This window comes from Clostridium sp. MT-14, assembly GCF_042436595.1.
GTDB lineage: Bacteria > Bacillota > Clostridia > Clostridiales > Clostridiaceae > Clostridium_B > Clostridium_B aromativorans.
Genome location: NZ_JBHMIY010000016.1, coordinates 1 through 57,671, shown reverse-complemented (window position 1 = coordinate 57,671; position 57,671 = coordinate 1). Strand labels below are relative to the sequence as shown.

At 33.1% G+C, this 57,671-nt stretch carries 58 protein-coding genes, 1 tRNA gene, 1 other RNA gene, 1 pseudogene and 1 riboswitch (1 of these 62 running past the window's edge); of the genes and pseudogenes, 47 read left to right on the top strand and 14 right to left on the bottom strand.

The window, feature by feature from the left end:
• A protein-coding gene (locus ACFHWD_RS12195) for a YebC/PmpR family DNA-binding transcriptional regulator (protein ID WP_150357299.1) crosses the window boundary here: on the top strand, positions 1 to 498 show its 3' portion. Its footprint begins 243 nt before the window's first position; only the last 498 of its 741 coding nucleotides appear in the window; its start codon lies beyond the left edge, outside the window; it ends in the stop codon at positions 496 to 498.
• Between the two features lie 203 nt (positions 499 to 701).
• Here ACFHWD_RS12195 and ACFHWD_RS12190 read toward each other — a convergent pair whose 3' ends face one another.
• Positions 702 to 1,874: a PLP-dependent aspartate aminotransferase family protein gene (locus ACFHWD_RS12190; RefSeq protein WP_150357300.1), complete on the bottom strand. Its 1,173-nt coding sequence runs from the start codon at positions 1,872 to 1,874 to the stop codon at positions 702 to 704.
• 91 nt (positions 1,875 to 1,965) lie between these two features.
• Positions 1,966 to 2,070, bottom strand: a riboswitch (SAM riboswitch).
• Between the two features lie 237 nt (positions 2,071 to 2,307).
• Here ACFHWD_RS12190 and ACFHWD_RS12185 point away from each other — a divergent pair.
• The 21 genes from ACFHWD_RS12185 (at position 2,308) to ssrS (ending at position 22,663) form a co-directional block, all read left to right on the top strand.
• Entirely contained in the window at positions 2,308 to 3,087 is a 780-nt protein-coding gene (locus ACFHWD_RS12185) for a ComEC/Rec2 family competence protein (RefSeq protein WP_378062079.1), read from the top strand.
• Positions 3,088 to 3,139: 52 nt separating this feature from the next.
• Positions 3,140 to 3,736, top strand: a complete 597-nt coding sequence (locus tag ACFHWD_RS12180) for a hypothetical protein (protein ID WP_150357304.1) — start codon at positions 3,140 to 3,142, stop codon at positions 3,734 to 3,736.
• 136 nt (positions 3,737 to 3,872) lie between these two features.
• A complete protein-coding gene (ruvA, locus tag ACFHWD_RS12175; protein ID WP_150357306.1) occupies positions 3,873 to 4,463 on the top strand; it encodes a Holliday junction branch migration protein RuvA in 591 nt (196 codons plus the stop codon).
• Between the two features lie 14 nt (positions 4,464 to 4,477).
• Complete coding sequence (gene ruvB / locus ACFHWD_RS12170; RefSeq protein WP_150357308.1) at positions 4,478 to 5,527, top strand: Holliday junction branch migration DNA helicase RuvB; 1,050 nt, start codon at positions 4,478 to 4,480, stop codon at positions 5,525 to 5,527.
• Between the two features lie 6 nt (positions 5,528 to 5,533).
• Entirely contained in the window at positions 5,534 to 6,559 is a 1,026-nt protein-coding gene (queA, locus tag ACFHWD_RS12165; protein WP_150357310.1) for a tRNA preQ1(34) S-adenosylmethionine ribosyltransferase-isomerase QueA, read from the top strand.
• 65 nt (positions 6,560 to 6,624) lie between these two features.
• Positions 6,625 to 7,755 carry a tRNA guanosine(34) transglycosylase Tgt gene (gene tgt / locus ACFHWD_RS12160; protein WP_378062075.1) on the top strand — a complete coding sequence of 377 codons (1,131 nt, stop codon included), beginning with the start codon at positions 6,625 to 6,627 and terminating at the stop codon, positions 7,753 to 7,755.
• Between the two features lie 31 nt (positions 7,756 to 7,786).
• Entirely contained in the window at positions 7,787 to 8,089 is a 303-nt protein-coding gene (gene yajC, locus ACFHWD_RS12155; protein ID WP_150357314.1) for a preprotein translocase subunit YajC, read from the top strand.
• 87 nt (positions 8,090 to 8,176) lie between these two features.
• Positions 8,177 to 8,548, top strand: a complete 372-nt coding sequence (locus tag ACFHWD_RS12150) for a TIGR04086 family membrane protein (RefSeq protein WP_150357316.1) — start codon at positions 8,177 to 8,179, stop codon at positions 8,546 to 8,548.
• Between the two features lie 79 nt (positions 8,549 to 8,627).
• A complete protein-coding gene (gene scfA, locus ACFHWD_RS12145) occupies positions 8,628 to 8,765 on the top strand; it encodes a six-cysteine ranthipeptide SCIFF (protein ID WP_150357318.1) in 138 nt (45 codons plus the stop codon).
• Between the two features lie 86 nt (positions 8,766 to 8,851).
• Positions 8,852 to 10,210: a thioether cross-link-forming SCIFF peptide maturase gene (gene scfB, locus ACFHWD_RS12140; protein WP_179977868.1), complete on the top strand. Its 1,359-nt coding sequence runs from the start codon at positions 8,852 to 8,854 to the stop codon at positions 10,208 to 10,210.
• Between the two features lie 142 nt (positions 10,211 to 10,352).
• Positions 10,353 to 11,630: a protein translocase subunit SecD gene (gene secD, locus ACFHWD_RS12135; RefSeq protein WP_150357322.1), complete on the top strand. Its 1,278-nt coding sequence runs from the start codon at positions 10,353 to 10,355 to the stop codon at positions 11,628 to 11,630.
• A 10-nt stretch (positions 11,631 to 11,640) separates the two neighbouring features.
• Positions 11,641 to 12,513, top strand: a complete 873-nt coding sequence (gene secF / locus ACFHWD_RS12130; RefSeq protein WP_179978320.1) for a protein translocase subunit SecF — start codon at positions 11,641 to 11,643, stop codon at positions 12,511 to 12,513.
• 162 nt (positions 12,514 to 12,675) lie between these two features.
• Positions 12,676 to 13,524, top strand: coding sequence for a DHH family phosphoesterase (locus ACFHWD_RS12125; protein WP_150357326.1), 849 nt, complete (start codon positions 12,676 to 12,678; stop codon positions 13,522 to 13,524).
• 127 nt (positions 13,525 to 13,651) lie between these two features.
• The gene (locus ACFHWD_RS12120) at positions 13,652 to 14,170 is read left to right on the top strand and encodes an adenine phosphoribosyltransferase (RefSeq protein ID WP_150357328.1); all 519 of its coding nucleotides are present in this window, start codon (positions 13,652 to 13,654) and stop codon (positions 14,168 to 14,170) included.
• 105 nt (positions 14,171 to 14,275) lie between these two features.
• The gene (locus ACFHWD_RS12115; protein ID WP_150357330.1) at positions 14,276 to 16,450 is read left to right on the top strand and encodes a bifunctional (p)ppGpp synthetase/guanosine-3',5'-bis(diphosphate) 3'-pyrophosphohydrolase; all 2,175 of its coding nucleotides are present in this window, start codon (positions 14,276 to 14,278) and stop codon (positions 16,448 to 16,450) included.
• A 23-nt stretch (positions 16,451 to 16,473) separates the two neighbouring features.
• Positions 16,474 to 16,923 carry a D-aminoacyl-tRNA deacylase gene (gene dtd, locus ACFHWD_RS12110; RefSeq protein WP_179977867.1) on the top strand — a complete coding sequence of 150 codons (450 nt, stop codon included), beginning with the start codon at positions 16,474 to 16,476 and terminating at the stop codon, positions 16,921 to 16,923.
• 31 nt (positions 16,924 to 16,954) lie between these two features.
• Positions 16,955 to 17,569 (top strand): MBL fold metallo-hydrolase, encoded by a 615-nt coding sequence (locus tag ACFHWD_RS12105; RefSeq protein ID WP_150357334.1) that lies wholly within the window; start codon positions 16,955 to 16,957, stop codon positions 17,567 to 17,569.
• Positions 17,570 to 17,641: 72 nt separating this feature from the next.
• Positions 17,642 to 19,072 carry a coproporphyrinogen III oxidase gene (locus ACFHWD_RS12100; protein ID WP_150357336.1) on the top strand — a complete coding sequence of 477 codons (1,431 nt, stop codon included), beginning with the start codon at positions 17,642 to 17,644 and terminating at the stop codon, positions 19,070 to 19,072.
• An 81-nt stretch (positions 19,073 to 19,153) separates the two neighbouring features.
• The gene (gene hisS / locus ACFHWD_RS12095) at positions 19,154 to 20,404 is read left to right on the top strand and encodes a histidine--tRNA ligase (RefSeq protein WP_150357338.1); all 1,251 of its coding nucleotides are present in this window, start codon (positions 19,154 to 19,156) and stop codon (positions 20,402 to 20,404) included.
• A gap of 198 nt (positions 20,405 to 20,602) precedes the next feature.
• A complete protein-coding gene (aspS, locus tag ACFHWD_RS12090; RefSeq protein ID WP_150357340.1) occupies positions 20,603 to 22,393 on the top strand; it encodes an aspartate--tRNA ligase in 1,791 nt (596 codons plus the stop codon).
• Between the two features lie 93 nt (positions 22,394 to 22,486).
• A non-coding RNA gene (gene ssrS, locus ACFHWD_RS12085) (6S RNA) lies at positions 22,487 to 22,663 on the top strand.
• A 24-nt stretch (positions 22,664 to 22,687) separates the two neighbouring features.
• Here ssrS and ACFHWD_RS12080 read toward each other — a convergent pair.
• Complete coding sequence (locus ACFHWD_RS12080; RefSeq protein WP_150357342.1) at positions 22,688 to 23,365, bottom strand: DUF6483 family protein; 678 nt, start codon at positions 23,363 to 23,365, stop codon at positions 22,688 to 22,690.
• A gap of 200 nt (positions 23,366 to 23,565) precedes the next feature.
• Between ACFHWD_RS12080 and ACFHWD_RS12075 the strand changes: the two genes are divergently transcribed.
• Positions 23,566 to 24,216: a hemolysin III family protein gene (locus ACFHWD_RS12075; protein WP_150358175.1), complete on the top strand. Its 651-nt coding sequence runs from the start codon at positions 23,566 to 23,568 to the stop codon at positions 24,214 to 24,216.
• A 68-nt stretch (positions 24,217 to 24,284) separates the two neighbouring features.
• On the opposite strand, the gene ACFHWD_RS12070 is transcribed toward ACFHWD_RS12075, so the two are convergent.
• Complete coding sequence (locus ACFHWD_RS12070) at positions 24,285 to 25,382, bottom strand: hypothetical protein (RefSeq protein ID WP_150358176.1); 1,098 nt, start codon at positions 25,380 to 25,382, stop codon at positions 24,285 to 24,287.
• Between the two features lie 331 nt (positions 25,383 to 25,713).
• On the opposite strand from ACFHWD_RS12070, the gene ACFHWD_RS12065 reads away from it, so the two are divergent.
• The 9 genes from ACFHWD_RS12065 (at position 25,714) to ACFHWD_RS12025 (ending at position 36,286) form a co-directional block, all read left to right on the top strand.
• Entirely contained in the window at positions 25,714 to 26,268 is a 555-nt protein-coding gene (locus tag ACFHWD_RS12065; protein ID WP_378062067.1) for an MEDS domain-containing protein, read from the top strand.
• Between the two features lie 136 nt (positions 26,269 to 26,404).
• The gene (polA, locus tag ACFHWD_RS12060) at positions 26,405 to 29,056 is read left to right on the top strand and encodes a DNA polymerase I (RefSeq protein WP_150358178.1); all 2,652 of its coding nucleotides are present in this window, start codon (positions 26,405 to 26,407) and stop codon (positions 29,054 to 29,056) included.
• A 23-nt stretch (positions 29,057 to 29,079) separates the two neighbouring features.
• Entirely contained in the window at positions 29,080 to 29,679 is a 600-nt protein-coding gene (coaE, locus tag ACFHWD_RS12055; RefSeq protein WP_150358179.1) for a dephospho-CoA kinase, read from the top strand.
• 42 nt (positions 29,680 to 29,721) lie between these two features.
• Complete coding sequence (locus tag ACFHWD_RS12050) at positions 29,722 to 30,321, top strand: lytic transglycosylase domain-containing protein (protein WP_150358180.1); 600 nt, start codon at positions 29,722 to 29,724, stop codon at positions 30,319 to 30,321.
• Positions 30,322 to 30,346: 25 nt separating this feature from the next.
• A tRNA-Leu gene (locus ACFHWD_RS12045) sits at positions 30,347 to 30,431 on the top strand.
• A gap of 255 nt (positions 30,432 to 30,686) precedes the next feature.
• Positions 30,687 to 32,480 carry a cell wall-binding repeat-containing protein gene (locus tag ACFHWD_RS12040; protein WP_378062064.1) on the top strand — a complete coding sequence of 598 codons (1,794 nt, stop codon included), beginning with the start codon at positions 30,687 to 30,689 and terminating at the stop codon, positions 32,478 to 32,480.
• Positions 32,481 to 32,567: 87 nt separating this feature from the next.
• Complete coding sequence (locus ACFHWD_RS12035) at positions 32,568 to 34,400, top strand: cell wall-binding repeat-containing protein (RefSeq protein WP_179977864.1); 1,833 nt, start codon at positions 32,568 to 32,570, stop codon at positions 34,398 to 34,400.
• 270 nt (positions 34,401 to 34,670) lie between these two features.
• The gene (locus tag ACFHWD_RS12030; RefSeq protein WP_150358183.1) at positions 34,671 to 35,543 is read left to right on the top strand and encodes a SatD family protein; all 873 of its coding nucleotides are present in this window, start codon (positions 34,671 to 34,673) and stop codon (positions 35,541 to 35,543) included.
• Positions 35,537 to 36,286 carry a DUF3307 domain-containing protein gene (locus tag ACFHWD_RS12025; protein ID WP_150358184.1) on the top strand — a complete coding sequence of 250 codons (750 nt, stop codon included), beginning with the start codon at positions 35,537 to 35,539 and terminating at the stop codon, positions 36,284 to 36,286. Before ACFHWD_RS12030 ends, ACFHWD_RS12025 begins: the two co-directional genes overlap by 7 nt.
• A gap of 56 nt (positions 36,287 to 36,342) precedes the next feature.
• On the opposite strand, the gene ACFHWD_RS12020 is transcribed toward ACFHWD_RS12025, so the two are convergent.
• From ACFHWD_RS12020 to ACFHWD_RS12010, 3 genes are read right to left on the bottom strand one after another with little or no spacing between them, the layout of a single operon-like run.
• Entirely contained in the window at positions 36,343 to 36,915 is a 573-nt protein-coding gene (locus tag ACFHWD_RS12020; protein WP_150358185.1) for a manganese catalase family protein, read from the bottom strand.
• Between the two features lie 12 nt (positions 36,916 to 36,927).
• Positions 36,928 to 37,182 carry a spore coat protein CotJB gene (locus ACFHWD_RS12015; RefSeq protein WP_150358186.1) on the bottom strand — a complete coding sequence of 85 codons (255 nt, stop codon included), beginning with the start codon at positions 37,180 to 37,182 and terminating at the stop codon, positions 36,928 to 36,930.
• A gap of 22 nt (positions 37,183 to 37,204) precedes the next feature.
• Positions 37,205 to 37,399, bottom strand: a complete 195-nt coding sequence (locus tag ACFHWD_RS12010; RefSeq protein ID WP_229981753.1) for a spore coat associated protein CotJA — start codon at positions 37,397 to 37,399, stop codon at positions 37,205 to 37,207.
• Between the two features lie 445 nt (positions 37,400 to 37,844).
• Between ACFHWD_RS12010 and ACFHWD_RS12005 the strand changes: the two genes are divergently transcribed.
• Complete coding sequence (locus tag ACFHWD_RS12005; protein ID WP_150358187.1) at positions 37,845 to 38,318, top strand: spore coat protein; 474 nt, start codon at positions 37,845 to 37,847, stop codon at positions 38,316 to 38,318.
• 152 nt (positions 38,319 to 38,470) lie between these two features.
• Here ACFHWD_RS12005 and ACFHWD_RS12000 read toward each other — a convergent pair whose 3' ends face one another.
• From ACFHWD_RS12000 to ACFHWD_RS11990, 3 genes are all read right to left on the bottom strand, one after another.
• Positions 38,471 to 39,283: a lecithin retinol acyltransferase family protein gene (locus ACFHWD_RS12000; RefSeq protein WP_150358188.1), complete on the bottom strand. Its 813-nt coding sequence runs from the start codon at positions 39,281 to 39,283 to the stop codon at positions 38,471 to 38,473.
• Positions 39,284 to 39,305: 22 nt separating this feature from the next.
• Complete coding sequence (locus ACFHWD_RS11995; RefSeq protein WP_150358189.1) at positions 39,306 to 39,587, bottom strand: DUF4491 family protein; 282 nt, start codon at positions 39,585 to 39,587, stop codon at positions 39,306 to 39,308.
• Between the two features lie 171 nt (positions 39,588 to 39,758).
• The gene (locus ACFHWD_RS11990) at positions 39,759 to 40,340 is read right to left on the bottom strand and encodes a hypothetical protein (RefSeq protein WP_150358190.1); all 582 of its coding nucleotides are present in this window, start codon (positions 40,338 to 40,340) and stop codon (positions 39,759 to 39,761) included.
• A gap of 163 nt (positions 40,341 to 40,503) precedes the next feature.
• Here ACFHWD_RS11990 and ACFHWD_RS11985 point away from each other — a divergent pair, with 163 nt between their 5' ends.
• Both ACFHWD_RS11985 and ACFHWD_RS11980 read left to right on the top strand, forming a co-directional pair.
• Positions 40,504 to 41,163, top strand: coding sequence for a DUF2953 domain-containing protein (locus ACFHWD_RS11985; protein WP_179977862.1), 660 nt, complete (start codon positions 40,504 to 40,506; stop codon positions 41,161 to 41,163).
• Between the two features lie 18 nt (positions 41,164 to 41,181).
• The gene (locus ACFHWD_RS11980) at positions 41,182 to 41,553 is read left to right on the top strand and encodes a GerW family sporulation protein (RefSeq protein ID WP_150359009.1); all 372 of its coding nucleotides are present in this window, start codon (positions 41,182 to 41,184) and stop codon (positions 41,551 to 41,553) included.
• 24 nt (positions 41,554 to 41,577) lie between these two features.
• Here ACFHWD_RS11980 and ACFHWD_RS11975 read toward each other — a convergent pair whose 3' ends face one another.
• Positions 41,578 to 42,483, bottom strand: coding sequence for a DMT family transporter (locus ACFHWD_RS11975; RefSeq protein ID WP_179977861.1), 906 nt, complete (start codon positions 42,481 to 42,483; stop codon positions 41,578 to 41,580).
• A 171-nt stretch (positions 42,484 to 42,654) separates the two neighbouring features.
• Between ACFHWD_RS11975 and ACFHWD_RS11970 the strand changes: the two genes are divergently transcribed.
• Complete coding sequence (locus ACFHWD_RS11970; RefSeq protein ID WP_150359007.1) at positions 42,655 to 43,446, top strand: Cof-type HAD-IIB family hydrolase; 792 nt, start codon at positions 42,655 to 42,657, stop codon at positions 43,444 to 43,446.
• A 48-nt stretch (positions 43,447 to 43,494) separates the two neighbouring features.
• A complete protein-coding gene (locus tag ACFHWD_RS11965; protein ID WP_150359006.1) occupies positions 43,495 to 43,923 on the top strand; it encodes a hypothetical protein in 429 nt (142 codons plus the stop codon).
• A gap of 182 nt (positions 43,924 to 44,105) precedes the next feature.
• Here the strand turns inward: ACFHWD_RS11965 and ACFHWD_RS11960 are convergent, their stop codons facing one another.
• Positions 44,106 to 45,410, bottom strand: coding sequence for an aminotransferase class V-fold PLP-dependent enzyme (locus ACFHWD_RS11960; RefSeq protein WP_229982097.1), 1,305 nt, complete (start codon positions 45,408 to 45,410; stop codon positions 44,106 to 44,108).
• 167 nt (positions 45,411 to 45,577) lie between these two features.
• Here ACFHWD_RS11960 and ACFHWD_RS11955 point away from each other — a divergent pair, with 167 nt between their 5' ends.
• The 6 genes from ACFHWD_RS11955 (at position 45,578) to sdaAA (ending at position 50,383) form a co-directional block, all read left to right on the top strand.
• Positions 45,578 to 45,682 (top strand): dihydroxyacetone kinase subunit DhaK, encoded by a 105-nt coding sequence (locus tag ACFHWD_RS11955; RefSeq protein ID WP_207708009.1) that lies wholly within the window; start codon positions 45,578 to 45,580, stop codon positions 45,680 to 45,682.
• A gap of 33 nt (positions 45,683 to 45,715) precedes the next feature.
• A complete protein-coding gene (gene dhaL / locus ACFHWD_RS11950; RefSeq protein ID WP_150357916.1) occupies positions 45,716 to 46,366 on the top strand; it encodes a dihydroxyacetone kinase subunit DhaL in 651 nt (216 codons plus the stop codon).
• Positions 46,367 to 46,382: 16 nt separating this feature from the next.
• Positions 46,383 to 46,778: a dihydroxyacetone kinase phosphoryl donor subunit DhaM gene (gene dhaM / locus ACFHWD_RS11945; protein ID WP_150357917.1), complete on the top strand. Its 396-nt coding sequence runs from the start codon at positions 46,383 to 46,385 to the stop codon at positions 46,776 to 46,778.
• A gap of 623 nt (positions 46,779 to 47,401) precedes the next feature.
• The gene (locus tag ACFHWD_RS11940) at positions 47,402 to 48,733 is read left to right on the top strand and encodes an APC family permease (protein WP_150357918.1); all 1,332 of its coding nucleotides are present in this window, start codon (positions 47,402 to 47,404) and stop codon (positions 48,731 to 48,733) included.
• Between the two features lie 90 nt (positions 48,734 to 48,823).
• Positions 48,824 to 49,507 (top strand): L-serine ammonia-lyase, iron-sulfur-dependent subunit beta, encoded by a 684-nt coding sequence (gene sdaAB / locus ACFHWD_RS11935; RefSeq protein ID WP_378062055.1) that lies wholly within the window; start codon positions 48,824 to 48,826, stop codon positions 49,505 to 49,507.
• A gap of 3 nt (positions 49,508 to 49,510) precedes the next feature.
• Positions 49,511 to 50,383 (top strand): L-serine ammonia-lyase, iron-sulfur-dependent, subunit alpha, encoded by an 873-nt coding sequence (gene sdaAA, locus ACFHWD_RS11930; protein WP_378062053.1) that lies wholly within the window; start codon positions 49,511 to 49,513, stop codon positions 50,381 to 50,383.
• 145 nt (positions 50,384 to 50,528) lie between these two features.
• Here the strand turns inward: sdaAA and ACFHWD_RS11925 are convergent, their stop codons facing one another.
• Positions 50,529 to 50,732, bottom strand: a complete 204-nt coding sequence (locus ACFHWD_RS11925; RefSeq protein ID WP_106011167.1) for a cold-shock protein — start codon at positions 50,730 to 50,732, stop codon at positions 50,529 to 50,531.
• A gap of 283 nt (positions 50,733 to 51,015) precedes the next feature.
• Between ACFHWD_RS11925 and ACFHWD_RS11920 the strand changes: the two genes are divergently transcribed.
• From ACFHWD_RS11920 to cbiM, 4 genes are all read left to right on the top strand, one after another.
• Positions 51,016 to 52,203, top strand: coding sequence for an MFS transporter (locus tag ACFHWD_RS11920; protein WP_179977859.1), 1,188 nt, complete (start codon positions 51,016 to 51,018; stop codon positions 52,201 to 52,203).
• Between the two features lie 371 nt (positions 52,204 to 52,574).
• Positions 52,575 to 53,555: a lipoate--protein ligase gene (locus ACFHWD_RS11915; protein WP_378062051.1), complete on the top strand. Its 981-nt coding sequence runs from the start codon at positions 52,575 to 52,577 to the stop codon at positions 53,553 to 53,555.
• A 60-nt stretch (positions 53,556 to 53,615) separates the two neighbouring features.
• Complete coding sequence (gene lipA / locus ACFHWD_RS11910; protein ID WP_378062049.1) at positions 53,616 to 54,467, top strand: lipoyl synthase; 852 nt, start codon at positions 53,616 to 53,618, stop codon at positions 54,465 to 54,467.
• 333 nt (positions 54,468 to 54,800) lie between these two features.
• Positions 54,801 to 55,787, top strand: a complete 987-nt coding sequence (cbiM, locus tag ACFHWD_RS11905) for a cobalt transporter CbiM (RefSeq protein WP_150357924.1) — start codon at positions 54,801 to 54,803, stop codon at positions 55,785 to 55,787.
• Between the two features lie 81 nt (positions 55,788 to 55,868).
• Here the strand turns inward: cbiM and ACFHWD_RS11900 are convergent, their stop codons facing one another.
• Complete coding sequence (locus tag ACFHWD_RS11900; protein WP_150357925.1) at positions 55,869 to 57,023, bottom strand: aminotransferase class V-fold PLP-dependent enzyme; 1,155 nt, start codon at positions 57,021 to 57,023, stop codon at positions 55,869 to 55,871.
• Positions 57,024 to 57,354: 331 nt separating this feature from the next.
• Positions 57,355 to 57,671: pseudogene (locus ACFHWD_RS11895) on the bottom strand (hypothetical protein); the annotation flags it as partial.

The window sequence follows — 57,671 nt, the reverse complement described above, 5'->3', positions numbered from 1 at the left end:
TATGAGGAAATAGTTTATGAAGGATATGGACCTGGAGGGGTTGCTGTGATAGTAAAAGCATTAACTGACAATAAAAATAGAACGGCAAGCAGTGTAAGGGCTGCATTTTCAAGACACGGTGGAAATCTAGGAGCTAATGGATGTGTGTCCTGGATGTTTCAAACTAAAGGTCAGATTATTATAGAGAAAAAAGATGACATTGATGAAGATGATGTCATGATGAAAGCCCTGGATGCCGGTGCAGAGGATTTTGATGCCCAGGAGGAAGTTTTTGAAATAATTACTTCTGTAGAGGAGTTTGGGAAAGTCAGAGAAAATCTTGAGGGAAATGGACTTGATTTTTTGTCAGCAGAAATTACTATGATACCGGATAATACTATCTCTGTTGATATGGAAACTGCTGAAAAAGTTCAGAGATTAATAGATAAACTTGAAGACGATGATGATGTTCAGGATGTTTATCACAATGCTGATTTTCCTGAAGAATTTGAAGGGTAAAGGACCATATGAACCATCTTTGATATGGATATATATATAATATTCATATCAAAAGTGGTTTTTATTGTTAAATAATACGTTTTGCCTTATTCAGGCGCACAGCAGTGCTTATGTCCCATTTTGAGAAGTTGGGAGTAGCCAGCAATGGTAGCGTTCGGATAAAAACTAGGGGGATTATCCCCCAGTTTGAAAGCATTGTATTATTATAATCCGCATTTTTGCAATGCTTGTTTTAAGTCTTCAATGATGTCTTCCGCACTTTCAAGTCCTACACTGAATCTTATGTATCCATCTCTGAAATTTTCTGGATAGAAATTGATCCTTTCATCACTTGCTCCAGTGTATACAATCAGGCTCTCGTCATGTCCCAGGGAAACTGCCGGAACGATGAGCTCAAGTGAATTTATAAATTTATTATGGGTTTCCGCATCTGCTTTAAGTGCAAAAGCTATAATTCCTGAGTAGAGCTTCATCTGTTTTTTGGCAATTTCATGCTGCGGATGGCTTTCAAGACCCGGATATGCCACGAACTTCACTGAAGGATTTGATTCCAGATATTGGGCGACTTTGAGAGCGGTATGGCTGTGTTGCTCCATACGCAGGGGAAGTGTCACAACACCTCTCATTATAAGCCATGCATTAAAAGGACTTATAGTTCCCCCCAGATTCACCATAGCCTGGGCTTTAATTTTGTCTGTGAGATCTTTTTTGCCCAGCACTGCTCCACCCATGGCATCACCATGTCCATTTATATATTTGGTCAAGCTGTGTATAACAAGATCTGCTCCCAGTTCAAGAGGGCGCTGCAGGTATGGAGAGGCAAATGTACTGTCAACACTAAGTAGAGCTCCTGCGGATTTCGCAATTTTTGCAATTTCTTCAATGTCGCTTATTCTCGTGGTGGGGTTTCCTGGAGTTTCAACATGAATGAGCCTGGTATTGGGGTGTATGGCCTTTTTTATTTCTTCTAGGTTGGAGGTATCTACAAGGGATGTCTCTATATTGTATTTTTCAGGGAGATATTCGTTTAACAGTCTGTAAACTGCTATGTATGATACATTTGAACAGATCACATGTGAATTTTTGTCAAGAAAAGTAAAAAACACACCTGCCAGTGCAGCGACACCACTTGCAAGGACCACGCAGTCTTCTGCACCTTCCAGTGCGGCAAGTCTTTGCTGAAGATAAAGTTGATTTGCAGAGGTGTTTCTGGTATATAATATCTGATTTGGATCACTCCAGTTGATTGAAGATGCATCTTCGGGAAGCCTGTAACAGTTTGCCATGGTTATTGGGCGCCTTATGGCCCTGGTTTCTTTATCAATACCATTTCCCACGTGAATGCATTTTGTTATAAAGCTGGTTTCTTTGCTCATAAATTTTCCTCCTTATTAATTGTGTATAGTATAAAATAAAAAAGCTGTTTTTCATAAGAAAAACAGCTTTAAAGTTACAACTTGAAAATTTTTCTTATCTTTCAGAATAATCTGTTGGAATTAACACCATACATTAAATAGAATGTTGGTTGTCGGGCATCATAGGGCCAAGTCCCTCCACCGCTCTTGATAAGATTTATTTATTAATTTTTTTAATAGTATACCTAAATAGGAATTTTGTCAAATATTTTTGTTGATGGAGTTAGGAACTTTTACTTTTCTATTTTAAATATGTACTATGTGTCATGAGATTTTCTCACCTATAATTTAGAATATAACAATTTTAATTGTAAAAAATAATAATAGCGACGATTTATGAGGAGTAATTTGTATAAAACGAATATTAGCTATTATTTTTGTAATTATAATGTATATGGATAATGTTGCTCTGGCTAAATTTGGAAATTATGAGGTTCATTTTTTAGGAGTTGGTCAGAGTGACTGTATTTTAATAAAAACTGATGATAAAAATTATCTTATAGATACAGGAGCTGCTTATTATACCAAGAGAATTATAAGATATTTGGATTTAAATCAGGTAAAAAGCATAGATGGTATAATACTCACTCATTATCACGATGATCACTATGAAGGCATAATTAAAATAGCTCAGTCCAGAAAAGTTTGTAAGGTGTATCTTCCAGATCATAGAAACTATATCCAGAATATTATGAGTGATAAGCTGAATAAAATGGGGGTGGATGTTGAATATATAAAAAGAGGTTGGGAAATTAAAAATTATGGATGCGTTCTTAAGGCAATCGGGCCGGTTCGTGAAAGTAAAACTGTAGAAAATAATAATTCTATAGTCCTGCAGGGAAAAGTAAATGGATTACAATATGTATTTGCAGGAGACTGTGAGAGATCAGAAGAAGAAGATATTTTAAAAACAGGCGAACTTAAAAAATGTGATGTGCTTAAAGTTCCCCATCATGGATTAAATACAAGTACTACGAATAGGTTTTTGGATAGGGTAGAACCTAGAGTGGCGATTATAACGAGTGATGGAGTGGGAACTCCGGATAAAAGAGTTGAAAACAGACTTATAAACAAGGGGGCAATAGTTTGGAGAATAGATAATCAAGGCAATATAGTCATTAAAAATGACATATTGTATTGCAGTAAAAATTATACCAGCATAAGATTGAAATAACATGTATAATTTTTATAAAAGTGTCTATAATATCCAGAAAAGGAGGGATATTGTGGATAGAAGAAAAATTCGCACGGCAATTTTAGTTGTTTTTACTATTTTAATTTTTGGATTGAGTTGTTATATATGTATAGTGGGATTTCAAAATATAAATATGGAAAAGAAATTAAGTCAAGCTAATAAGAATTCCTATGATACTGTAAAAGTGAATTCTTCCATAAACGGTGTTGTTGATAATGATGCCAGAGTAATATTCAAGATAAAATATGATAAAAGCGGAGAAGTTCAGATAGAAAAACAGGAATTGGCAGGAAAGTTAGCTGGCAAGAAGAAAAGTGAAGTTGAAAAAGCTTATAAGGATGTAGGATATAAGGTAGAAAAATTCAGTGCAGGAGAAATAGTGTTAATAAAAAATGTAGACAAATATGCTCCTAATAAATATGTATTGGGAATAAAAAATGGATTTATAGCTATATATAAAACAGATAAACAGGGAAATATGCTTATAGAAAATGAAAAAAGAGATATTACAAGTATAAGTACGAATAGGTTGAAAGAAGAAGATATTAAACTTTTGACTAAGGGAGACAAATATTTTCAGTGTAATACCAGAGAAGAAGCAGAAGCACGCCTTGAAGACTATGAATAGTAGCCTTTAAGGCTTTTTTAGGTAAAGGAGCCTGGTTCTATATAATTATCACTTGAACTGAGGTATTCAAAATGATAAAGTATAATATGTGCTATAATATTTATATGATTTTCAATATTTTACGGGGGAATTTTAGATGTATGAGTATATAAAGGGGATATATAGAGGCGTGAGTAGAGATTATATTATAGTTGAAAACAATGGCATAGGCTATAAAATAAATACGTCAGGTAGTACTATTGCTAACACCCCTAAAATAGGTGAAAACATATTGTTGTATCTGCAGCAAATAGTAAGGGAAGATTTTATAGGATTGTATGGCTTTCTGACGAAAGAGGAGATAAACATGTTCAATCTTCTTTTGACTATAAATGGAATAGGTGCTAAAGCAGCACTTTCGCTCCTATCCATAAGTAATGTTGCTAATTTAAAGTATGCTATAATATCTGGAGATGAAAAGAATTTAGTGAGGGCTCCCGGAGTAGGAAAGAAAACTGCGCAGAGAATTATCTTGGAATTAAAAGATAAAGTATCCCCAGAGGAAATCGGGGATCATGAGAATAATTGTCAAGAGCTTGGTGAAGGCAAAACCACTTCTGAAGTTGTAGAAGCTCTCAAGGCCCTTGGATACTCTGAAAAGGAGGCAAACAGTGCATTGAAAGCCATAAATAATAATAGTTCTATTGAAGTTATGATAAAAGAAGCTTTGAAATTTTTAATGGATTAGGCTAGGTGATGGGTGTGGAAAATAGAATAGTCACTCCATTTAATATGGAGGGTGATGCTGAAAACGAGCATAGTTTAAGACCTAAAAGACTTAGTGAATATATAGGACAAAACAAGGTGAAAAATAAGCTTAATATATTTATAGAAGCTGCGAAAAACAGAAAAGAAGCACTAGATCATGTGCTTCTCTATGGACCGCCGGGACTTGGGAAAACCACTCTTGCAAATATAATTGCCATGGAAATGGGAGGGAATTTGAAAGTTACTTCTGGTCCGGCTATAGAGAGAGCGGGGGATTTAGCTGCAATACTTACCAGTTTAAATGATATGGATGTGCTTTTCATAGATGAAATACACAGATTAAATAGAAGCGTAGAGGAAATATTGTATCCTGCTATGGAAGACTATGCACTTGATATAGTTATAGGAAAAGGTGCGGCTGCAAAATCCATAAGACTGGATCTTCCTAAATTCACATTAATAGGAGCTACTACTAGGATAGGACTTTTGACATCTCCACTGAGGGATAGATTTGGAATGTTATGTCCCATGGAGTTTTATGGAGAAAAGGAGCTCAGTGAAATTATAATTAGATCTGCAGAGATACTCGATATAAATATAGAATATGAAGCTGCCCTGGAAATAGGAAAAAGGTCCAGGGGAACACCGAGAATTGCAAATAGACTTTTGAAAAGGGTTAGAGATTATTCAGAGGTAAAAGGTAATGGAACAATAGATGTTGAGACCAGCAAGCTTGCTTTAAAATTATTGGAAGTGGATGAAGAGGGATTTGACAGTATAGACAATAAAATATTAAAGGCTATAATTGACAATTTCAATGGAGGACCTGTGGGAATAGAGACACTGGCTTATTTTATAGGAGAAGAATTGGATACTATAGAAGATGTGTATGAACCCTATCTGCTTCAGAAGGGTTTTATAATAAGAACACCTAGGGGGAGAATGGCATCTGATAGTGCCTACAGACATTTTAATAAAACTAGAAAAGGTGGCACATTGAAGAGAAAACAATACAGTCATCGTGGACAAAACGAAACGGAGTGAAATTTATTGAAAGTTACGGATTTTGATTTTTACTTACCTAAGGAACTGATTGCACAACATCCATTAAAACAGAGAGATGAAGCAAGGCTTATGGTATTGGACAAGAAGACAGGAAAAGTAGAACATAAGGTGTTTAGGGATATAATAGGCTATTTAAATCCGGGAGATTGTCTTGTTTTAAATGATACCAGGGTTTTACCTGCAAGGCTTATAGGGAAAAAAGAGGGCAGCGGCGGAAAAATGGAAATTTTGCTGTTAAAGAGAAATGAGGATGGCAGCTGGGAAACACTGGTTAAGCCGGGAAGAAGAGCTAGGATTGGAGACAGGTTTGATTTTGGAGATGGAGAGTTGAAAGCTGAAATATCTCAGATAAAGAAAGACGGAAATAGGATAGTTAAATTTGAATATAGGGGAATATTTGAAGAAGTACTGGATAAACTTGGGCAAATGCCTTTGCCGCCTTATATAAAGGAAAAGTTGGAAGACAAGGAAATGTATCAGACGGTTTATTCTAAAGAAGAAGGTTCAGCGGCAGCCCCTACGGCTGGACTTCATTTTACAGAGGATTTACTCCAAAAAATAGAAGATAAGGGAGTTAAACTTGCTTTTTTGACTTTACATGTGGGTATTGGAACTTTTAGACCGGTTAAGGTTGAAAATGTTGAAGACCATGATATGCATTCTGAATACTACCGTATGTCGAGGGAAACTGCAGATGTAATTAACGGAGCAAGGGAAAGCGGGCACAGTGTAATTCCTGTGGGAACCACATCCTGCAGAACTCTTGAAACCATAGCGGATGAAGATGGAAGAGTCAGAGAACAGTCAGGATGGACAGATATATTTATATATCCGGGCTATAAGTATAAGATAGTAGATAAGCTTATAACAAATTTTCATTTACCCCAATCTACCCTCATAATGCTGGTAAGTGCACTATGTGGGAGAGAAAATATATTAAATGCATACCGGGAAGCGGTAAAAAACAGATACAGGTTTTTCAGTTTTGGAGATGCCATGTTTATCAAGTGATTTTAAGAGTCAGGTATAAAAATTTAGGCTGTGCATTGTGAATTGTATAAATATGAGGTGTTTCGATGTATAAATTACTGAAAAAATGTGGAAGAATAAGGAGAGGTGAGTTTGTTACTACCCATGGCGTGGTTCAAACTCCGGTATTTATGAATGTAGGTACTTTAGCGGCTATAAAGGGTGCGGTTTCAACTATGGATTTAAAAAAAATTGGCTGTCAAATAGAGTTGTCCAATACATATCATCTGAGTTTAAGACCGGGAGATGAAATCATTAGGCAGCTGGGCGGATTACATAAATTTATGAATTGGGATAGACCCATTTTAACTGACTCAGGCGGCTTTCAAGTATTTTCACTGTCTGATATAAGAAAAATAAAAGAAGAAGGGGTATATTTTAATTCCCATATAGACGGCAGAAAGATATTCATGGGACCTGAAGAAAGTATGAGAATTCAGAGCAACTTGGCGTCTACTGTAGCCATGGCTTTTGATGAATGTGTGAAAAATCCTTCCCCGAGAGATTATGTTGAAGATTCAGTGAAGAGGACTACTAGATGGCTTAAAAGGTGCAAGATAGAACTTGACAGATTAAATTCTCTATCTGATACTATAAATAAAAAGCAGATGCTCTTTGGAATAAATCAGGGTGGAGTATATGATGACATAAGAATAGAACATGCTAAAACAATAAGCGAAATGGATCTGGAAGGGTATGCCATTGGAGGATTGGCAGTAGGGGAAACTCATGAGGAAATGTACAGGATTTTAGAAAGTGTCATACCATATCTTCCGCAGAATAAACCCATATATTTGATGGGGGTGGGCACACCGGAAAATATACTTGAATCAGTGGAAAGAGGGGTGGATTTTTTTGACTGTGTCCTCCCTGCAAGAAATGGAAGGCATTCCCATGTATTTACATCGGAAGGTGAATTAAATCTTTTAAACGCAAAGTATAAATTAGATGATAATCCCATTGATCAAGGATGCAGCTGTCCCACTTGTAAAAATTACAGCAGAGCTTATATAAGACATCTGTTTAAGGCAAAGGAAATGCTGGCTATGAGACTTTGTGTGATCCACAACCTATATTTTTATAATAATATGATGAAGGAAATAAGAGATGCTATTGATGGAGATTATTTTCATTCATATAAAAGAGAAAAGCTTAATCAATGGGAAGACAAAAGTTAAATAAGAACTATTTTATAAGGAGGTGAAAGCGTTGGATTTATTAGTTAGGATATCACCATTTATATTTGTAGTGGTAATTTTTTACTTGCTTATATTTTTACCAGAGAGCAGGAGAAGAAAAAAATACAATGCTATGTTGAGTAATCTTAAAGTCAATGATGAGGTTATGACTAAAGGTGGTATAGTAGGTAAAATTATAAATATCAGAGAAAATGAAAGTTTTATAACACTTCAGACAGGACCTGACAGAATAAAGATAAAACTTGACAAGACAGGGGTGTTAAATGTCCTTTCAGATGATAAAAGCTCAGAAAATTCTAATAAGGGTAAATAGAAATAAATTCAAAGAAAAGAAGTTTAAAATTTAGGTATAAAGCGCCTTTTGTCTACATAGATACTATTAGATAGGAGGTGTTTTAATTTGGAAAAAAGTAATAATTATCTTTCTGCTATAGAAGGAGTTATTAGAGGATTTATAATTACTGTGATTTTGCTTTTGATCTTTGCCGTTGTAATGACTTTTATAGAAGTCAGCAGTCAGGTAAGTTATATAGTTTATCTTATTACGACAATACTCAGTATAATGTACGCTTCCATTTATGCAGTGAGGAAAATAGGGGAAAAGGGATGGCTTATAGGTATTATAGTTACTCTTTTATATCTATTTATACTATATGTAGTTTCTGTTATTTCGGGAAATTCTGCTGTGATAGGTGTAGATGGAATTAAGAGGTTAGTACTTGCACTAATAGTGGGGGCCTTATCTGGAATGATTGGAATTAACTTGCAATAGGTACTTATAGTCCGGCTTTATTTTGAAATTGATTTATGTTATAATCTAAACGATATATTATTAATTGGAGGAGTTTAATATGAAGCATATAAAAACTATAAGTAATTCTAATATAAGAGATAGCCTAAAAAAGCCAGGTTGCAGAGAATGTGCTAATTCCTGCCAGTCGGCGTGCAAAACTTCCTGTACCGTTGCCAATTTGGCCTGTGAAAATTAATATAAATTTTAGGCAGTAACAGATAAAAAGTTACTGCCTAAAATTTATGTCATCGTAAAGATAAGTGTATTATAGGAGGGAATAATTTGGCTAATATTCATAAATTTGTACAGGGTGGATATCGATATGTATTGGATGTAAACTCCGGGGCACTTCATGAAGTTGACCAGCTGGTGTATGATATCCTGGATGATGAAAAACCGCCTGGTCTTGAAGAGACGCTGGAAATGCTCAAAGATAAATATGAAAAAGAGGATATTGTGGAGGCATATGGAGAGATAGAGGAATTAATTAAAGGGGATATACTGTATTCTAAAGATCTCTATGAAAATATTGCGTTGCAAAATGACAATTCGGTATCATTTATAAAGGCATTGTGCTTAAACATTGCGCATGATTGCAATTTAAGGTGTAAGTATTGTTTTGCAGATGAAGGCGAATATAAGGGAAGCAGAAAGCTTATGTCTGCTGATATTGGAAAAAAAGCAATTGATTTTGTCATAGAAAAATCAGGACCTAGGAAAAATATAGAAGTGGATTTATTTGGTGGAGAGCCCCTCATGGCTTTTGATACTGTAAGGCAGATTGTGGATTATGCAAGATCTCAAGAAAAGATACACAATAAGAGTATAAGGTTTACCATGACTACTAATGCGACACTTTTAAATGATGAAATAATAGATTATCTGGACAAAAATATGGGGAATATAGTGTTGAGTATTGACGGAAGAAAAGAAGTAAATGACAGAGTGAGAGTGAGGATAGATGGAAGTGGAACCTTTGACTCCATATTGCCCAAAATCAAAAAGATGGTAAAAATAAGGGATAAATCTAAACAATACTATGTCAGGGGAACTTTTACCAGAAAAAATACGGATTTTTTCAAAGACATAAAATATCTTGCAGATGAAGGATTTGATGAAATATCCATAGAACCTGTAGTGCTTCCTAAGGACAACCCACTCTCAATAAGGGAGGAGGATCTGCCAACTATCTATGAGCAGTATGACAAGCTGTATGAAGAAATGCTTCGAAATGGTGGAAAGTTTAAATTCTATCATTTTAATATAGATATTACAGGGGGACCCTGCGTATATAAAAGAATATCGGGCTGTGGAGCAGGACATGAGTATGTGGCTATAACTCCCGATGGAGACATATACCCCTGTCATCAATTTGTGGGTAATGAAGATTTTAAAATGGGAAATTTAAATGATTGGAATAATTTAAGGGAGGATATTGTTCAAAAGTTCAAGACGGCCCATATATATAATAAACCCAAATGCAAACAGTGTTGGGCAAGGTTTTACTGCAGCGGCGGATGTCAGGCTAATAATTACAATTTCAATGGAGATATGAGAGAACCCTATTCACTGGGATGTAAAATGCAGAAAAAGAGAATTGAGTGTGCTATTGCACTTAAGGTCAGAACCATGAAAAAATAGGAATATATTTTACATAAAGTTAATACTTAAAGTCATTATATTTGGGCTCATAGTATTGACGCTGTTTTTCTTAAGTAATATAATTTCTAATGTGGATTGTTGTAAAAAAATAGTATTTATTTACAGGTTGAGGAGGATAAAGATGAAATCTAAGGGGAAAAGTACCATAGTTTTCTTCCTATGTATAATTCTGATAGGTTTTTTAGCTTATTCGGGAGCATATGGAGTGACTTTAGGAGGATATAAACTTAAACCTTTTGGTGAAGTTATAAATAGGGGACTTGATCTTCAAGGTGGAGTTTCTGTACTTGAAGAAGTTCAGGGAAATAATGTGGATCAAAAGACCATGGACAGAACTGTGGAACTTTTGTCTATGAGAGTTAATAAATTAGGAGTAAGTGAAACAGTGGTGGCCAGGGAAGGACAGAAGAGAATAAGAATTGACATACCGGGAAAATTTGATGCCAAAGAGGTAATAGATGGTGTGGCAAAAACCGGTGAACTTAAATTTGTAGGCCCTGACAATAAAACCATACTTACCGGTAAAGATGTGAAAGATGCTACTGCTTCCATTGATTCTACAAATGGAAATCAAGCTGTGATAAATCTGGAATTAAACCAGCAGGGAGCCAAAAAGTTTTCAGATGCCACTCAAAAATTTATGGGACAAAAAATAGCAATTTACTTGGATAATGACATGCTTACCAATCCACAGGTGGATGCACATATAACCGATGGAAGAGCCGTCATAAGCGGTAAAAACCAGACTCTTCAGGAGGCACAAAGGCAGGCTGATCTTATAAAATCAGGAGCACTTCCAGTTACGGTAAAACCGGTTCAGGTTAAAACTATAGGTGCATCTCTAGGAGCCAATGCCCTCCCACTTAGTTTATTGGCGGGTAAAATTGGAATAGGACTTGTAATGCTGTTCATGCTTTTATATTATAGACTTCCGGGACTTATTGCAGATATAGCACTTACACTGTATGTATACATAGTTTTGGCGGCTTTTGCTGGCGTAAATGTGACCCTTACATTGGCTGGTATTGCGGCGTTTCTTTTGACGGTAGGAATGGCAGTAGATGCCAATATACTTATCTTTGAGAGAACTAAAGAAGAACTTAAAAGTGGAAGGTCAGTTAAGGCATCTATAGATGCCGGTTTTAGGAGGGCCATGAGCTCGATTCTGGATTCAAACATTACGTCTATTATATGCGGTTTTGTGCTGTATAATGTGGGAACGGGTTCCGTAAAGGGATTTGCCCTTACCCTGATCATAGGTGTAGCTTTAAGTATGTTTACCGCAGTAACTGTAACCAGAACCCTTATGAAATTGGTAGCCAATATGGGATGGTTTAACCACAAACAAACTATTGGGACTTTTGGTGTACATGATTTTAGAAAGGGGTTAGTAAAATAACATGAGTGGTATATATAAAATTGTTGAAAAAAGAAAGATATGGTTTACTATTTCCCTTATAATAATTATTATTGGAATATTTACCATGGCTACAAAAGGACTGGAATATGGACTGGATTTTAAAGGCGGTACTATAGTGGAGATAAATTTAGGCACAGATTTTGACAAAGCAGATGTGGACAGCATAGTAAAGAAATACTCTGTTGATTTTCAATCCAATAAATCCGACAATAAATCCATAACCATAAAAGCTACTTCTCTTACTAATGATGAGATAAGCAAAATTGTGAAAGATGTTAAAGCCAAGTATAAAAAAAGCAGCTTGACAAATCAGGAAAATATAGGAGCTGTTATAGGAAAGGAAACTAGAGTAAAAGCTATAGAAGCTGTCGTGATAGCAATAGTGGCCATGTTTATATATATAGGCATAAGATTTGAACTCAGCTTTGGTATGGCGGCTATTATATCTCTTGTTCACAATGTACTTGTAATGCTGTCTGTTTATGCAGTACTTAGGGTTTCTATAGATTCCAATTTTATAGCAGCAGCACTTACAGTTATAGGATATTCCATTCATGATACTATAGTTGTTTTTGATAGAATAAGAGAAAATCAAAGATACATGAGAAGAGTGGATCCTATGATCGTTGCAGATGCAAGTGTCACACAGACACTTGCCAGATCTATAAATACTGTACTCACCGTTGTAATAACTCTAACTTCTGTGTATATTTTGGTCCCTTCCGTAAGGGTATTTTCAGAGCCTATTCTCATAGGTGTAATTACAGGATGTTATTCTTCCATATGCATTGCCAGTCCGTGTTGGGTTATGATAAAAAAACATATGTTGGCCAATAGGAGAAAACTTAATAAAACGACTTAGTTAATTATTTAAAATGTACATTCAATATGATAAAATAAAAAATCCAGAGTATATTGAAACTTTGGATTTTTTTATTGTGGAAAATCTAGTCATACTGTGTTTGTAATAGAAGACAATATCATTTATAATAGAAGTGCTTTCGATAAATTTGGAGGTTTTATTATGGAGATGCAAAAGGAAAACATACAGCATTTTAATTTTATAGGAATGAAAAATCCCTTCCTTTTAAAAAATATGGGAGAGGCTTTAAAAAGAATAATAAAAGCTGTAAATGAAAGGGAAAAAATAGTGATCTATGGTACTTGCGATTTAGATGGTATAACTTCAGTGTCTCTGTTGTTACTTGTACTCAAATATCTAAATGCGGATGTGGAATATTTTATATCTGATGAAGTTGATGATTCTAGTATAAAATCAGATATAATAGAAAACCATATAAAATTTTTAGGTACCAAGCTTATGATAACTGCAGGATGTGGGATCAGCTCTGTTCCTCAGGTAAAACTATGTAAAAATTTAGGAATTGATGTTATAATAACAGATTATCATAGTAGTGAAGAAATCTTACCGGAAACAATTATTATAGATCCAAACCAAAAGCAGTGTACATATCCTTATAAGAATTTAACTGCAGTGGGAGTGACCTTTAAATTATGTCAGGCCATATCAATGTATTATGAAATGAAATGCGTAGGGAAATATCTGGATCTTGTGGCGCTGGGGATTCTTTCAAAACAGGCCGATGTAAGCGGTGAAAATGAAATTATGGTGAATCAGGGCATATATTGTATAAATTACACAAATAATTATGGAGTAAAAGCCCTGCTTAAAATAAATAATATTTCCAGTGTAAATTGGAAAAGTATATGTGAACTTTCAAATAAAATGATGCGTTCAATTAAAAATAAGAGATATATAGATAATGCCAGAATTACAGTGGAACTTTTTATAACGGAAAATATGGATAGAGCAGAACAGATAGCGAAATATTTAAAAAATGAAATTGTATAAGGATATAAATGCTGTGACTTGAATATTTGTCAATATTTAATATATAATTATAAGGTAGAAGATTATATTTCATTGGGGTTAAAAATCAATTGTAAAACAATAAAGCTATTTTTGAGGGGGAGTACAAGTGGATCTAAAGAACAGTATAAGGGTAATAGAAGGATTTCCAAAGAAGGGGATAAGTTTTAAAGATGTAACTACTTTGCTTAAAGATAAAGAGGCTTTTAAATATACCGTAGATAGAATATCATCCTATTTAAAAAATAAAAATATAGATATAGTAGTTGGACCTGAAGCAAGAGGCTTTTTATTTGGAGCACCTGTAGCCTATGCTATAGATGCTGGTTTTGTGCCTGTGAGAAAAAAGGGAAAGCTGCCCTGTGACACTTTAAAAGTCACCTATTCTCTGGAATACGGCAATGATGAATTGGAAATGCACAAGGATGCAATAAAACCAGGACAGAGGGTTGCGATAATTGATGATTTACTTGCAACTGGAGGTACCACCAATTCTGTTGCTAAATTAGTGGAAGAAGCGGGCGGAGTAATTGTAACTATAGGATTTGTAATAGAGTTGACTGATCTTAAGGGAAGAGAAAAATTGAAAAATTATGATGTTAATTCTTTAATTCAGTATAATATTTAAAGTTTGTTAATTTTAAATTGCAAGTTTTAAAAGTATATAATATAATGTTAATAAAAAATAATGGCTGGTTTAATAGACCAGCCATTGATTTTAGGGAGTATCGGTATGTTAGAACGATTGATGGAATTAATAGATAAAAATTGTAATAATATAGATAAAGATATGGTTAAAAAAGCGTATTATTTTGCCGATGAAGCCCATAAAAGACAAAAAAGGGAATCTGGCGAGCCTTATATAATGCACCCTGTAGAAGTAGCTTGTATATTGGCGGAAATGGGATTAGATACTGGCACAATAGTGGCAGGGCTTTTACATGATGTTATAGAAGATACTGATTTTAGTCATGAGGATGTGAGCAGGGAGTTTAGTCCTGAAGTAGCAAATTTAGTCGAGGGTGTTACTAAGCTGGGAAAAATAGAATATAAGACCAAAGAGGAACAGCAGGCTGACAACGTGAGAAAAATGCTGCTTGCCATGGCAAATGACATTAGGGTTATACTGATAAAGTTGGCTGATAGACTTCATAATATGAGAACATTGAAGTACTTGCCCGTAGAAAAGCAAAAGGAAAAGGCAAAGGAAACTTTTGATATATATGCACCATTGGCACATAGACTGGGAATGTCTAAAATTAAATGGGAATTGGAAGATCTAGCCTTTAGATATATAAACCAAAATGAATACTACTTTATAGTGAGAAAAATTGCGGAAAAAAGGGTAGAGAGAGAAAAACATATAGAGCAGATAATAAATCAATTAAAAGAAAATTTAAAAAAAGCGGGTATAGATGCGGATATTGAAGGCAGGCCGAAACATTTTTACAGTATCTATAGAAAAATGGTAAAGAAAAATAAAACTATAGATCAAATTTTCGATTTGACTGCTGTGAGAGTTATAGTGGATACGGTAAAAGATTGTTATGCTTCTCTTGGAATAGTTCATACTATATATAAACCTATACCGGGAAGATTTAAAGATTATATTGCTATGCCAAAGCCCAACATGTATCAATCACTGCATTCTACTGTTATAGGACCCCAGGGGAAGCCCTTTGAAATACAAATAAGAACTTTTGAAATGCATAAAACTGCAGAATATGGTATAGCAGCTCACTGGAAGTACAAAGAGGGAATTGAAACCGCAGAGGATATTGATAAAAAGCTTACCTGGCTCAGAGAAATGTTGGAATGGCAAAGAGAAACTTCGGATGCAGAAGAATTTATGGAAAGATTTAAAATAGACCTGTTTTCAGATGAAGTTTTTGTGTTTACACCTAAAGGTACTGTTATAAATCTGCCCTATGAGGCAACCCCTATAGACTTTGCCTATAAGATACATACGGATATAGGAAATAGCTGTATTGGGGCAAAAGTAAGTGGAAAAATGGTACCCCTGGATTATCACTTGAAAACGGGAGAAATTGTAGAAATACTTGTATCAAGTACCCCCAAGGGTCCCAGTATTGATTGGTTAAATGTAGTTAAAAGTAATCAAGCTAAAAGCAAAATAAGATCCTGGTTTAAAAAAGCCAAGAGAGAAGAAAATATATTGAAAGGTAAAGAGCTTCTTGAAAAAGAGGCAAAGAAACAAGGATATAATTTTGGAGAAATTGCGAAAGGTGAAATCATAAATTCTGTACTAAAAAAATACAATATGAATTCTATGGATGATCTCTATGCTTCAGTGGGAGTTGGCGGTTTGAATTCTTCTGTTATAGTTTTAAAGATGAAGGATATGTATATTCAGACTTCCAGAATGGATATTGATGATTGGAAAAAATTAAGAGATAAACTGGATAAAGTTACATCTAAACCACATAAAAGGCGTAAAGAATCTCCAGGAGTGATTGTAAAAGGTGAAACCAATGTACTTGTTAGATTTGCAAAATGCTGTAATCCAGTACCGGGCGATTTTATAATAGGCTATATAACCAAGGGTAGAGGAGTTTCTATTCATAGAAAAGATTGTAAAAATATAGACTTTTTGATGAAAAACAAAGATAATAAGGTAGTGGAGGTGAGTTGGGGGAAACCTAAAGGCGAGTATATTACCGAAATTAAAATAGAAGCCGAAGACAGGCAAAAGCTTTTATCTGAATTGATGAATATAATAAATGACAGTAAGATTGATCTCTATGCTGTAAATGCTAAACCGATTAAAAACGGAATAGCTGTTGTAAAAATGAAATTGAAGATATCCAGTATTGATGAACTCAAAGATGTAATGAGAAAATTGAGAAAGGTAAAGGGTGTTACTGAAGTTTATAGAACAGAAAATTAACTGTTAAATTAAGGGGTGTGATTATGCGAGCTGTAGTTCAGAGAGTGAAAAGTTCCAAGGTGGAAGTGAATGGAAAAACTATAGGGGAAATAGGAAATGGTCTAAATGTGCTCCTGGGGATATCTGTGGAAGATAAGGATGAAGATATTACCTATATGAAGGATAAAATATTGAATTTGAGGATATTTGAAGATGAAAATGGAAAATTAAATAAATCTCTTCTGGATGTAAAGGGGGAACTGATTATAATTTCACAGTTTACCCTGTACGGCGACTGCAGAAAAGGAAGAAGACCGAGTTTTATAAGAGCTTTGCCAGGTGATAAAGCTAACCTTATATATGAGAAGTTTATAGGAGAATGTAAAAATTCAGTAGACAGAGTAGAAAGTGGTAAATTCGGTGCAGACATGCTGGTCACTATAGAAAATGACGGACCTGTGACTATTTTAGTGGATAGTGAGAAAAAATTTTGAACATAATTTATCAAGGTAGGAGGTGTTTTTTGTGAAATTGAGAAAATTAATTGTAGGGGTGTATGCGGCTAATTGCTATATACTATCAGATGAAAATGCTGCGGAATGTGCGGTAATTGATCCTGGTGGAGATTTAAATGATATAGTAAACGCAATAGATGCTTCTAGGTGCAAAGTTAAATATATATTACTTACCCATGGCCATGCAGATCATACGGGAGCAGCAGATCAGATAAAGAGTGAATATAAAGCTCTCATAGGAATAAATAAGTTGGATTATGAAATGATGCAGAGAAAAGATCTTATGTATGGTACTATTGCAGGAGAACCTGATATTTATTTTAAAGATAATCAGATATTTAAAGTTGGAGATATTAGATTGAAAGTGATATTTACACCTGGACATACACCTGGAGGGGTGAGTTTCTTAGCAGAAAATTTAGTTTTTACTGGAGACACGCTTTTTCAGGGTTCTGTAGGCAGAACTGATTTTCCAGGAGGAAATTTTGATGCAATTATAGATAGTATAAAAAGTAAACTCATGATTCTCCCAGACGATACAAAGGTGCTTCCAGGACACGGTCTCAAAAGCTCTATTGGTAAGGAAAAAATTTACAATCCATTTATATCTGGTAGGAAGTCTTAATATTTATTTTTTATGAGAAAGGGGTTTTATTTAGCATTTTATGGATACAGTCAATGCTTTTTTAAGTGAATTATGGAAATAAGAATAAAATTAAATTCTAATAGGTATAGATATGTAATATTTGAAATAGTAAATTTATTTTATGATTTCAAACGTATAATTTTTGTAAAAGACGAAAACTGGGATTTTAACATTGTAATACTTGAGAATATTGTTGCAATAAAAGATAGAGAAAGCAGTTATAGGGTAGAATTCCAGAATGGTTTGACAGAAAATGAAAATATAAAAAAAATAGTATTTTTATATTTTAATGAGAGGATACAAAAAAACTTACCCTGGGGAACATTGGTTGGAATAAGACCCAGCAAAATAGCGCTAAAGTTGGTAGAAGAGGGTAGGAGCAGAGAATATATAGTAGAATATTTTTATAGGCACTTTTGCTGTAAAAAGGATAAATCGGAACTTTGTGTCGATATAGCAAATTCTGAGAAAGATGTAGTAAATGCCGATAGTAGGAATGTAAGTGTGTATATAGGAATGCCCTTTTGTCCTACTAGGTGTATTTACTGTTCTTTTGCCTCTAATCCAATTGAAAAATGTAGAAATATTGTAGATGATTACCTCTGCAGCTTGACTTGTGAATTGAGAAAGATTTCAAATTATATAATAGAACATGGCCTAAATGTAGAATGTGTGTATTTTGGAGGAGGGACTCCTACAGCCGTAAGTGATGAAAAATTTGAAAAAATAATGAATGAAATATATAATGGTTTTGTATGTAATCATAAAATAAGTGAATTTGATGTAGAATGCGGCAGACCTGACAGTATAACTTTGAATAAATTGGAAACCATGAAAAAATATAAGGTAAATAGAATAAGTATAAATCCACAGACAATGAATGACAGTACATTAAAATTTATTGGAAGAGGGCACTCCGTAGAAGATATAAAAGAAAAATTTTATATGGCAAGGCAATGTGGATTTGACAATATAAACATGGATATAATTGTAGGCCTTCCTGGTGAGAGAATAGACCATATAAATAGGACTTGTGAGGAAATAGAAAGACTTTCTCCGGACAATCTGACAGTGCATGGGTTGTCTGTAAAGAGGGCATCCAGACTCTATGAAAATATAATAAATAATATAAAGTATTCCATTGCTGGTAATAGAGAGTTAAATTCAATGTATAATAGGACCGCTTTATTGGCTGAAACGTTGGGAATGAAGCCATATTATATGTACAGGCAAAAAAATATGGTAGGCAATATGGAAAATATAGGATATACAAGAGCTCGTAATTCAGGAATTTATAATGTGGAGATGATTGAGGAACGTCAGACCATAATAGCCTGTGGAGCTGATGCTGTTACTAAAGTTATATTTTTAGATGAGAATAGGTTGGAAAGGCAGGCAAATGTGAAGGATGTGAGAGAGTATATAAACAGGGTGGACGAAATGGTTCAAAAGAAAATAAAACTTTTAGATACATTGTATTGAATATGTTTGTAAGTAAATTGATGATAAAATTCGTATAATTATAATTTTGTCATCAGATAATCGGGGAGGAAATAGAATATTATGATTATACAAGCACCAAGAGGTACTAAAGATATATTGCCTGCGGAGTCTTACAAATGGCATTATCTAGAAAATATATTTAAAAATATAGCTGCTTCTTATGGATACAGGGAAATAAGGACACCTGTTTTTGAATACACAGAACTTTTTGAAAGAGGAGTAGGTGAGACTACGGATGTTGTTCAAAAAGAGATGTATACATTTCAAGACAAATCAGGAAGAAGCCTTACTCTTAAAGCTGAGGGGACATCACCAGCGGTAAGAGCTTTTGTGGAAAGCAGTTTGTATAATGAAGCTCAGCCAACTAAATTGTTTTATTTTACACCGGTTTTAAGGTATGAAAGTGTTCAGAAGGGAAGACTTAGAGAGCACCATCAATTTGGTATAGAGGCTTTTGGTGCTGGGGAAGCTTCACTGGATGCAGAAGTCATAAGTCTGGCTATGAGAGTGTATAAGGAACTTGGTATAAGGGGGCTGGAATTGAACATAAACAGTATAGGATGCCCTAAATGCAGGAAAAAATATAATGAGATCTTAAAAAATTTTCTATCTGAAAAATACGATGAGCTGTGTGATACCTGTAAAAGCAGATTTTATAAGAATCCCATGCGAATACTGGATTGCAAAGTGGAGAGCTGCAAGAAAATAGTAAAGGAAGCTCCATTGATACTGGATTACCTATGTGATGAGTGCAGGGATCATTTTGAGAAATTGAAGAAATATTTAACTGCTTTGGGCATAGAGTACAAGATAAATCCGTTGATAGTGAGGGGACTTGATTATTACAGCAAGACTGTATTTGAAATAATCGATAATGATATAACCGTATGCGGCGGTGGAAGATATGATTATCTAATAGAAGAGGTTGGAGGACCACAGATGCCTGCCGTAGGATTTGGGATGGGCATAGAGAGGACACTTCTAACATTGGAAGAAAATGGGATAGAAATACCAAAGCTTCCCTATATAGATTTATATATAGGTGCTATGGGAGATAACGCAAGGATAAGGGCTCTTGAACTGGTTAATAAATTAAGAGAGAAAAATTTAAGATGTGAATGTGATCATATGAATAGAAGTGTAAAGGCCGAAATGAAATATGCAAATAAAATAGATGCTAGATTTACAGTTATAATAGGTGAGGATGAATTACAGTCAAATGTTGCTAAATTTAAGAGAATGTTTGATGGAAAACAATTTTCAATTAATTTAGAAAATATGGATGAAATCCTAAACTTAGTTAAATTATAAAATCTTATAAAAAATTTAAATGGTCAAATAATGAGAAGAATAGGAGTTGAAAAACCGTTAAAGTAACATTATTGAGAGATTTATAATGTGAGAACATACCTTGGAGTGCGGGACCAGAGAAGTTTAACTTCATGCACAATGAAACGGGTAAATGCACTTATTTAATGTGATGATAAGGAGCATTATACGGCGAATGTAATGGGAGAATCATTGAATGGGCTTAAAAGAACTCATATGTGTGGTGAACTTAGAGAAAATAATATAGGTGAAAAAGTTACAGTAATGGGCTGGGTTCAAAGGAAAAGAAATTTAGGCAGCCTGATATTTGTGGATCTCAGAGATAGAACTGGAATACTCCAGATTGTATTTGGAGAAGGGATAAATGAAGAAGCATTTCAGAAATCAGATAATGTAAAATCCGAATACTGCATAGCTGCTACTGGAGTTATTGTAAAAAGGGAAGCGCCCAATAGGGGAATTCCCACTGGTATGGTGGAATTAAAAGGAGAATGTATAAAAATATTTTCAGAATCTAAGACACCTCCTATATATATAAAGGAAAATTTGGATACAGATGAAAATATAAGGCTTAAATACAGATATCTTGACTTAAGAAGGCCTGATATGCAGAGAATACTCAGATTGAGACACAGAATAGCTAAAGTTATAAGGGATTTTCTGGATGAAGAGGGATTTGTTGAAATAGAGACTCCAATGCTTGGAAAAAGTACACCAGAAGGGGCCAGAGACTACCTTGTGCCCAGCAGAAATTATAAGGGCAAATTCTATGCTCTTCCCCAGTCACCACAACTTTATAAACAGCTTTTAATGGTTTCGGGGTTTGACAAATACTTTCAGATAGTTAAATGCTTTAGAGATGAAGATTTAAGGGCAAATAGACAGCCTGAATTTACCCAGGTTGATATGGAACTTTCCTTTGTAGAGCAGAAAGATGTGATGGACGTAAATGAAAGATTGCTTCAGAGAGTGTTTAAAGAGATTCTAAATCTGGATATAAAGCTTCCTATAGAGAGAATGCCATATAAGGTTGCTATGGAAAAATACGGAACCGATAAACCGGATTTGAGGTTCGGTATGGAGATAAATGACATAACTGATGTGGTGAAAAATACTGACTTTAAGGTATTTCAAAATGCCATTGAAAATGGCGGCTCGGTGAGAGCCATAAGAGTCCAGAACTCCTCCTCTATGAGTAGAAAGCAGATTGATAAGCTGGTGGAGTTTGTAAAGGATTATGGGGCTAAGGGACTTGTTTGGATAGAGTACAGAGAAGATGAAGTTAAGTCATCTGCATCAAAATTTTTAACAGAAACAGACACGAAAAAAATATTAAATAGGATGGAGGCAGTGCCGGGGGATCTTATACTCATAGCTGCTGACAAAAATAAAGTTGTACTTGAAAGTTTAGGTGCGCTTAGAGTTCATATGGCAAAGGAAACTGGCATTTTAAAAAATAACGATGAATTTAGGTTTGTCTGGATAACGGAATTTCCTCTTTTGTCCTATAATGAGGAGGAAAAGAGATATCAGGCAGAACACCATCCATTCACTATGCCTATGGATGAGGATATACAATATCTGGAAAGTGATCCAGGCAGAGTAAGGGCCAAGGCCTACGATATAGTATTGAATGGAGAGGAATTGGGCGGAGGAAGTATAAGAATACATGACACCAAGCTGCAGGAAAAGATGTTTCAGGTAATTGGAATTACACAAAAAAGTGCCTGGGAAAAGTTTGGATATCTTCTGGAGGCCTTTAAATTTGGGCCACCACCCCATGGTGGCCTGGCCTATGGATTTGACAGGATGGTGATGTTTTTGGCAAATACTGACAATATAAAAGATGTCATAGCATTTCCTAAGAATCAAAATGCATTTTGTCCACTGACAGAGGCTCCTAACGTAGTAGATGAAGTCCAACTGGAGGAGCTTGGAATTGGCATAAAAGATTTAAATAGGGACAATTAAATATATATTTGATAAAGATAAAATTTGAAAAATGTAGTATAATAATGTTGAGAGTTTAAAGAAAATAAATTTTTATTTACACTTAAAATTGAAGAATTCCTGCTGTGTACGTAGAATGAGTTGATGTTGACCGAACATTTTATAGAAGGGAATTTAACTCTTCTTGTGGAATGAAACCTGATTTATTTCGGGCACAAGAAGCAAGAAGGAGATGCCCACCTGCTGGGAGCGGGTTCAAAGTAACTCACGATACGGCATGGTGGGATTTTATTATTTAGACTATTTTTCATGTTACTATATATTGCCTGAGCTTTGTAAACGGGATGTTAGAGAAGATAGAGAATCTAATATTTCCTGGCGAGGAAGGTTGCCAGCAGATAATTCACTGTCATCTTTTAATAATAGATTTTTGTAAAATTCTATGGAGTATTTTAAGAATTCAGTGCTATAATTATTTTCTTGTAAAATCTCATATACCATATCTTCAGCTTTATCATATTTGTGGCAGCTTGTATAGTAGTTTATAATTTGATTTTGGAGTTCGTGGGTTAATTTGTACTGAGATATTTTATTTATAATGGAATCTATGTCTGAAAAATAAATTTCTAATTTGCAGTCATCTGTTTTGCCTAAATAGGCATTTAAAAATAAATGCAGGGATTTTTGATGTATGTAAAATGAATAATCCAGTTTATTTTGAGTTTCTAAAATATTACCCTCTTCTTCTAACAGTTTAGCTACTATTATGCATTTATCTGTGTTTACAGTTCCATTAATTTTTACTATTTCCATTAAATTTTCTACAGAAAAAGAGTTAAAAAATTTTAAACTCAGCCTAAACATGTCTTTAAAAGCGGTATCGATTGAATCTAAAGCTTCATCATAATTTTTATTTTTTTTATACTCCAATATTTTAATCAATAGTTCATTGAATTTTTTAATTAATTCTGCAGTTATAGTTCTTTTTAGCATTATACATACCTCCAGGGCTTTATAAAAAGCACTAATAATATCATATATTATTATACTAAAAAATTATTTTATTTACTATAAAAAGCCATAATAAATATTGAACATCAATATTTATTATGTTAATATAATATTTGTAATATATAGTTTTTAAAACTATGTATTACAATACTGATATTTAATTTATAAAGGAGTAGTGCCTTATGGATGATCAATTGAAATTTTACAGCAAGGGAGAGGAAATAGCCAATGCGGTGACACATGGAATAGGTACCCTACTTTCAATAGCAGCTCTTGTTCTTTTAATTGTTTTTTCTGTGGAAAAAGGTGATAAATGGTATGTAATAAGTTATACTATATATGGAATTTCTATGTTTATTTTATATTTGGGCTCTACTCTATATCATAGTATAACCAATGTTAGAGCTAAGAGAGTTCTTAGAATATTTGATCATGCATCTATTTATTTGCTCATTGCAGGAACTTATACACCATTTACTTTGACTATTTTGAGAAGTTCTGTAGGGTGGGTAATTTTTGGCATAATATGGGCACTGGCAATTTTGGGAATAATAATGAAGATATTCTGGGTGGGAAAATATGAGATTGCCTCTACCTTATTGTATATCTTTATGGGATGGATAATAATTTTTGCAATGAAGAAACTTCTGATACTGCTATCTCCTATGGGAATAGCACTTTTGGTTGCAGGAGGAATCATATATACTGCGGGAGCCTTTCTCTATATGATGAATAAAGTACCTTATAATCATGCAATATGGCATATTTTTGTTATTGGAGGAAGTGCGTGCCACTTTTTCTGTATACTTTTATATTTATTTCCCAATTCATAATTATAGCTAAAATCACTGTTGAAATATAATATTTCAGCAGTGATTTAATATTTGTTTCAAAAGTAATTTTATTTTTTATTGGTCAGATTATTGGCCACATTTACTATAAAATCCTGAACATTTGTTACTATAGAAGTCACTTCTAAACTTCCCCTGTCTCTTAATTTATTTACTACAAATTCTGATATATCCACGGTGTATATATAAACTGGTCTTATCTTTCCATCTTGTATTTTGTATACTGGGGTCATATTTCCAGTTGCTATAGTATGAAGTTGAGTTGCCAGGCATATGACTGTAGTAGCTTTTTTGCAATAATGCCTCATGGTGTTCTGGGATTCATATACATTTGGAATTACAGAAGGCAGAGGACCATCATCCCTTATAGAACCTGCAAGTATTAGAGGAATTTTATTTTTGACACAGGAGTAAATGACTCCATTTTCTATATGTTCCTCTTTAATAAAATTGTTAAAAGATCCGCACTTTCGTACTTTATTTATTACATCTATATGGTTGTAGTGACCATTTATTACAGAACGTTGAGTATATATGTTCTGGCCTAGAGCTGTTTTTAAAAGGGATCCTTCAAGATCATGGGTAGCAAGCGCATTTCCGGCAAAAATACAATTTGCATACCCATAATCTATAAGAGATGACATTGCCTTTTTAGAATCAGCATCAAATACTACAGCAGGACCCAACACCCATAGTATATATCCATGTTCTTTTTCATATCTCAACAGTTCATATAAATTATCATAATCTTTGGAGCAGGAGCTTTCTCTGCTTCTTCCAGATCTAAATAAAAATGTTTGATTTTCTGATTTGAAATTATTTTCAAATCCATTTATATGAATAAAAATTCCCTCGCTGGTATTTTCACTTCTTCCAAGTATTACTTCTTCTCCTACTTCTAAATTCCGGAATTCTTTTACTTTCAGTTTGTCATGCTTATCTACAACTACTACGCAGTCCATTCGACTTTCGGGTGCCAATATCCATTTACCATTTATTTTAAAATATTCAGGATAGATAGAAGTTGCATGATAGTTGTCAGGAGCTATCCCTTTTATTTTAACTTTTTCTGTGACTGCGTTAGGGGCGGAAAGAAATATTTCGTCTGTAAAATTAGGTGAATGGTACTCGGGTAATTCAAAATTCATTGTGAAGACCTCCCTTATAGATTTAACTAAATACAATTATATCAAAAAATACTGACTTAAGGCTAGTGATGAAATTTGATTTTTACATTGAATGATAAACAGAAATTTGTATTATATAAGACAAAAATACGACTTAATTAGATGATTTATGATATAATAAACAAAAATTAATTATATTGGAACAAAAATATATCATTTTATGAAATATTACAGAATAAAATGTAGATAAATAGTGAAATGTTTTGGCAAAATTTCAGTAAATATTAAAAGGAGTATTTACATATTATGTAGAATATATAAATAATAAATCTATTTGAAGAGGATAATAATTATGGTTAACAGTAATATTTTTGGATATCATTCTTCATTTTACTATTGTGGATTAGGACATTTGATCGTAAATATGCATCGATATATTAAAGATGGCGCTGACAAAGGGGAAAAAATCTATATTTGTACCGAAGATAGAATATATTTTAAATTATTAGAGTACCTAGGTGAATACAATAAATATATAGAATATTTTGATGTAATTAATATGATGGACTACTATAAGAAAATGGGATTGAGAAAAGTAAAAGTAAAGCTTTCAAAATGTATAGGGCAAAATATTGAGAAAGGTTATACAGGGGCAAGGTTCATTATGCAAATTGACTATGTGATTTCAAGAACCTCTGCTGAAGATTTCTTATATTTTGATAAAAATATATCAAATATAATTTTAGGTACTAGGGCATCTTTTATGTGTGTTTATGATTTTGAAGATTATTTAAATAATAAAAACTTTATAAATGATAATATCATAAGGGAATCCTATAAAAATCATTTTTTTAGACTATATGGTGGTAAACTAAAAAAATGGGATGAACTGTTAAATTTAAAATAATCCTAGCTTTTAAGTTAGGATTATTTTAAATTTACATTATCTTGTTTCTAATTTATAATAAGGGTGATATTATATAATAGTTGACAACTCAAAATTGATAGTAAATAATTGAGGAAATGATTTTGGAGGTAATTTGATGGATAATGAAAAACTGTTGATATTAGATGGTCACAGCTTGATGAACAGAGCATTTTATGCGCTGCCGGATCTAACTAATTCGGAGGGAGTACATACCAATGCAGTTTATGGTTTTTTAAATATGTTGTTAAAAATGAAAAAGGAGATCGAACCCAATTATATAGTCTGCACTTTTGATAAGAGTGCACCTACTTTTAGACATGATAAGTATACTGAATACAAAGCTGGAAGAAAAAAAATGCCTCCTGAATTATCACAGCAATTTCCTATAATACAGGAAATATTAAATATGATGTCCATAAATATTTTTGAAATAGATGGGTTTGAAGCAGATGATTTGATGGGAACACTATCTGTTTTTGCTGAAGATAAAGGCATAGAGGTATATATAATTACAGGGGATAGAGATGCCCTTCAATTGGCTACAGATAAGGTTAAAATAATCATAACTAAAAAGGGAATTACACAAAAGGAAATATATGATAGGAGCAGAATGGTAGAAGAGTACGGTGTAACTCCTACGCAATTCATAGATGTTAAAGGGCTTATGGGAGATAGCTCGGATAACATACCTGGTGTTCCTGGCGTAGGTGAGAAGACTGCTTTTAAATTAATAAGAGAATATAAAAGCATAGAAAATGTATTTGAGAATATAGATAATATCAGTGGTAAAAAACTGAGGGAAAATTTAAAAAAATATATGGAACAGGCTGCTTTTAGCAAAAAACTTGCTACTATTGTCACAGATGTTCCCATAGAAATGGATTTAAGTTCCATTGAATCGAAGAAACAATATGATGCCGAAGGATTAAAAAAATTATTTGAAAGACTTGAATTTAAATCTCTCATAAACAAAATACCGGGTTCAAAGCAGAGAGAGAAGGATGAAATATGTAAGACACAGGATTATAGAGTAAAAGTCAATCATGTAGATGATTTAAATAAGTTAAAAAATTTTGTGCATTATCTGTCAGGTTCAAAAATAAAAGACAATTTATTGTATATAAATTTTAATGTAGTCAACGGCAAAACATATTCTAAAAATTTCATAGATAAAATATTTATAAATTCAGGGGAAGAAAATTTTGAGATAGATGTGAGCAAATTATATGATGAGAACGAGGATGACACTGTTGAATTAATGAAGGCTCTATTTGAGAACCCCAACTTGTATAAGATCAGTTATGATGTAAAATCTCCCTGCAGCATATTGCATAGGATGGGTATAAAACTTTCAAAAATAAAATTTGATATAAAGATAGCAGCATATCTTATAGATTCATCCAAGTCCAATTATGAACTTTTGGATATTATTAAAGAGTATACAGCAGTGGATATTTCAGAGGAAGATAAAGATATTTTTGTAAAAGAAACGGCTGCGCTTGAAAAAGTTTATTCTGTATTAAGACAGAAAATAGAGGAGGGAAATATGGAAAAACTTCTTTATGAAGTGGAACAGCCTCTTATACCTGTACTTGCATCTATGGAATATGAGGGATTTAAAGTTGACAGGAATAGACTTTTACAGCAGGAAGATAAATTTAAACTGGAAATAGATAAAGTGCAAAATCAAATATATTCTCTTGCTGAAGAAGAGTTTAATATAAATTCTCCCAAACAACTTGGCAAAATACTTTTTGAGAAACTGGATCTACCTGTAATTAAAAAAACTAAAACAGGATATTCCACTAATGCGGAAGTGCTGGAAAAACTGAAAGGGAAACATCCTATAATTGAAAATATAATGTATTACAGACAACTGACTAAATTGTATTCTACCTATATTGAGGGTCTTAAAACTGTTATAGAGGAGGATGACAAAATTCATTCCAGTTTCAATCAAACAGTGACTACTACTGGAAGACTTTCAAGTACAGAACCCAATCTTCAAAATATACCTATAAAGTATGAAATGGGCAGAGAAATAAGAAAAATATTTGTGCCCGATAATGAGGAATGTGTTATACTTTCAGCTGATTATTCTCAGATAGAACTTAGAGTACTTGCCCATATTGCAGATGATAAAAATTTGATAAGTGCATTTATAAATCACAGTGATATTCATACTAAAACTGCTTCAGAAGTATTTAAAGTACCAATAGATGAAGTTACACCTGTTCAAAGAAGCAATGCAAAAGCAGTAAACTTTGGTATAGTATACGGTATAGGTGATTTTAGCCTGAGTAAAAGTTTAAATATATCCAGAAAAGAAGCTAAACTCTATATAGATACTTATTTTGAAAGATATCCTAATGTTAAATTATATATGGACAATATAGTGAAAGAAGCTAGAGAGAATTTTTATGTTACTACGATTATGAATAGGAGAAGATTTATACCTGAGATAAAGTCTTCTAATAAAATAGTAAGGGCCTTGGGAGAAAGACTTGCTATGAATACTCCTATTCAAGGAAGTGCAGCGGATATTATAAAGATAGCTATGGTCAATGTGTATAGAAGATTAGAGAAGGAACATCTAAGAAGTAAACTTATACTTCAGGTACACGATGAATTGATCTTAAATGTATACAAAGAGGAGCTTGAAAGAGTAAAGAATATTGTGAAGATGGAAATGGAAAATGTATTGGATTTAAAAGTTCCCCTAGAGGTGGACATAAACATGGGCAGTAATTGGTATGAAGCCAAGTAAATATAGATAAAAGAGGGGTTGCTGTGATTAAAATAGGCCTTACAGGAGGAATAGGCAGTGGTAAAAGTACTGTTTCCAGTATGCTCCTGGAAAGAGGTATAAAAATAATAGATGCAGATGATATAGCCAGAAATGTAATTGAAAAATATCCTGCTATAATGGACGATATAAAATTAATTTTTGGAGAAAGATATATAGATAGTTCAAAAAAACTTAAGAGAAAAGAATTTGGAAATTATATATTTTCACATGAATGTGAAAGGGTAAAATACGAAAATATTATAATACCCTTTATCAAAAGAGAAATATTAAATAACATGAATAAACTGGAAAAAGACAATGAAAAGATATGTATAGTAGACGGAGCTACCCTTATAGAAAATCAATTTCATAAAAACTTAGACTTGGTTTTATTGGTTTGGGTAAATAAAAGGGTCCAAATACAAAGGGTGGAAAAGAGAGATAAACTCACAGAGCCTCAGGTAATACAGAGAATAAATTCACAGATGTCTTTAGAAGAAAAGAAAAAATATGCAGATTTTATATTGGATAATTCAGGCACATTGGAGAACACCAGAAGACAGTTAGAAAAAATATTTAGTAAGCTCAATATAAAATTTTAGGGGGTGAAGTGCCTTAAAATAATATTTAGGGCATAGATGAGATTGAAATTTATAAGCAAAATAGTAGTAATTATGATAGTGGCAATGGCAGTATTAAATGCAAAGAACATTGTAAGATACTATTTTCCTTTAAGATATTCAGACTATATAGTAAAGTACTCTAAAGATTATAACTTAGATCCATATTTTGTGATGGCTGTAATTAAAACGGAAAGCAATTTTAAAGCAGATATCAGATCCAGCAAAAATGCCATAGGTCTTATGCAGATAACTCCAGATACTGCAAAATGGGCAGCGGAGAAAATGGATATAAGAAGTTTTAGGGAAGACATGTTAAATGATCCGGAATTTAATATTAAAATGGGATGCTGGTATTTGAAGGATTTGAGCACAGAGTTTGATGGCAATATGAAGCTTGTTCTAGCTGCTTACAATGGAGGAAGGGGAAATGTGCAAAAATGGTTGAAAGACTCTCAACATTCAGCAGATGGGGAGAATCTTCACTATATACCTTTTAAGGAGACAGATAAGTATATCAAAAAGGTTGAAGTTAGCTATAAAGTCTACAAGTATTTATATGGTAGAGCTGACAGGAGTGATTTTCCTCGTAAATTTCTGCAATTTTGGTTGACAACTATGTAAAAACCCATTATAATACTTATTGTATGCGAGAGTGGCGGAACAGGCAGACGCGCACGTTTGAGGGGCGTGTGAGTAAAATCGTACGGGTTCAAGTCCCGTCTTTCGCACCAAAATTGTTAGACAGATATTGAAAATTATATGATGTAATATGCTTAAAGTACTACAAGTCTAAACAGTAAAAATGTTATAGGCTTGTGGCACTTTTTTATTTTGTCTTATTTTATGGGTAATGGGTTTTATGTCTCAGAATGTGACTGTTTATTCCAACTGTATCTATAATGTGAAATAAATGGACAACGTGTTAATAAAGTATTACAATATAGAAAACAACAAGAAATAACTCGAAAAAAGGGGTGAAATGTAAGATGAACAGAAGAAAGCTAACAGCAATTCTATTAAGTGCTGGTTTATTGATATCTAGCTTAGGTAGTATAACAAGTGTTAAGGCAGAAGAAGTAGGAAATCCAGGATTTTTACAAGCTATGGATTATGATACAAGATATGGGACATTGGGAGAAAAGATGCCACTCCTTACAGCAGCAGGGTATGTCGGAACGCTAACACCTCTAAACCTAGAAATTGCAGGTAAAAAAGCTGGTGAAGTAAATAAAATATTAAGTAAATATAAAGTAATTGATGTAGATGCTACACATAATTATGGGTTAATGCAGTATACTAAGACTGGTTCATATATAAATGATGTTGCTGTTACTGTATTAAATAATGAATTTATGAATCTTAATTATGCAGGTGCAATAGTCAGATTTAATTTCAGTGATGGTACTATGATATCCTATTTAAATAGGCTTTATATAGACCAATATGGTCAGCTTTGTAAAGAAGTAGCTAGTTATAGTGTAGGTACTGACGGTTATTATCACGGTGGATGGGGAGGTATGTTTAAGGGCCTTGACACAGAAGGATATGAACCGTATGTAAATAAATATACAGATTTTTATGCTAATCAAATGGTTGGTTCTCCGTTACGTCTGTACGAGGTAGGATATTGGATGCAACAAGAAATTGGTGTTCAGTTAGATGAACATAAAGTCGATGTCATAGGATGCAATGACCCAAGCAAAGACCAGAATAACCTAAATTATTCTATATATAACGATGAAAACAGAGAAAAGACAACTAAGACGCAGATTGATAATACCAGAATAGGCGGTCAGACTAGGTTTGAGACTTCCTTAAATATAGCAAAACAGTATGTAGGAGATAAGAAGTTAGATAATGTTGTACTTACTAGCGGCTATGGTTTTGCAGATGCTCTTACAGGTTCAATGCTGGCAAAGAAATTAAATTCGCCAATATTCCTTTTGGGAAGTGCAGAGCAGAACAAGCAGACACTGGATTATATCTATTCAAAATTGTCAAAAGACGGTCATGTATATATCCTCGGAGGCACAGGTGCAGTCCCAGATAGTATAAAAGACGGGTTTATTGCGAATGGATATTCAGAAAGTAATATTGTAAGGCTTGGTGGTGCAAATAGATATGAGACAGCAAGTAAGATAGCAGAAAATGAGAATGTAATAACAGGTACTCCGGTTATTATAGCAAATGGAGAAAACTTCCCAGATGCACTATCCATGTCGCCTGTATCCGCTTCAAAAGGCTATCCAATAGTAATTACTACATCGTATAATCTGCCAGACTATGCTAAAGATTATTTGGCAAAGGTTAAACCATCTCAGGTTTATGTTGCAGGTGGAACTGGTGCAGTAGATAAGAATGTTCTTAGTCAAATAAAGCAATATTCGGGATTATCCGATGATAAGATAACGAGGTTTAATGGAAATGACAGATATGAAACATCAAAGTTTATAGGAGAAAAGTTCTTTGCTGATAGTCAAAATGTGACTGTAGCAAGTGGTTTGGACTATCCAGATGCACTATCGGGAAGTATATTGTCAGCAGAAAATAATGCACCAATAATTCTTTCAGATAATGGACTTGTAATCCAGTCTAGGGAATATGTAATTAGGTTAAACGCTAATCAAGCAAAAATAACTTTCTTGGGAGGCACTGGTGCTATATCAGATAATACTATAGAGAATACAGCGGGAATATTACCAGTATACAACCTAGATATGTATAGGCATCTTGCATACGATCTATCAAAGATACCCGAGACCTCGCCAACAGGAAACTAGCTAGACATATTTCAGATGTATAGGAGAGTATTTAGACTAAGTGTTAGCCTCTTATGTAATTCATATAATAAAAGGGAGTTGGTAAAGATGAACAGAAAGAAAATAGTTAGCTTATTGCTGACATTAGGAATATTGGCTACACCACTTGTAGCACCACAATATACTACTGCTGAAAACCTAAGCAATAAGGTTTACGCATATGATGAAACTGTAGATGAAACTATACAGGATGGAAATAAGGCACAGAAAGCACCATTACAGACAGCTACAGGGCAGGTTGGTGAAGGTATTACAACGCCTGCTAGGATGTCGGAAAGTATGACTTATGAAGAAGCAATGTCCTCTCCTTATAAAGTAGAAGCAGCACCTAATATGCTCACATTAAATGATTTTGGCGGTGTAATTCCAGAGATAAGTAAATTTAATTTAGATGGTAAAATATATCATTATCAGTACAAATCAGATGAAGGTGTATTTGATAGCTTTATTGAAATTCGTAAAATGTACATAAATGAAAATAGTACGTTAGAAAGAATTTATTCTAAACTATCATTTCTTAACGGCAAATTTTTTTATTTTAATAATGCAATGGAAGCAGGAGTTGATCAGTATGAATATTATCCATATTTAGCAAGGTATACTACTAATAATGCAGACTTTATGAATCCTAAGCCATTTCTAGACCGAAATGTTTCAACAGATAACAATGGTCAATATATAAACTGGAGTAGAAAAAATACACCAGTAGTACCAGATGAAAACGGATATGCTGTGGTTTATTCTGACTTATTAGATACTAAAGGTAGAACAGTACATGTCGGCACTACTAATGAAGATAGTGGATTTGTACATTATGGACCAATAACAGGTGATGAACCAGCAAACTTTAGTAATTCCACCTATGACCCAAGTAAATATGATGAATTTGGGCATTTAAAAGATGGTTCTGGAGGTAGCAACGATGATCCTACTAATCCAACAGACCCTACTAATTCCAATATTACTACAGCAAGATTTGCAGGAAAAGACCGCTTTGAGACATCTCTTGCTATAGCAAAACAGTATGTAGGTACCGGAACTCTTGATAATGTTGTAATTTCCTATGGATATGGTTTTGCAGACGCATTGGCAGGTTCAACGCTGGCTAAGAAACTGGACTGCCCCATTCTTCTTGTAGGCTCATTGCAGGACAGTACAGACAGTCTTGATTACATAGCTTCCAAGCTTTCAAAAAGTGGACACATTTATTTGCTGGGCGGTACAGGAGTGGTACCTGACAGCTTCAAAGACTGGTTTGTTTCAAAGGGCTACAGCAGTGATAATATTGTCCGACTTGGAGGGGCAACGAGAGAAGGAACTGCACAGCAGATAGTACAGGAGCTTTCAGTTGAAGCAGGTACGCCAGTAATAATAGCCAGTGAAGAAAACTTTCCGGATGCACTTTCAATATCTTCCATAGCTTCTTACAAGGGCTATCCGGTACTTTTAACCAGACATGATTCACTACCAGATTATGTAAAAACATATCTATCTACTGAAAAACCTTCAAAAGTTTATATAATTGGAGGAACTGGGGCTATTTCTAGTGATGTGGCAGCAGCAGTACAGAACTCGGCAGGATTATCTTCTTCCAGCGTAATTAGATTGGCAGGTTCAAGCAGATATGAAACTTCTCTGGCAATAGCAAAAGAGTTTGACTTAGGTTCAAAAAATATAACTTTAGTAAATGGGAATGACTATCCAGACGCAATATCAGGCAGTGTACTTTCAGCTAAATATCAATCTCCGATAATACTTACAGATAATAATACAAGCCTGACAAGTATAAAGAGTTTTGTAAATTCAAAAGGCATTACCAACATTTACACACTTGGAGGAACTGGTGTATTGCCGGACAGTTCAGTAAATAAATTGAAATAATAAATTTAAGTTGAGGAAGCTAAGCAGTTAAGAACTGTGAGACTTCCTTTTGCAATAAATATGAAATGTAAAATATAGTAAGATTAAAACAAGTAATGGAAGTGACAATTTTAACATATATATAAATAATCTGAATGATTATTTATACGCTAGATAGAATAAGGTAAAAATTATTATATATCAATCTAAAATGGTTGCATATACATATAGCAACCCAAAATGGTTGCATGTTGTTCTTGAATATTGTACAATTAATCTGAGGTGAGGGATATGAAAAAATACTCAGCTCTGATTATTGATTTAAAAAAATCAAGATCTTATGAGCATTTCGATCGGATTAACCTCCAAAATTATATTAAAAATGCTATTTTGATTTTGAACAAAATATTTGCTAATGTACTGGAACTCAATGTTGTATTCAGTGCCGGCGATGAGGTGCAGGGGCTGTTTTCTTCGCCTCAGGCTGCCTATCTCTACCTTCGGTTGTTTAATATGCTGATTTTTCCTGTTGAAATCCGGGCCGGAATTGGTGTAGGAGAGTGGAGCGTAAGGATAGACAGCGGCATTTCTACTGAACAGGACGGATCGGCATACCATAATGCACGATATGCCATCAATAATGTGGAGGATTCTCTGGGATATTCTATCCTTCTGTTTTCGAAGGGCCAGAATGATATTTATATTAATTCAGCTATAAGTACAGCAGCCATACTTGTAAAAAATCAGAGCCAATATCAAAATGAACTATTTTTACTTTCAGAATTGATGTATCCTATTGATATAAATGGTGCACTTAAATTTAACAACTTTGAGGAGATGAATTCTTTAATTGCACAAAAAAATCAAATTGGATATTATGTCAGGTGGAAATCCAGTCGAAACATTCAAAAATATCCTTTGTCGGTACCAATGGATTTTAGCTTTGGATGTAATCCTATAAACGCCCTTGCTGATGAAGAGCAATTTTATGTATCTTCCGGAAAAGTCAAAGGACTTCCGGCAAAATTGGCAAAATTGTTGGGAACAAGCAGACAGAACATGGACAAATCCATAAGAGCGGGTAATATCTATCAAGCGAGGAATTCAGCTATTGTTGCCCTGAAATTAATGAATCAATATATTTCGGAGGAGAGACAATGGTAACTTTATTACTTGTTATTTCTCATTTAATTGGAGATTTTGTATTACAGTCATCAAAGATGTCTGTAGAAAAGCGGCAGCATTTTTTAAAGTTGCTGAAACATTGTGGGATTTATGCCTTTGTAATTACAACTATGTTATTTATATCTACTGATATCAGGAGTGCTATAGGGGCGGCAGTTATTATAGGCATATCACATTTGGTGATCGATTATGTAAGGATTCTTGTAGATAGGAAAGCTGCTGCACATATTCAAATTTTTTGCTATTTTTTCGATCAGATTTTACACTTGGGTATCATATTTGTCGTTTCTTGCTATTTCAATTTGGACACGCATCTTGGAGGATTTCTGCAATCGGTTCTATATGCATTTGGAAAAGCGAGTATCAATAATGGCATAGTCTATATGCTGGTTTATTTAGTGATACTGCAGCCTGCAGCAATTACTGTGAAAAAGATGCTTTCATATATTTCTAACCAAGAATATAATAATAATGATGATGAAGATGCTGTGACGAATTATAATGCAGGATATACCATAGGCATCCTTGAACGGATTATTGTAGCAACATTGGTACTGCAGGACCAATTACCCACTATTGGATTGGTATTAACTGCAAAGAGTTTAGCCAGATTCAATCAACTCAATGATAGGGAGTTCGCTGAAAAATACTTAGTGGGCACCCTAATGAGCATTGCTATCTCTATTGTTGCCACTCTGATTTTGAAGGGCTTGCTTTTATAAACTAAATAGAACTCAAAAAACAAGCCGGCATTGAAAAATGCCGGCAGTTCTGAAATTTAAAAGCATTTTTTAGAATCTGCTTTATCTTGAACGTGTACAAGTGCCTCTCCAAAACGCTGAAAATGGACTATCTCTCTTGCCCACAGAAATTTAAGCACATCTATTATATCAGGATCATCCGTTAAAGTTATCAAATGCTCATAAGTTGTTCTGGCCTTTTGCTCTGCTGCCATGTCTTCATGAAGATCCGTTATCGGATCTGATGTAGCGGTTATATAGGTGGCAGTCCAGGGAAAGCCATTGGCATCTTGCCAGTAAAGTGCACGTCCATGCTGAACAAAATGTCCACCTAAACCTGCTTCCTCCAGTTCACATACAGTAGCATTTTTTGTGAGTTGATATACCATAGCACCTATGATTTCTACATGTGCTAATTCTTCTGTACCGATATCAGTAAGTAAACCTTTAGTTTTTCCTGTAGGCATGGTGTAGCGCTGGTTTAAATATCTGAGAGCAGCACTTAATTCCCCATCGGGTCCTCCGTATTGGGCAACAAGGTATTTAGCCATTCTTATATCCTTACTTTTAATATTAACAGGATATTCTAATTTTTTCTCATAAATCCACATATATGTGACCTCCTAGTTTCCTCTTTCCCAAGGCCAGGGTTGATTTGTCCAGGACCAGGGATATTCGCTTTGACTAAATCCAAAATTAATAAGCATTCCGAAATTTGCTTCGTATTCTCTTTTTAGGTACATAAGTTGTTTTGATAAGGTATTATAATCAGCCAGAGCCTTTTTATTATCGGGAAAATTATCTAAATAAATATTTAAATCTACTGCGGCGAACTCCACTTGTCGTATCTTATCTAATAATTTTTTACCATCTTTCATATTTATTTCCTCCTATTTTATATTAATCATTTGGATAAGGTATGACCAGATTAGGAAATACGGTACCTTTTTGAAGTGCCACATTTAAAGGAAGCAAGCCTATATAAGGCTGCATAGGCACATAGGCCTGTGCTAATCTTTTACCTGAATCAGCTGCAAACATGGAAGGGATCATATATTGTTCTGGATTCATATAGGGAGCAAATTTTGAATACACTATTTTCACCTCTTATATTCTTTTACAATGATAATATATTCATTATCAAAAATTGTGTTAACATAAATCATGTACATGAAACTTATTTGAGAGATACTATTAGATCTGTATATGAGAACTTTGGCAAATTTATCAATATAGGTTTTAAATATTGTTATTTAATGATATAATCATATTAGATATTATTATAAAATATATGAAACTAAATATGAAATGACTGTGTTAAAGAAGGTTATGTAAACTCCTGTAAAATTTTTGTTATATAATCTGTGTACCCTCCAATTATATATTTTGTATTTGTTAGGAGGTTGCATAAATCTTCTAGTATTTATGGTAGTAAGGAACTTTTGTTACTCCAAATAAAATTATATTTTATTTGGAGTATTTTTTTTTATTAGGTATAAAAATATCTCCTATTATACAAAATAGATTTGGAGGTGTTTTTATGTCAATAAATTTAACGAATAAGGAAAGATTATTATTGGAAGACCAAAAAAGCCATGAAGTTACGTGTATAAATAAATACACAAATTATGCCAATCAAGCACAGGATTCTCAGTTAAGACAACTGTTCTTAAACAATGCTTCTATTGAACAAGAGCATTTAAATAGTGTGAATTCACTTTTAAATGGAAATGTACCTGATTTAAACAACAAACAGCAGGCTAAACCCAATTTAAACGCAAATGCGGGTAGATCTCCATCACAGGCAGGGGCATCTCAAGTCAGTGATGAGGATATGTGCAAGGATATGCTTATGACAGAAAAATATGTTTCAGGTACATATGATACTTCAATATTTGAGTTTAGGGATACAAATGCACGGGATGTATTAAATCATATACAAAAAGAGGAACAGAAACATGGCGAGTCCATTTACAAGTATATGGAAAGTAAAGGAATGTATAAAGCTCAATAACGCTCAGGGTTATTGAAATTGAACTGTTGTAAAATGTGTTAGATATTTATGAAAAAACCGCCTTGAAAATTTTGATTACAATTTTAAGGCGGTTTTAATAATTGTGTTTGACTGTAAAAAATATTTTTTAATTAATTTCTAAATCAAGATGGCTACTGTAAATTTATACCCATTGCTGTGAACATTTTTATCTGAGCTAATTCTTTCTGTGACAAGTTAATTAGTTGATAGGATTTTGAATTTCCGGTTTTAGCCCAGAGGGCAAAATGCTCACAATTATTTTGCAAAAGACTATAGCTCTTTTCTCCAAGTCTTGTCCTTGCTCTTCTTACAGTTTCCTCAGAGCTGAATTCAACATTGCTCTTTACATTTAAGATAAAATAGTTTCCAGGCTTAAAATAAGGAGCCATATTTGTTTCCTGTATTTTTGCATCTTTTGCATTACCTGTACTGCTGCAGTAGTGAATAACTTTATTGTTGCCAATATATATCCCATAATGATTATATCTGTATCCCATGAAATTATCGGTGGTTCCTATTATATCTCCATATTTGGGTATTCTTGAAACTTTTGACAGTGCAGATAAATTGTCTGATTTTACATTAAAGCGCAATCTTTTTTTGCTTTTTAACTCATAATTTTTGAAATGTAAGTTCGGAGATAAAGTGACATAAATTTTACTGCCTTCTGTAAATCCGTCTATAGGTGGATTTATAAGTAAAGTTCTGCCGTTAGCACTGGGAAAGATATATGCATCTATGGTATCGTTGCCCTTATATTTTACAGATATGTTTTTTAAAGTGGAATTATCCCACAGGATTTTAGCTTCCAGTGGTATCTGGATTTCACTGTATTTGTAAATGTCCTTTGACTTGTTTTGAGATATATAAATACAGCAGAAAAAAAGTGCAAATGCAATTATTATAAATATTGATATTGATTTTATAAAAAAGTATTTTTTCATTTAAAACACCCTGCTTTGTATCTTAATTATCTTTTTTAGGGAACCAGCCTTTAGATACTCTCTTCTTCTGTTTAAACAACTCCAATATACTCCAAAAAGAAGTAACCCCTAAAATGCCTAAAAGGCCGGATATCAGGGCATTTTCATTCAATAGAGAAAAGATTATGCTTATACATCCCAGCAATAAAAATAAAGGCCATATTTTTATTCCAAAATAATATTCGCCCTTTATTACGATTACGTGGCCGATACCTGTTAAAACCAATACAAAAATGCCGGTAATAAGTCCATAGTAATTAAGCATGTAATCACCCCCTGTAGAAATTTAGAGTCTTAATTCTATTTTAATATAATATCATTATATCTTTTTTATGTGTATTTTACTATTTTGAAACCAAATAGATGTCATAGATTTTATATGATATAATAATCGTGGCACCTTTAATTCGAAATAATGGGATCATATGGTCGATGATTATTTTGAATTAGCCGGTACTATTAATTTTACTTTATTTCTTATAAAATTTTTTTGACTGTAATCTATATAGACATTAGCATAGATGTCATTTACAGAGTTTGGTATTATCCAGTTACCCTTTAATTTTTTTATTTTATATTCTGCTATTCTTTCATATTTAGGTTTTTCTTTGTCAGTAGATACAATTTCTACAGATTTACTATTAAAATTTTGTAAACTTTGATTTCCATTGTCATCTATGTTCACTAAACAGCTTTTAGCATTTCCGTTTAATACTTCCTTTATGTAGCTATTTTTATTTGAGGATGAAATCGGAGTTAAATTTTTACTTTCGAGAATTTTATCTACAGTACCTGTTTCTTTGGGCGCAAATATCCATATCAAAAGTGGAACGATGAATAGTACAAATATAGCTGTTAAACACATAGTCGTTATATTTACAATCATCCTCTTTATCCAATACTGTAATATTTTTTTTTCACTGTAATTTTTATTTGCTATTTTTTTATTCTGTTTATAGAATAATTTTATTCCAACCAGTACAGCTAAAAATCCTGATATGTATAAGAAAAAAAGCATAGTTAATCTCTCCTAATTATAAACTTCATATAGATTTTATCAAAAAAAATCAAAAAAATATATATTTAAATTCATAAAATTTTTAGATATTATAAATTTATAGTAGATAGTAAAGTGCTTGTAAAAAATTAAATTCTATAGGGGGAGGTATTATAAATTTGAGATGTTAAAAATAACAGGGATTGTAATTTTAACAATTTTAGCTCTTTTAACTTTAACTATAGTATGTAATACAAAATACAAAATAGAAGTTATACTCGAAAAAAGTAAATTTAAATATAGTTTTAAAATTGATTTGCTTTTAGGTGTAATTTCTATAATAGGGATGGGAAAGGGAAAAAATATGGAATTGTTTATAAAGATATTGTTTGCAAAAAAAAGAATATCTAATAACTTTAAGAAATATAAGCCTCATAAGACCGATAATACTGAGTTTCTGCACAATGTTTTGAATAAAATTAAAAGAAATTACTCATATAAAAAATTTATAAAAAAAATTATACTTATAATTAAGCCTAAATATGTTAAAATAGAGGGGAACTATGGTTTAGAGGATCCTTATATCACTGGAATATTAGGAGGGATTTTTGCTATAATTAAAAATATAATGCCAAAAAAATCTATAAATATGAAACCGGATTTTTTTGACGATGTTTTTAACGTAAGTGTAGAAATTAAAGGAAGCTTAAAAGTTATATCTTTTATTTTTATAATGTTTAGAGTTCTTATGGCTGATTTTATGAAAAAAAGGTTTCATAGGAGAGATAGAGCAGAGAGAGTCGGATATGAAAAAACCAGTGAAGTGAAGTCAGCTGATATTTGATATTAAGGAGGTATTAACATGGATATTAAGGAAAATACGGAGATGCTATTTTCAAAATTGGAAAATTTTTTAAAGACAGAAACAGTTGTTGGTAAACCCATAAATGTAGGAGATATAACTTTGGTGCCATTTATAACTGTTAATTTTGGATGTGCTGCTGGAGGAGGAGAGGATACAGCTGGAGATAAAGATAAAAAGGAAGGTTCTGGATCAGGTATGGGTGCGGGTGCAAAGATAACTGCAGATGCTGTGCTTGTTATAAAAGAGGATAATGTTAAATTAATTCCCATTAAAAATAAGGACAGTTTAGACAAGATAATAGAGTTGGTTCCTGATATAATTAAGAAAATGGGAATAAAGAAAAACAAAAATAAAGAGGAAGAACAGTGAGAATAAATAACTTATAGTATTGAATTAAGATATATTTCGAGAATTTCTTTTAAATGTAAATTTTAATTTTGTTTCTGAGATAAATACGGATAAAAATATGATGCTGCAACCTATTATCATATTCAATGTAAATACTTCATTCAAAAATATCATGGATATGATCGCACCAAATACAGATTCTAGTGAAAGTAATATTCCCACATGATTGGGATTGGTATATTTTTGAGCTATGTTTTGAATTAAAAATCCTATCATGGTGCTAAAGACTACTAGGTAAAAAATAGGGAATAAAGCACTATCACGTATTCCTGAAAAACTTGGTTCAAAAATAATTGCAAATAGAAGAGAAAATATACCGGCAAACATCATCTGTACTACAGATAGTATTATCGGATTGGATTTTCTTGTAAAACAAGCTATGGAAATTATATGTGATGCAAATAAAACAGCTGATAAGAGTGTCAGCCAGTCTCCAATATTTATATTGAGCTGCATATTTGATTTAAAACTCAGTATTCCTATGCCAATAAGGGAAATTACGGCTGAAATTATAGCTCTATGAGTAGGTTTTGTCTTGAATACAGCCCAGTATAAAAAGGGAAGTATAATTACATAAACTGAAGTTAAAAAAGATTGCTTGCTGGCAGTTGTATAGTTAAGTCCTACTGTCTGGGCAGTGTAAGCCAAAAACAAGAATATGCCTATTATAAAACCACGAGTTATATCTTCTAGAGTTATTTTCATCATTATTTTGAAAAAAATAACTGAAATTAAAATTCCAGCACATAAAAATCGTATGGCCATCATATATAATGGAGTTATGCTATTTAGAGCATCTTTTGTAGCAGCATAGCCTCCACCCCATAGCATAGCGGCCAGCAATAAAAATAAATCTGCTATAAATTTTTTTCTGCTTTTATGAGTTTCCATGATTTAATACCTCTATGTTTTGTATGATGTGTTTAATTCTGAGATCATCAAATATATTGTAGTGATATTTACGTTTATTGTCAAATAATTTCAATTTGGAAAGAACTCAACAAATTAATTAGTGTGGTTTATTAGTATTATGTAGTATTTAGCATACAGAGGAGGGCATTTATGTATAAACTAGTATCAATGGACATGGATGGGACTTTATTGAATGAAAATCATGTTTTGAGCAAGAGGACTATAGAAGTAGTAAAGAAAATACAAACATTGGGAATAAAAGTGATCTTAGTTTCAGGAAGGGAATTTAACGGGTTGAAAAATTTTTCAAATGAATTGGGGCTGGAAGACTTTGTAATATGTTTAAATGGGGCAAATCTATATAGAAAAAGTAAATTGATTTTAGGAGAACCCATTGAAAATAAAATATGTAGTAGAATTATACATATGTCCGAAAAAAACAATATATATTGCATATTGTTTGATGAAGCAAAGGTCTATATAGAAAAAATAACTGATTATATGAACCTTAATGATTATATAGCTCATTGGAATGAAGTGGGAAAACTGTCTTCATTTTTTAGCAGTCAACCTATGTACAAAATAGTTCTTGTTGAGGATAGAGCAAAACTTTTGACAATAAGAGAGGAAATCTTAGATGAGTTTGGAAATAAGATAAATGCTAATTTTTCACTTCCAAATTATTTAGAAATATTCAACAAAAAGGTAGACAAGGGAAAAATGCTTAAGAGGGTTGCAGAGGATTATGGCATAAATCGAGAGGAGATATTATCCATAGGAGATTGGGATAATGATATCTCCATGATAAATTATGCGGGATTCGGAATAGCAATGGATAATGGTTCTGATGGATTGAAGGCAGCTGCAGATTATATAACTAAAAGCAACAGAGAAGATGGAGCAGCCTATGCTTTGGAAAAATTTATATTAAATAAAGTGTGAAAATAAATAAGAACACAGACATCCAGGCTTGGAAAGGAGATACTATAGATGAACGATAAAAATCTAAATTTTAATATTAAAATACTGGCTTTCACGGCAATTTTAATTACAGCGTACTTTTTTATAGACAAGTTGGAGATACTTGTACTTATACCCTGCTTGTTGTGTATATATGATGGTATTTACATATTTCTCAAGGTTAAAAATAGAGATGGGCTTAAAGTGATATTCTTTCTGGGTACTGTTTTGGCATTGATTTTTATGGTTCATATCATAGTAGTCTATAGCATATCTGATCCAGTTCCTATAATCCTCATATTTATTATGACCAATTTATTTTTCTTTTATAATTTAATACTGTATTTTTTTAATAAATATGGTAAGTTAAGTATTGTACTTATACTTTTAGGATGGATTATATGTGATAGTATTCCGATACTCATGGTATTGGTTTTATCTGCAGGACTTTCCAGTTGATAATATGATTCTATGTTTAGAGATTATAGTGAAGAGTTAATAGTAGATGAAGATTTTCGATGATGACTAAAATCTACTAATCTACTATTAACTCTTAATTTTAAACTTTTAACTTGGGAAAGCTTGTAATTACTAGAGTTTTTGGCCTAAAAATTGATTGTTAAGCTAAAAATAAATAAAAGTTATTTTTTATTTTTAATTATTTTTTTTAAAGTATCTATTAATATATCAACTTCATTGTAGGTATTGTATAAGCCAAAACTTAATCTAACAATACCGGGACGAAAATTATTGAAGTGAGTTTTGAAATAGTTTATTTCCTCAGGGGAAAGTTCCAGTAGTCTTTGAACATAAGGATGAGCACAGAAGCAGCCGCTTCTTACAGAAATACCAGATAAATCTGACAATAGTTTTGCAGTGGTTTCATGATGCAGTCCCTTTATATTGAAGGGAAGAATAGCAACTTTATCACAGCCAGGATTTGTATCACCGTATATGGTGATATCCGGCAGCTGCAGCATTTTATTTAAAGTATAGTTGTATATGTCACTTTCTCTTTTATCTATAGAATTTAACGATAATTTATTCAATACTTTGATTGAAGAGACAAGGGCTGTAACTCCAAGCACATTGGGAGTTCCTGCCTCATTTTTTCCTGGAGGATCATCCCAAAGTACGGAATTGTCTGTTACTACCTTTATTGTGCCACCTCCGCTGTATTCTGGTGGTGCGTTGCTGAAAGTATTTTTTGGACCTATGAGTACGCCTATTCCAAAAGGAGCGTACATTTTATGAGCGGAAAAAGCTAAGTAGTCAATAGATTCTTCCTTTGACTTTTGCTGCATATATATGGGATAATGAGGTACAAGCTGTGCTCCATCAACTAAGATTTCAGCTCCATAGTGGTGAGCAATTTTGGCTATCGTATATATTGGGTTCTTGTATCCGGTAACATTAGATGCACCAGTTACACATACGAGTTTTACTTTACCGTGGTGTTTTTTTAGTTTATATTTAAGATCTGACAGCTTTAATTTGCCAAGCTCGTCCACTTCAACATAATCCATTTTAAATTTGCTTCTCCAGGGTAGATCATTGGAATGATGTTCCATTCTGGTAGATAGTATAATTGAATTTTTGTATAAATTATTGAATATATAGGATAGTTTATTGATAGCTCCTGTGGTGTTATTTACATAAATTACTGTATTTTTTTGAGGATCGCAGTGCACAAAGTTACAGACGATATCTCTTGACATTTCGTAGGCATCAGAAGATAATTTAGATTTAAAACCATTTCCTCTATGAATAGAGGAATAATAGGGTAAGAAACTATTTATTTTTTCTATAACATAATTAAATGGTGGAGTAGTGGCGGCATTATCAAAATTTATAGCGGGTACGAGTTTCCCGTTCTTTAAGGGGATTTTTGTATCTACACCGGTTATTAGGTCTCTATAATCAAAAAATGTTTCTGAATGAGACATATTAAAATCACTTCCTGTTAATCTTAATGTAGTTTGAGTTTAATTGTATAAATATAAAAAATATACTTTTGTATTTATTTATATTATGTATTTGTAATTGTAAATGTACCAAAATAGTCATGCTTTTATAATAGAATATTCACACCTATATTATATTTTGATAAGATATAGGTGTAATATATAAGTGTATAGAAAAGAGTAAAGTTGTATTTGTAAGTGGGGGAGAAAGTGGGCATGAACCGGCTCATGCAGGATATGTTGGAAAGGTTTAAAGTAATGTAAATATGTAGGGAGATAGACGTATTATGAGTGTAAATGGAAAGCAGGTAAAAGAAATAATAAATTCTATAGCAGCAGTTATAAGCGAGAATAAAGACTATCTGACTAAATTAGATGCAGATATAGGAGACGGAGATCATGGTTTAAATTTAGATAGGGGGTTTACAGCTGTAAGAGAAAAGTTAAAGGAAGAGGATGAAAGCGATATAGGCAATATTTTAAGAGTTGTTGGTGTGACATTGCTTTCGAAGGTTGGAGGAGCTTCGGGTTCACTTTATGGTACGGCTTTTATGAAAGCGGCAGTATCAGTAAAGGGAAAAAATGCTGTTGATGTGAATGATTTTCTTATTATGCTTAAAGATGCATTGAGTGAGATTAAAGTGAGGGGAAAGGCAAATATGGGAGATAAAACTATGGTAGATTCCATGGAATTAGCAGTAAATTCCCTTGAGAATTCATTAAATCAAAAATTAAATACTGTAGAGGCACTTAAAAATGCAAAAGATGAAGCCTTTAAAGGAGTGAATAGTACTAAGAGTATAAGAGCAAGAAAGGGAAGGGCAAGTTATTTAGGGGAAAAAAGTATAGGACATCAAGATCCTGGTGCCGTTTCTAGTTATCTTATGCTTAATGTTATTTATGAAGAAGTGAGAAAATTAGCAGCTAATTGCTATTGATAAAGAGGTGACTTTTATGGTTGGTATTGTAATTGTATCTCACAGCAGCAAAATTGCTGAAGGAATAAAAAGCTTAGTTGAGCAGATGTCTCCTGGAGGCAGAGTTGTATCTGCAGGTGGAACATCAGATGGAAGGCTCGGTACAGATGTGGAAAAAATAAAAAATGCTATATTGGAGGTATACTCAGAAGATGGAGTAATAATATTATTTGATTTAGGCAGCGCTTACATGAATACTCAAATGGCCATTGAATTTCTAAATGAAGATATTCAATCTAAAGTAGAAATAATAGATGCGGCATTGGTGGAGGGTGCATTAGTAGCTGTAGTGGATTCCAGTATAGGTAAGACAAGAGAAGAAATAAAGGAAGATTTAAAGTTGCTGTGTATCAATAAGATACCAGGTAAGTGAACTTAAAATAAATTAGAATAATGAATATTCTAATTTATTTTTTTGAATAGTTAAATTTAACAGTTAATTAAATAATATACGTCGTTAAATTGTTTCGGTAACTGTATAGTACGAGAAGATTATTTTTTCAAGAATTTTGTTGTATAAATTAAATTAATGTGATATGATGAAAATGAAAAATGAAAAACAATATATCAAATATGTATTTTATACGCGAACGAAACTTAAAGTAAAACGTTTAAATAATAACTTTGTATAAAAACTTGTTAACATAGCTAAACTTTACGTTTTTATATATTAAACAGCTATACTGAATTTTATAAGACATATATAGATAAATTTGATACTAAATCTGTCATTAATTTCATTATAGCATTTTGTTTTGTAATTTATTATGCTTTTTAAAATAAATAATAAATTTAAAATTTTAGAAAATACAGGTTGATTATTGAAAAGGTATTGTAAAGCATTAATATATTATTTATTATATTCATTGTAGATAAGGTTTGAATATCCGCTGTTTTGTGGATATAGGGATTCATAGTTATAAAATGAATTGATGTTTTTAGAATAACTGAATCAGTAATTGTACTTGTGTAAAAGACAGGGAGGAAATCAAAAAAATGGGCAAAGATGAATTAAAGAAGAATCTGGGTTTAGTACCTGCTCTTGCTTTGGTTATTGGTATAGTTATAGGAGCTGGAGTATTTTTCAAGCCTACAGCTGTATTTACTGCCACCGGAGCACCAGGACTTGGATTAATAGCCTGGATACTTGGAGGTGTAATAACTATAGCAGGTGGTCTTACTGCAGCTGAAGTTTCTGCAGCAATACCGAAAACGGGAGGAATGATAGCTTATTTGGAGGAGACATATGGTGATATGTGGTCATTTTTGCTGGGATGGGCACAGACCATAATATATTTTCCAGCTAATGTTGCTGCCCTTGCCATAATATTTGGAACCCAGGCAGCTTCACTATTAGGCATGTCTGATTCAGCCATAGTTCCAATAGCTATTATAGTTAGTGTATTTTTAATAATCATGAATTTATTTGGATCTAAAACTGGCGGAGTCATACAGACAGTTTCAACTATCTGTAAGTTAATACCTTTAATTGCAATTATAATAATAGGACTTATAAACGGTAATGGAGGAACAGTGAGATTGCTGCCAATGGTGGCTCAGAATCATCCTATAGCTACAAGTTTGGGATCTGCCCTTGTAGCCACGATGTTTGCTTATGATGGATGGATAAATGTAGGAGCTATAGCTGGAGAAATGAAAAATCCAAAAAGGGATTTGCCAATAGCTATTGTAGGCGGATTGTCATTGGTAATGGCTGTTTATTTACTTATTAATGTGGCTTATTTGTTTGTACTGCCGGCAAGTGCCCTAGCAGCAACAAAGACACCGGCAGCAGCTGTAGCAAATGTAATATTTGGACAAGCAGGTGGGAAGATAATAACTATAGGAATATTGATATCGGTATTTGGCACTATAAATGGATATGTACTTACAGGCATGAGAGTACCTTATGCCATGGCTGTGGAAAACAAGTTACCGGGAAGCAAATGGCTGGCAAAATTGACTCCGAATTCCAAAGTACCTGTAAACAGCGGCATATTGTTAGGAATCATATCCATAATACTTATATTTTCAGGTAAATTCGATCAGTTGACAGACTTGCTCATATTTGTAATTTGGATATTCTATGTAATGACTTTCTTTGCCGTATTTGTTCTCAGAAAAAAGAGACCGGATATGGAAAGACCTTATAAGGTTCCTGGATACCCCATAGTTCCTATTATAGCAATACTTGGAGGACTCTATATAATATTTAATACGCTTTTTACCCAGCCTCTAAATGCAGGTTTGGGCTTGGGTGTGACGCTTATAGGGCTGCCTGTTTATATGGCTAGAAAGAATAAATTCACAAGAAATAACGAAGATTAATAAATAGGATTGACAAATATAAAAACACTATTAATAGTGTTTTTATATTTGGACTATTTTCATGTGAAAATTGGAGGGACGATGTAAAAAATGAGAGAATATAGTGTTTTTGATATATTGGGACCTATAATGATAGGACCATCGAGTTCACATACCGCAGGGGCAGCAAGATTAGGGAAAATTGCAAGTACTATAGCAGGTGGGAAAATTCGAAAAGTACAGTTTTTTCTTCATGGTTCCTTTGCAAAAACTTATAAGGGACATGGTACCGATAAAGCATTGGTTGCTGGAATATTGGGCATGAATCCATGGGATCAAAATTTAAAAAATTCTATACAGCTGGCGAAAGAAAAAAATATAGAAATTGAATTCATCGAAACAGATTTAGGAGATGTACATCCCAATACGGTTAAATTTGTAATAACAAGAGAAGATGGCAAGGTTTCGGAAATAATGGGTTCGTCTATAGGTGGGGGCAATGTTGTTATAACTGAAGTTGATGGAGATAAAATAGAATTTACAGGAGTTTATCCTACTATATTGATAAATCATGTAGATGTGCCAGGCATGGTTGCCAAAGTATCATCAGTACTTTATAAATATAAGATAAATATAGCTTTTATGAGGGTATACAGAGAAAATATAAAGGGTGCTAAAGCAGCCATGGTATTTGAAGTAGATGATTTTGTCTCAGATGATGTAGTTGATGAAATAAGCAAAATATCTAATGTACACAGGGTTAGAGCTATAAATCCTATAAGTGAGGAGGAATAATCCATGGTTAACACGGGAAAAGAACTGATAGATATATGTCAGAAGAAAAACATGAAGATTTGGGAATATACAATTGAACAAGAGGTGATATCTACTGAAAAAAGCAAAGAAGATATTTTTAAAAATATGAAGAAAAGTTTTCAGGTGATGAAAGATGCAGCAGAGTGCGGGGTGCGGCATAAGGTAAAATCGGTAAGTGGCCTTATAGGAGGAGATGCGTATAAATTAAATGAATACTGCAGCCAGGGAAAAACATTAACTGGAACGTTTATGGTAAAAGCTATGGCAAGAGCTCTTTCCTGCTCGGAAATAAATGCTGCTATGGGGAAAATAGTAGCTGCACCTACAGCGGGATCCTGTGGAATAATACCGGCAACTATAATAACAGCGGGAGAAAAATTGAATAAAAGTGAAGATGAATTGATTCAAAGCCTTTTTACAGCGACTGGAATTGGAATAATAATAGCTAAAAATGCAACTATGGCAGGAGCAGAGGGCGGATGCCAGGCAGAATGTGGTTCAGCTTCGGCTATGGCATCGGCAGGTGTAGTTGAGATGATGGGAGGTACTCCACAGCAGGCATTAAATGCCAGTGCAATAGTTATAAAGAACATACTTGGATTGGTGTGTGATCCTGTAGCGGGTCTTGTGGAAATACCCTGTGCAATGAGAAACGCATCTGGAGCTGTCAATGCATTGACTACTGCTGATATGGTTATGGCAGGTGTAATCAGCAGGATTCCTTTTGATGATACTGTTTCGGCAATGTATAAGGTAGGTAAACAACTTCCCTGTGAACTCAGAGAGACAGCCCTTGGTGGGCTTGCAATTACGGAAACTGGACTTAAATTAAAAAGAAAAGTACTTGGCAAATGATTAGATCTCTAATTCTAGAGAAATTATAACTTGGAGTTTAACTCCAAGTTATAATTAAATATAAAAAACCACCCTCTATAGAAAGGTGGCAAAACATTACATTCATTTATGTTAAGATGTTTTTTGTTATATTGTAAAATTTATATTATAATTTTACAACATTGGCAGCTTGAAGACCCTTTGGTCCTTCTTCAACATCAAATTGAACTTTTTGACCTTCTTCAAGATTTTTTCTAGGTTCATCACTTTGAATTGCGGTAAAGTGTACAAAAACATCATTTTCGCCTGGCACTTCAATAAATCCGAATCCTTTTTCTGAATTAAACCATTTTACTGTTCCTGTTTTCATTTATTATCCTCCTAAAGATAAAACACTTATAATTGATATATCTGATTTTGTATATCGGTGTTTATTAATTCTATTAGTATAACACAAAAATATGATATTAACAAGAAGCTATATAGTATTAACTAACAACCTTATTATACATTAAATTTGTCATATGATCAAAGAAATTTTAAAATTTATGTTGTAAATTTATAATTTATTGACATGTAACTGAAAATAATATAAAATTATTAAATTGCTTAAAATCAAAAAGTATATTCTTTAGAAGAAAGAGGTAGTTCTTATGCAAGATCACAATGGAATTAGTAAAAGCATAGACCCCGATCTAGTGCGGATTATGGCTATAATTTGTGGAGCTACGGTAGCTAATCTATATTATAATCAGCCATTATTAGGTGAACTATCCAGAGAATTTAATGTATCTGTAAGAAATATAGGACTTGTATCTACTTTAACCCAAATAGGTTATGGAATGGGGATGTTCTTCATTATACCTTTAGGGGATATTTTAGAAAGAAAAAATATGATTTTAAAATTATTGTTGGCTTCAGTTATATCACTGATCTTATTTGCGTCTTCAAAGAATTTGAATTGGCTCATTGTATCTAGTTTTTTAGTTGGATTTACAACAGTAATTCCACAACTTGTTGTTCCTTTTGCTGCAGAACTTTCTGCTCCCAGAGAAAGAGGAAAAGTTTTAGGAACAGTTTTAAGCGGTCTTCTGGCAGGAATTTTATTGGCACGTACTATAAGCGGATTTCTAGGGGCGCTTTTAGGTTGGAGAAGTGTGTATTATATTGCTTCTATTCTTATGATAGTTTTATATGTAGTGGTGAGTAAATCTTTCCCAAAAAATGAGCCTAAATTAATAGAATCCTATAAAAATATAATGATTTCCCTAAAGGATTTAGTTAAAAATGAACCATTGCTTAGAGAGGCATCTTTAAGTGGCGCTATGATGTTTGGAGCTTTTAGTATATTTTGGACAACTCTTATATTTTTCCTAGAGTCCCCAATTTATAATATGGGAAGTGAAGCTGCTGGATTATTTGCCCTGTTGGGAATAAGTGGTGTTATTGCAGCACCTATAATAGGAAGACTTAGTGATAAAAAGAGTGCTAAGTTTGCTGTAGGGGTTTCTATTTTTTTTGCCGTAATGGGATTTATAGTGCTTTTTATATTTGGAAATAGAATAGCAGGATTGATTTTAGGACTAATATTATTGGATTTAGGTACCCAATCAGGACAAGTTTCTAATCAAACACTAGTACATAGTCTTTCTCCGGAGGCAAGAAATAGATTGAATACAGTTTTTATGGTAGCTTATTTTACGGGTGGTGCATTGGGATCTTTTGCGGGAACCTACAGCTGGAACTTATATGGCTGGAAAGGGGTCTGTACGGCAGGTTTGGCATTTTTAACTGTAGCTGTCATTAACCATGTGGTACATACTAAAAAAATTTTAAAATAAACTTGAAAAATAAAATAAAATATTATATAATAGTAGATATCAAAGGAAATCATTTATTGATTAGTAGGATATATTTTAATAAATTGAAGTTAAAGATGATACAAATAAATGCTCTATACAATAATGATTAAAAAATTAGTCTTATTTTATATACTGAAAACATACTAGAATTGAATTTAAAATTTATTTAATGAAATTTTAAATGTTTTCCTTTGAGATATAGTATCAGAGTTCCTAACTATTATATATCCCCAAACTCCCTAAGAGAGGCCTCTTTGAAGGATAGTTACCCTTCAGAGGCCTTATTTTTATACAGTAATGTGGTATTTGATTTTATTTTGAATTATAATTATAAACAGGAGGAATTTTATATGATCTTTATTGAACATTATAATACCAACCCTTATATAAATCATGCCATTGAAGAATATGTGACGGATAAATTCAATGAAGAATGTTTCATGTTGTGGAGAAATAGACCCTGTGTTTTAATTGGGAAGAATCAAAATACAATGTCAGAAATAAATGTGGATTATGTAAAAAAACATAATTTATCAGTTGTCAGAAGAATGTCGGGAGGAGGAGCTATATTTAACGATTTAGGAACACTGAATTTTACATTTATAGCTGTAGTTGATGATAGTACATTTGCGGATTTTGGAAGGTTTACTAAGCCAATAATAAAGGCGTTAAAGAAATTGCACTTAGATGTTAAACTTTCCGGTAGAAATGACCTGATCATAGATAATAAGAAGTTTTCTGGCAATTCTCAGTATAAACATGGGAATAGAATTTTGCACCATGGAAGTATTTTATTTTCGGTTGACATGAAAAATTTAAATGGAGCCCTGAATGTAAATAGGATAAAATTTTCGGATAAGTCTGTTAAGTCAGTGAAAAGCAGAGTTACAAATTTATGTGAATATATTAAGGAACCCATGACCACAATAGAATTTAAAAATTTCTTAATAAAATCAATAATGGAAGAATGTAAATTTGTGAAAACCTATAGATTTTCAAAAGAGGACTGGAAAAAAATAAAAAGAATATCAGATAATAAATATGCTCTGTGGCAGTGGAATTATGGTAACTTCAAGAAATTTACTTATTCTAACGAAAAAAAATTTAAGGGAGGAATTGTACAAGTCTATATAAACGTGTGTAGGGGAGCAATAGAACATATAAATTTTTTTGGAGACTTTTTTAGTAAAAGGGAAATTGGGGAATTTGAAAATAAATTTATGGGTGTCAGGTATGATGAAGACGAAGTTTTAAAAGTACTTAAAGATGTAAGCGTTGAAATGTATATGCATGGTATAAATGCTGAGAATATCATGGAGGTTATGTTTTAGAGGAACTTATCCAAGTAAATTGCAAGTTGAATAAAAGTCATAAAAGGAGAAGGGTGTTTTATGCAAGGTAGAAAGCCAGATTGGCTGAAAGTTAAAATAAGAGGTGGAGAATTTTCGGGAGAAGTCAAGGGTGTATTAAAGAAGTATTCTTTAAATACTGTATGCAGAGAAGCTAATTGTCCTAATAGGATGGAATGTTTTAATAAGAGAACGGCAACTTTTATGATATTGGGCAAAAATTGTACTAGAAATTGTACTTTTTGCAATGTTACCAAGGCTAAACCTGAAAATGTGGATGAAAAAGAACCTGCAAATGTTGCTCAAGCAGTGGATAAACTGGATCTAAGGCATGCAGTCATAACTTCTGTTACCAGAGATGATCTGGAAGATGGAGGAGCCTCCCATTTTGCTAGGGTGATAGAAGAAATAAAAAGATTAAAAAAAAGCATAACTATAGAAGTTTTAATACCGGATTTTAAGGGGGATAGAGCATCCTTAAAAAAAGTTGTAAATGCAAAGCCAGATGTTATAAATCACAACGTAGAAACTGCCCCTAGACTCTATAGTGAAGTAAGGCCTATGGCAGTATATGAACGTTCGTTAGAATTGTTAAATAGGGTTAAGATAATGGACAGTTCAATTTTAACCAAATCGGGATTTATGCTTGGACTCGGAGAAAGAAGGGAGGATATCATACAGGTATTAAAAGATTTAAGAGAAGTTAATTGTGATATTGTCACTATAGGTCAATATCTAGCTCCCTCTTTAAAACACCACCCTGTAGTTGAATATGTTCATCCGCGCGTGTTTGACGAGTATAAGAAAATAGGGTTAAAATTGGGATTTAAATATGTTGCTTCTTCTCCTTTAGTGAGAAGTTCCTATCATGCGGAAGAAGCCTTAAAAAGCTAAAGTGATATCAAAATGAAATAAAATGCAGGGACTTTCTCAAGATGATACAAAATTGGTATCGTTTTGAGAAAAACTTATTTTTAATTGAATCCAAAATGGACTATAATATTACAGATAAATTTTGAAGAAAATATGACAGTATAAGAGAATTGTTTTATTTAGGGTAATTGAAAATGTTTATCTGAAATATTTGAAGTTTTAAAGAGATAAATAGGTGTATATTTAAAATAATGGTATGAAAAATGCTCGTTAAGATATATGAATGGAATACGTTGAGTTTAAAATATTATAATTGGGTTTATATTAATTTTAGAATTAGAGGAGGTATTTATTATGCATATTCCAGATAATTATCTAAGCCCTTCCACTTGTGCAGTTATGGGTGTGATAATGCTGCCGATATGGGCAAGAGCTGTCAAGAGAGTTAAGACAGATGTTAGCAAAAAAAAGATACCATTATTAGGGGTATGTGGAGCATTTTCATTTTTGATTATGATGTTTAATGTCCCTATTCCCGGTGGAACAACAGCTCATGCTGTAGGAGGGACTTTAATTGCAATTTTATTGGGACCCTATGCAGCAACTATTTCAGTAAGTATAGCTTTGCTTATACAGGCACTTTTTTTTGGGGATGGAGGAATTCTTGCTTTCGGAGCAAACACTTTTAATATGGCATTTGTAATGCCCTTTGTAGGTTATACAGTGTTTAAATTTGTAAAAAACAGGTTAAAAGGAGACAGAGGAGAGTATATATCAGCTTTTATTGGAGGGTATGTGGGAATTGTGGCCGCAGCTTTTATAGCTTCTATTGAATTTGGAATACAACCTCTTCTCTTTAAAGATGCCTTTGGACATGCCATTTACTGTCCCTATGGATTAAATGTGTCCATTCCAGCTATGGTTTTAGTTCACCTTTTAATAGGTATATTGGAAGGAGCTATAACTGCAGCAGTATATGCCTATGTTAAAAAAATATCACCGTCTATGATATACAATAATGGCCAAAAAGTAAAGGAAAGTAATAGAAAACCGCTATATGGAATTTTGATAGCATTAGTAGTATTATGCCCTTTAGGCCTTTTAGCCAGTGGGGATGCATGGGGTGAATGGGATACGGAAGGAATAAAATCTCTAGTAGGATATATACCGCATGCTTTTCAGCATGGAATGGACTATCATGCTATTGCAGCAGATTATTCCCTATCGGGTACAAATGACATAGTGGGTTATATTATTTCAGCAATAGCAGGAACTGCAATCATTATAATCATATTTAAAATAATAGGATCCTTAAAAAAGGATAATACGAATAATACATGATAGATATGGTACTATGGCAGAAGGACTGCTGTACAAATTTAATTTTGTACAGCAGTCCTTTATTAGTTTTAATGTTTTAATTCATAATTTATAGCTCTTAACTATATTTTTTAATGCGTCTGTTAAAATATCTATATCCTTTTTTGTATTAAAATATCCTATACCTATTCTCATGGCTCCAATTTCGTAGGTACCCATGATTCTGTGGGCCGTTGGAGCGCAGTGAAATCCAACTCTTATCATTATGTCGTATTCCTGATCAAGTTTAAAAGCTATTTCTTCACCGGATATACCTTTTATATTGAAAGAAATGACACCAACTATTTTTTGGGGATCTTTAGGACCATATATACATATTTTGGGAATTTCTTCTAGCCTTTTAAGTGCATATTCAATTACTTCATCTTCTTTGGCTCTTATATTTTCAACTCCTAAATTGGATATGTATTTGATGCCTTCACCTAAACCCACTATTCCCGCCACATTTAAAGTCCCTGCTTCAAATTTGTTAGGGTAAAAATCAGGTTGATATGGATTTTTAGAATCTTCTCCAGTACCGCCTGATTTTAAAGGCCGTATGTTTGTGTCGCAGTTAAGTAAAAATCCACCGGTGCCAGTAGGACCGAAAAGACTTTTGTGCCCTGTAAAAGCAAGAATATCTATATTGTCTTTTTGAACATCTATGGGATAAGCGCCTGCTGTCTGAGCACTATCTACTAAAAAAATTATATTGTGTTTTTTTGCCAGCGCACCTATTTCTCTTATAGGTTGAATAGTTCCAAGTACATTGGAAGCATGGGTGAATACTATGAATTTTGTATTTTCCCTTATGAGTTTTTCCACGTCTTTTGGGTTAGTTATTCCCTTGGAGGTACAAGGCACCTGAGATATCTGTATATTTTTATCCCTTTGGAGAGTTTTTAATGGCCTCCATACGGAATTATGTTCTAGGCTGCTGGTTATAACGTGATCGCCTGGATTTAATATACCATTTATTAATATATTTAATGAATCAGTTATATTATAAGTAAAAATCACCTTAGAAGGATCCTTACCGTTAAATAATTTACATATATTATTTCTACAATCAAAGATAAGCCTATCAGCAGTAATAGCTGATTTATAAGCGCCTCTTCCTGCAGTAGCACCTATATTTTTCATAAAGTTTGAAATCGTATTTATTACTACATTGGGTTTTGGATAGGATGTAGCGGCATTATCTAAATAAGTTCCCAAAGATTTTACCTCCTTGTCTATAATTTTAGTTTATAATCATATTATATCTTTATTGTGTAAAAGTAAAAAGGGCTAATTGAAATATATTTTAATTTTAGATAAATAATAATTTTCAAGTTATATACCATATGGTATTATATAAATACAATTTAGATGATTGCAGAATTTAAATTTTAAAAGTGTGGATAGCTTTTAAAAAATTCCCTAAATTTGAGCAAAAAAGAAAATGCTAAATAAGCCTTTTGAAAAGGGGTATGCGAAGCATGTAGGATGATACTTAACTGTGGATATGTGTATTAAGCAGCATATTTGATAAGTTTATTTAAATTTCTTACTTTAGTCTAAAGCTTCTATGTGCAAACTTTGGCATATTCTTATATGCGGCAGCATAGGGGTTAAAATCTTTATTATTAATAACTTTAGCGAAAGCTTTTTGCTTATTTATTTCTGAAACCAGTGTCTTAGGGTTATTCTCTTTAACTTTTGGCTTTAAGCCTGAAGTATCGTAGATAAGCATGGAATTGAGACCTATATCGGGTGAATTCTTAAGTAGACTTTCATCAATATCGTCACATATTTGAATAATCTTAAGAGTCATTGAGTTGAATAACTCCTCAATCTGTTTTTCAAAGGTAGTTTTAAATCTGC

What these genes read in the sequence shown, in the direction of transcription:
- ACFHWD_RS12020 (WP_150358185.1), bottom strand. Translation starts at nt 36,915, where the DNA reads ATGTGGATTTATGAGAAAAAATTAGAATATCCTGTTAATATTAAAAGT.
- ACFHWD_RS11995 (WP_150358189.1), bottom strand. Translation starts at nt 39,587, where the DNA reads ATGCTTAATTACTATGGACTTATTACCGGCATTTTTGTATTGGTTTTA.
- sdaAB (WP_378062055.1), top strand. Translation starts at nt 48,824, where the DNA reads ATGAGAGAATATAGTGTTTTTGATATATTGGGACCTATAATGATAGGA.
- aspS (WP_150357340.1), top strand. Translation starts at nt 20,603, where the DNA reads ATGGGAGAATCATTGAATGGGCTTAAAAGAACTCATATGTGTGGTGAA.
- tgt (WP_378062075.1), top strand. Translation starts at nt 6,625, where the DNA reads ATGTATAAATTACTGAAAAAATGTGGAAGAATAAGGAGAGGTGAGTTT.
- dhaL (WP_150357916.1), top strand. Translation starts at nt 45,716, where the DNA reads ATGAGTGTAAATGGAAAGCAGGTAAAAGAAATAATAAATTCTATAGCA.
- ACFHWD_RS12035 (WP_179977864.1), top strand. Translation starts at nt 32,568, where the DNA reads ATGAACAGAAAGAAAATAGTTAGCTTATTGCTGACATTAGGAATATTG.
- cbiM (WP_150357924.1), top strand. Translation starts at nt 54,801, where the DNA reads ATGCATATTCCAGATAATTATCTAAGCCCTTCCACTTGTGCAGTTATG.
- sdaAA (WP_378062053.1), top strand. Translation starts at nt 49,511, where the DNA reads ATGGTTAACACGGGAAAAGAACTGATAGATATATGTCAGAAGAAAAAC.
- ACFHWD_RS12080 (WP_150357342.1), bottom strand. Translation starts at nt 23,365, where the DNA reads ATGCTAAAAAGAACTATAACTGCAGAATTAATTAAAAAATTCAATGAA.
- ACFHWD_RS12190 (WP_150357300.1), bottom strand. Translation starts at nt 1,874, where the DNA reads ATGAGCAAAGAAACCAGCTTTATAACAAAATGCATTCACGTGGGAAAT.
- ACFHWD_RS12115 (WP_150357330.1), top strand. Translation starts at nt 14,276, where the DNA reads ATGTTAGAACGATTGATGGAATTAATAGATAAAAATTGTAATAATATA.
- ACFHWD_RS11985 (WP_179977862.1), top strand. Translation starts at nt 40,504, where the DNA reads ATGTTAAAAATAACAGGGATTGTAATTTTAACAATTTTAGCTCTTTTA.
- ACFHWD_RS11965 (WP_150359006.1), top strand. Translation starts at nt 43,495, where the DNA reads ATGAACGATAAAAATCTAAATTTTAATATTAAAATACTGGCTTTCACG.
- ACFHWD_RS12005 (WP_150358187.1), top strand. Translation starts at nt 37,845, where the DNA reads ATGTCAATAAATTTAACGAATAAGGAAAGATTATTATTGGAAGACCAA.
- ACFHWD_RS11920 (WP_179977859.1), top strand. Translation starts at nt 51,016, where the DNA reads ATGCAAGATCACAATGGAATTAGTAAAAGCATAGACCCCGATCTAGTG.
- ACFHWD_RS12070 (WP_150358176.1), bottom strand. Translation starts at nt 25,382, where the DNA reads ATGAATTTTGAATTACCCGAGTACCATTCACCTAATTTTACAGACGAA.
- ACFHWD_RS12025 (WP_150358184.1), top strand. Translation starts at nt 35,537, where the DNA reads ATGGTAACTTTATTACTTGTTATTTCTCATTTAATTGGAGATTTTGTA.
- ACFHWD_RS11980 (WP_150359009.1), top strand. Translation starts at nt 41,182, where the DNA reads ATGGATATTAAGGAAAATACGGAGATGCTATTTTCAAAATTGGAAAAT.
- dhaM (WP_150357917.1), top strand. Translation starts at nt 46,383, where the DNA reads ATGGTTGGTATTGTAATTGTATCTCACAGCAGCAAAATTGCTGAAGGA.
- lipA (WP_378062049.1), top strand. Translation starts at nt 53,616, where the DNA reads ATGCAAGGTAGAAAGCCAGATTGGCTGAAAGTTAAAATAAGAGGTGGA.
- ACFHWD_RS11990 (WP_150358190.1), bottom strand. Translation starts at nt 40,340, where the DNA reads ATGCTTTTTTTCTTATACATATCAGGATTTTTAGCTGTACTGGTTGGA.
- dtd (WP_179977867.1), top strand. Translation starts at nt 16,474, where the DNA reads ATGCGAGCTGTAGTTCAGAGAGTGAAAAGTTCCAAGGTGGAAGTGAAT.
- ACFHWD_RS12075 (WP_150358175.1), top strand. Translation starts at nt 23,566, where the DNA reads ATGGATGATCAATTGAAATTTTACAGCAAGGGAGAGGAAATAGCCAAT.
- ACFHWD_RS11970 (WP_150359007.1), top strand. Translation starts at nt 42,655, where the DNA reads ATGTATAAACTAGTATCAATGGACATGGATGGGACTTTATTGAATGAA.
- ACFHWD_RS12125 (WP_150357326.1), top strand. Translation starts at nt 12,676, where the DNA reads ATGGAGATGCAAAAGGAAAACATACAGCATTTTAATTTTATAGGAATG.
- secD (WP_150357322.1), top strand. Translation starts at nt 10,353, where the DNA reads ATGAAATCTAAGGGGAAAAGTACCATAGTTTTCTTCCTATGTATAATT.
- ACFHWD_RS12000 (WP_150358188.1), bottom strand. Translation starts at nt 39,283, where the DNA reads ATGAAAAAATACTTTTTTATAAAATCAATATCAATATTTATAATAATT.
- ACFHWD_RS11975 (WP_179977861.1), bottom strand. Translation starts at nt 42,483, where the DNA reads ATGGAAACTCATAAAAGCAGAAAAAAATTTATAGCAGATTTATTTTTA.
- ACFHWD_RS11960 (WP_229982097.1), bottom strand. Translation starts at nt 45,410, where the DNA reads ATGTCTCATTCAGAAACATTTTTTGATTATAGAGACCTAATAACCGGT.
- ACFHWD_RS12040 (WP_378062064.1), top strand. Translation starts at nt 30,687, where the DNA reads ATGAACAGAAGAAAGCTAACAGCAATTCTATTAAGTGCTGGTTTATTG.
- ACFHWD_RS12015 (WP_150358186.1), bottom strand. Translation starts at nt 37,182, where the DNA reads ATGAAAGATGGTAAAAAATTATTAGATAAGATACGACAAGTGGAGTTC.
- hisS (WP_150357338.1), top strand. Translation starts at nt 19,154, where the DNA reads ATGATTATACAAGCACCAAGAGGTACTAAAGATATATTGCCTGCGGAG.
- ACFHWD_RS12030 (WP_150358183.1), top strand. Translation starts at nt 34,671, where the DNA reads ATGAAAAAATACTCAGCTCTGATTATTGATTTAAAAAAATCAAGATCT.
- ACFHWD_RS11940 (WP_150357918.1), top strand. Translation starts at nt 47,402, where the DNA reads ATGGGCAAAGATGAATTAAAGAAGAATCTGGGTTTAGTACCTGCTCTT.
- polA (WP_150358178.1), top strand. Translation starts at nt 26,405, where the DNA reads ATGGATAATGAAAAACTGTTGATATTAGATGGTCACAGCTTGATGAAC.
- ACFHWD_RS12185 (WP_378062079.1), top strand. Translation starts at nt 2,308, where the DNA reads ATGGATAATGTTGCTCTGGCTAAATTTGGAAATTATGAGGTTCATTTT.
- ACFHWD_RS11925 (WP_106011167.1), bottom strand. Translation starts at nt 50,732, where the DNA reads ATGAAAACAGGAACAGTAAAATGGTTTAATTCAGAAAAAGGATTCGGA.
- ACFHWD_RS12065 (WP_378062067.1), top strand. Translation starts at nt 25,714, where the DNA reads ATGGTTAACAGTAATATTTTTGGATATCATTCTTCATTTTACTATTGT.
- ruvA (WP_150357306.1), top strand. Translation starts at nt 3,873, where the DNA reads ATGTATGAGTATATAAAGGGGATATATAGAGGCGTGAGTAGAGATTAT.
- scfA (WP_150357318.1), top strand. Translation starts at nt 8,628, where the DNA reads ATGAAGCATATAAAAACTATAAGTAATTCTAATATAAGAGATAGCCTA.
- ACFHWD_RS12100 (WP_150357336.1), top strand. Translation starts at nt 17,642, where the DNA reads ATGGAAATAAGAATAAAATTAAATTCTAATAGGTATAGATATGTAATA.
- ACFHWD_RS11915 (WP_378062051.1), top strand. Translation starts at nt 52,575, where the DNA reads ATGATCTTTATTGAACATTATAATACCAACCCTTATATAAATCATGCC.